Below are 57,671 nucleotides of genomic sequence, written 5' to 3' on the forward strand. Positions count from 1 at the left end.
TTCCGGAACATCAACGACGTGTTTTCGTGATGAGCCGGTTTGAAGGATTAAGTTATGAACAGATATCCGATGATTTAGGTATTTCCAAGCATACCGTGAAATATCATCTCATGCGTGCACTGAAAACATTAAAAAGGGTCTTGGCACATTACGAGATCTCCTGTACAATCCTATTTTATTTTTTTTTATAAAATTTTATTTTTTTCACTACCCGTTTTTCGTGTTCGTTCGTTTACCTGTATGTAAACCGGCAAGCTAACGACGATGGATGAACAACGTGTACTGTATTTATTGAGGGGGTATATACAAAATAGGCTCTCCAATCGTGAAAAAATCGAACTATCGGAAATTATGAAATCCGATGGAGACAACCCACTATTGGGCGAGCTGATGGAAGAAGTCTTTGCCGAACATCGACATACAATAAAGGATTCCAGTACGCCCTCTTCGCAGATGTGGCAGGCTATACTAAACGATGCTCGTTTTTTTGCAAACGAGGAAAGAACAATAAACCGAAAATCTTTTTTATCTACATGGTATTATCTGGCTGGTGCAGCTGCTTGTATATTGGTCGGTTATACTATTTACTTTTTTCAGCAAGGGATCGAAATGCCCAACAGGGGCGACGAGATACTGATCACGACTACCGAAAAGGCCATTACACCCGGACGTGAACAGGCTACACTGACCCTACCCGGTGGAAAAGTGGTCGCGCTAGATTCGTTAAAAGAAGGCACTTCCTTGCAAGGAGAAGGTTTTACACTGCGTTTTGAAGATGGACAGATAAAGACAGATGGAGCGAACGATCAACTGTTGTCGGCAACAACCACCTTACGGACACCTCACGGAGGCGAATATCAGACACGATTATCAGACGGTACTTCCGTATGGCTAAATGCGGGTTCCTCGATAACTTATCCGCTTGTTTTCCATACAGACAAACGAGAAGTCACTATAACGGGGGAAGTGTTTTTTGATGTAGAGAAAGACCGAAACAAACCTTTTGTGGTGCATGCGGAAGAAACATCCATTACCGTGCTCGGGACGAGCTTTAATGTGTCGGCGTATCCCGAAGATATGGCTATTCGCACGACGCTCATCGAAGGTAGTGTCCGTATGCAAAAGGGCCAAAAAGTAAAAAATTTACTGCCGGGGCAACAAGCCCTTGTTCAGAAGGGAGAATCTAACGATATAACCGTTCAGACGGTGGATATAGAGGAAGCCATTGCCTGGAAAAATGGATATTTCTATTTTCATAAAGAAGATATCCAAAGCGCGATGAAAAAGATAGGACGTTGGTATAATGTCGAGGTGAAATACGAAGGGGAACTTCCAGATAGAGGACTCGACGGTACGATATCGAGAATGGAAGATCTGCGACAGCTGCTGGATGCCTTGGAATTGACAGGCGCTGCTCAATTTTCATTAGAAGAAAGGAGGATTATTGTAAGAAAATAAAGTTACTACATCACAGCAGGCAGTAAAAATACATTGGGAGTGCGGACACACCCCCAATGAGAAATAAAGCTTGCTTTCATTAGTTTTTGCGTTTAACCAATATAAAAGCTTTACCAAATGTATAAAAAAATACCTATAAGAAGGTTCAGGACAGAATATCGCCTGAGCAACAGATTTATTTTGATGATGAAACTAATCGTATTCCTAACTTTGCTGAATATACATTCGGTGGTAGCCACCGGCTATACCCAGCGAATAACAATCGCCAGCAAACAAATATTACTTGAGGATGTGTTTCGCGAAATTCGAAAGCAGAGCGGCTACAATATTATCGTCGGTACACAACTACTCAACGAACAGCAGAAAATCGATTTAAATCTGCAGAATGCGACCATCGAAGAAGCCCTGCACCAAAGTTTGAAAGGGCAGCCATTATCGTATGAAATTAGAACGAAAAATATTATTATTAAGCCGGCTCCATCTGTAAAGGAAAAACAAGAAAGATTGTTACAGGGACAGGTGCGTGACGAACAAGGACAGCCAGTTATCGGAGCGTCTATCACCATCAAGGGTGACCTTGGAAAATCGACCAAAACGAATGATCGAGGTATATTTTCATTGGAAGTAGCGCAGGGACAAATAATAACGGTCTCCTTTGTTGGTTTTGAAAAACAGGAAATCGGCATACGCAATCAGCAACATCTACAGATAACATTGTTGCAGGAACAGACAGGCTTGGATGAAGTTGTTGTTATTGGCTACGGCACGCAGAAACGATCGAATGTGATTGCTCCTGTATCGACAATGCAAGCAGACGGTATAGAGGAGCGCCCAATTACCCGGGTGGACCAAGCGCTGGTTGGGCAGATGGCGGGTGTCCACGTCAAACAGACAACCGGCGTTCCAGGAAAAGGGTTTAGCGTCCAGGTAAGGGGTTCGGGTTCCATAACCGCAGGACGAGAACCGTTATATGTATTAGACGGTTTTCCGCTCGCTGTAAATAGTCAAAACTCGAATGGAGGATATACCAATGGAAATCCATTAGACAATATCAACCCCAATGATATTGAATCTATTCAGGTACTAAAAGATGCATCAGCGGCAGCCATCTATGGTTCAAGGGCTTCTAATGGGGTTGTGTTAATCACCACGAAACAAGGAAAAGCGGGTGTGCCTAAAATAAATGTTAATGCGTTTAGTGGCATATCCAAAGCGACCAAAAAGATTGATCTTTTAAGTGGAGAAGAATGGATGGCTCGGGCAACCGAAGTTATCAATGCACAATGGGAGGCATCCGGTCCTGGTAGATCTGCTTTGCAGAGCACCGAAGAACGAAGGCAGATATTAGGGCTTGGCGAGGGAGCATTTAATACCCAATATATGTTAGATGATCGATGGGCCATACCCGGGCATCCAGGTTTAACAATTATCGATTGGCAAGATGAATTATTTAGAACAGCACATAGTAATAACTTACAGTTAAGTGTGAGTGGTGGAACCGATGTGGTGAAGTATTATATTTCCGGAAATTATGCCGATCAAGAAGGTACAATTATAAATCAGCGATATAGACCGATATCGGGTAGAGCGAATGTGGAGGTCCGACCAACCAAAAAAATGCTATTGGGGATGAATATTGCACCAACCTACTCTGAACTCCATGAACCGGGGCATGGAGGGGGATCGACAGAGGGTAAAGATGCCTTCCTTCATCGATCGCTCATTTTTAGTCCTGTCGCCGAAGCGTATATGGGATCGGATGTTAATGCTTATAATAATGATAGTTACCGGTGGGGTACGCGAAACAACAGTTCGGCAGCGATTGCTCGTGAAACCATTGGTCTAACGAAAAACTTCCGTACGATTGCTTCTTTATTTGGAGAATATGAGCTGGTGAAAAATCTAAAGTTTAAGACCACATTAAATTTGGATCATACGGATGCGAGTACCAAGAAGTTTACACCGCACACGGTCAATGGAAACTTGACTACCCGAATGAATAATCCGGGAGAAGTCACACGTGGATCGTACGCTACTTATCGATTAAAAACATTTGTCAATGAAAATACCTTGACTTATAATGCACAACTCGAGGATGTACATGATATTTCTGCCTTGGCAGGATTTGCGTATAATCATACGTCGCTAGATGCGTCCAATATGGCATCTGCCGGAGGGTTTACCAATATTTATGTGACGACGCTGAATGGAGCAGCAGCAATCACGGGTAATACGACAGAAAATGAGAATACATTGCTTTCTTGGTTTGGCCGACTTCAGTATGCGTATGATTCCAAATATTTATTTTCCGCTAGTATTAGACGAGACGGCTCCTCGCGTTTTGGTGTTCGTTCGAAATGGGGGTGGTTTCCCTCGGCGTCTATCGGTTGGCGGGTTTCGGAGGAGGCTTTTATGCAAGATATAAAAGGGATAAGCGATCTTAAAATCCGCGGTAGCTGGGGGAAATCGGGGAATAACAATATTGGGGATTATACCAGTATATCCACGCTCGGAAACTTTAATTACAGTTTTGCAGGAACGCAAGTGGGTGGCCTAGCACCCGACATTATCGCTGATCCTAACCTGAGTTGGGAAAAATCCAATACATTCAATATCGGTGTCGATGCAGGATTTATCCAAAACCGAATTACGGCTAGCTTCGACTACTACAGTAAAAAAAACACAGATCTGTTATTGTATGTGCCTACGGTGGCGGCTTCGGGATTCCGAAACATGCTGACGAATATTGGGGCTGTTAAAAACAGGGGATGGGAAGTGGAATTGTCGACCAGAAACTTAACGGGTGCTTTCCAGTGGACAACTGCTTTCAATCTCAGTCATAACACCAACGAAATTCTTCAGTTGGGCAGAAATAACACGACTATAGAAGTCCCCTTACCTTCCAATTATAGCGGTGATGCTTTCACTATGCTCCAGGTGGGGCTTCCGATAAACAGTATTTACGTTATCCATAAAAATGGCATATTAACACAAGCAGACTTTGATAATGGAACGGCAATTGTTCCCGGTCAACAAATTGGCGACCCTAAATATGAAGACGTTAATAAAGATGGTGTTATTAATGCCGCAGACCGTCAAATATCAGGACAACCTAATCCAACGCACGTTTGGGGGATAACAAATAATTTTCGATATAAAAATTTCGACCTTTCCGTTTTGTTACAGGGACAGCGTGGAGGATCTATTTATTCCTTGCTAGGTCGTGCTATAGATGTAACGGGCGTGGTGTATACGGACAATCAATTGGGTATCCATCGAGATCGATGGACACAGGAGAATCCCGATCCATCTGCAGAACGGGGAAAAGCAGCATCGTCTAACTTTACGCCTGTCAACAATACAGATTGGCTCTATTCCACAAATTATTGGCGGGTGCGTAATATAACCGCCGGATACAATTTTAAATCTAGACAATCTTTTTTTGATTCGTTTCGGATATTCTTTACGATGGAGAATTGGTTTGGAAATGATAAATACTATGGTGGATATAACCCCGAAGCGGAAACTTCTAACGTCAGCGGCGATTCGAAATTTCCGATCGCAGCAGACTATGGTGGAATGTCACTTCCCAAGTCAATAGTTGCTGGTATTAATGTTACATTTTAAAAGAATTGATATGAAACTACGTTTAGTTATCCCGATACTGGGTGCTGTCCTATGGTCAGGATGCGCCGACAGATTAGAATTGATACCACCGTCAAGCGCGACTTCGATGGTTTTTTATAAAACAGAGAGTGATTTTTTACAAGCAACTAACGCGGTGTATGCCGATTTAAAATCGTATCCTACCCGGGTGTTAGACCTTTCCGAAACACGGTCGGATAATATATACGGCGTATCTGATGATGGCAAGCGTTATTGGGATGATATTAATAATCTATCTCCTTCTTTGGCTTCTAATTCCAAGGTGCAGTCTTGTTGGACGGACAATTACAGTGGAATCTTTAAAGCAAATACGTTACTAGAGCAGCTAGAAGCTGTAGGGGAAACCGTCTTAGATGAGACCATAAGCGTAAGGCTAGAGGCAGAAGGACGATTCTTGCGCGCTTTTTATTATTTTGACCTTCTAAAATCGTTTGGAAAAGTTCCCATTATTGATCGCGTTATGACAGCAGAAGAAGCTGAAAATATTGCACGGAGCCCCGTGGAAACGGTTTATGAACTAATTTTAAATGATTTGAAGTTTGCAGCTGAACATTTACCCGAATCGTATTCGGGGCAAATGATTGGGCATGCGACACGTTACGCGGCGAAAGGGTTACTTGCACTAGTTCATATGACGCGTTCTGGAGAAACCTATGGTATCGAAGGGCCGGGGTTAGGAATGAATGAATGGACGGAAGCAGCAACGCTATTAGATGAAGTCATACAGAGTGACAAATTCCGTATGTTGACGTCTTATGCGGAAATTTTTGACTACGATAACGAGAATAATGAAGAGGTTATATTTGATGTTCAATATATATCTGGTGGGCTAGGGTTGGGGGCAGAGTATCCTTCGTTATTTCTTCCCGACCGATATGTACAACAAATTGCTGGGTTTGCGGGAGGAGTAATGGTGCGCCCACCCTCAGTAAATTTGCTTTCATCTTATTCAGACGAAGATAAACGACTAGCGCTATCCGTGCAGTTCGGATTTACGGATGGTGGTCGATACGATCCCCGGCCGATGTTGGTCAAGTTTGTAGATGCAAGTAAAAAAGGCACCCGTTGGACGGATTGGCCATTAAATTTTATTGTGTTGCGTTATACAGACATCTTGCTATTGAGAGCGGAATGTATCCTTCATGGGACTCCAGGAACCATGGACGATGTTCTAGAGGTTGTGAACGCCGTGCGTACACGGGCGGGAATTGAACCTGTTCAGACGGTTAATTTGGATTTTTTAATGGAAGAGCGGAGAAGAGAGTTTATAGGTGAGGGAATACGGTGGCATGATTTGGTGCGATCTGGACAAGCAGTGTCGATTATGAATCGATGGTCCGATGAGGAAGATGACAAGAATGCCATCAATACGATGACCGAAGACTTTATTATTTATCCTGTACCGCAGGCAGAGTTAAACATCAATCCCGGGGTATACGAACAAAATAAAGGATATAATTAACAGGCAAAGACGTTGTACTGATTATGGACTGCGTATACACAGCCCCATATCGGCAAAGCCGTTATGGGGTTGTGTATTTCTATATCTATTCGTCGTTCTTTTTACACGCGGCTGAATTTTTGCAAAAATTAGCATGCAAAATATAAATTTGTATATTAGCTTTTAATTACAACTAACTTACTTCCTTTTTCAATTGTAAGCGACTTGTCCATGAAAGCTACAGATCAAGATAGGCTCCTTTTCAAAAAGCATTATCGTGCTTTATGTTATTTTGCGTGGCAAATGGTGCAAGACAAAGAGACTTCGGAAGATTTGGCACAAGACGCTTTTGTTGCCTACTTAAATAATAAAACAACACTAGCGAATGATGAAAACACCATAAAATCTTTTTTGTATACTTCGGTAAAGCACGCTGTATACAACCTAAGCCGCCATAACAAAGTCGTACGAAAATTTTGGGAACGTACGGTATTTACGGAGTCGGATGACATCGATTACGAACACCAAATTATTCGGGCGGAATTCACAATAGCTGTACACGAAGCATTAGAAAAACTCCCAGATGGCTGTCGAAAAATCATGACGATGAGTTATGTCGACGGCTACTCCAACGAAGAAATTGCCCAAGAATTACAAGTGAGCATCAATACCATCAAAACACAAAAACGTCGAGGGCTTAGTGTCCTGCGCGAAAAGCTGAATTTCAATTACTTCTGGCTGTTTGTGCTGGCGCTTAGTACATTGTGAGAATTGCACAATTCCCTCCTTAACATGAGATGCCACATATAAAATTTTGAAATATGTAGAAATATTATGTATGCAATATCCCCTCATTCAAAATTTTAAGTGGCGAGGTTTTTTGTTTCTTTTTTTCTAAAAAAAAGAAAAATAAATTTCTTGTCACCCCAAATCCTAATTTAGGTTTCTTAACTTAAATTATGGATACAAACCCATTCAATATCGCCGATATCATTGCTAAGCATTTCAGAAATGAACCGCTCGACAGCCATGAACAGCAAGCATTGGATATATGGATACAATCTCATCCTAAGAACAAGCTCTTGTTTGATGAACTCATTGCACAAAGCAGGTCCATGAAACTAGACTGGCTGGATAATCTGGATGAAGAGTCTGCTTGGCAACGTATCGAAAAGAAGCGTGGAAAAAAGCGTAGAAAACAGTTTGTTTGGCGTGTGGCAGCGACTATTGCACTCATTTGCTCTTTAAGTTTATGTTTATGGTTTCTTAGGACGGATATCAACGATGAAAAAGAAGCTGCTGCTCAAGCGCTCCATATAGCGGCAGATGATGTAAGTCCAGCTCTTTTAGGAGCTAAAATCATCCTCGCAAATGGTAAAGAGGTGAAAGTAGACGATACGCTTAATATCGCTTCGAGTTCAGCTATTATAGAGAATGAATTAGACTTTTCTAATGAGTCTGTTACACGCGAACTCATTTTCCATACGTTGGTCGTTCCTGCTGCCAATTTCTTCAAGATAACCTTATCGGATGGAACAGCCGTGTGGGTCAATGCCGCGAGTGAACTCCGGTTTCCGGAGCATTTCGGAGATGCTGAACGACGTGTATATCTAAAAGGCGAGGCCTATTTTGAAGTGACAAAAGATACGGAAAGACCATTCTTTGTGGAAACGGAAGAAGTTGATATTCGTGTATTGGGAACACATTTTAACGTATCTGCTTATGGGAAGAATGTCAAAACTTCATTGACAGAAGGGAGTGTGAAGGTAATTAATGAGGCACGATCTGTGGTCATTGCACCCGGACAAAGTGCGGAGTGGAGCGATGGAGATTTAAAAGTAAGAACAACTAACTTACAACGAGATCTTGCCTGGAAAAATAACGTTTTCTATTTTAAGAATGATCATATTGTCAATATTGCCAACCAGCTGAAACGCTGGTATAATATAGATATTTCTTTATCACAGGATGTGGTGTTACATAATACTTATTCCGGTGAAATCGGGCGGGATGTCAATCTATCTGAAGTATTGACCATGTTGGCATTTGTCAGCGATCTAAAATTTACACTAAACTCTAATAAATTATTAATCACTAAACAAGAACCAATGATGAAATAGAAATTTACGACAACAAACGAAACAAATGATGTTTAACAAGAAACAGGGATGTTGCAGCACCCCTGTTGAAATCAAGTTAAATTTAAATAAAGCAATGAACCTTACACATTAACTCAATTACTCAAATGTATGAATTACTTCTTATTTGACAAAAGGCGACAAGAAGCATGGATGCCGTCTATTGTCTTAATTATCCGGACGATGAAGATTACAACTTTTCTCCTGCTGGTTTTCATGACCTGTGCTTATGCAGAAGGAACTGCACAGAAAGTGTCATTATCATTAAAGAATGCGAAGTTGGATGACGCTTTTCAGCAAATTAGTAAACAAACAAACCTCAAGTTTTTGTACAGTGACGATGTGATCACTAAATCATCGCGTGTTAGCCTTAACGTACGTGCAACGGATGTAGAAGATGTACTTCACATGATGTTGCCGGAAGCAAATTATTCCTTTAAGGTTATCGCAGGTACAGTTAGCGTAAATTATCGGGAAACTGCCCCGGTTGTGAAAAAGACTACGATTAGCGAGCAAGATATAGTCACTGGTAGCGTGACTTCAATGAACGGAGAGCCCCTAGCCGGTGTTTCCATTGGCATAAAAGGAACTTCACAAGGCACTACTACGAATGAGAACGGTAACTTTTCAATTAGTGTTCCCAGTGGAAATATATTGACGTTCCGTTATGTTGGCTATTTGACGAGAGACATACCTGTGGGCAATCAACGAACATTGAATGTGCAGTTGATAGCAGAAGACCAAGCGATTGAAGAAGTCGTTGTAACGGGAATGGGACAACGAGTGGACCGTCGTCTGTTTACCGGAGCGACATCGCAAATTTCCGGCGACGCTGCGCAGATCGGTGGACAAATTGATCCAAGTCGTGGATTGGAAGGCCGTGTGGCCGGAGTCTCGGTACAAAACGTAACGGGTACATTCGGTACAGCACCGAAAATTCGCGTGCGTGGGGCGACATCAATCTATGGTGCCTCAAAACCACTATGGGTTATTGACGGCGTCATTATAGAAGATGTGGCCGACGTCAATGCAGATGCCCTTTCTTCTGGAGACGCCTTAACGTTAATCAGTTCTGCCGTAGCTGGATTGAATGCGCACGATATTGAATCCTTTCAGATTTTGAAAGATGGTTCCGCAACCTCCATATACGGTGCAAGAGCGATGGCGGGGGTAATCGTTATCACGACGAAAAAAGGAACAGCCGGGCGTAGCTCGTTGAACTATACCGGCGAATATACCACGCGTGCGACACCCCGTTACGGTGAATTTAATATTATGAACTCGCAGCAGCAAATGTCGGTCTATCAAGATATGTATAATAAGGGCTACATCCGTTTTGCCGATGTACTGACCAACGATAATAGTGGGGTGTATGGTGATCTTTACCGGAAAATTCAGAACGGCGAAATCCCGAACGATCTGTTTACGAGTAGACACTACGTTAATGATTTTCTACGCGAAGCAGAATACCGGAATACCGATTGGTTTAGCGAATTGTTCGAACCGAGTTTACAGCATAATCACGCAGTAAGTATGTCGTCCGGTACCGAAAAATCGCAGTACTATTCTTCCGTTAGTGCATTAGTAGATCCTGGATGGACGAAGCGTAGTAAAGTTAACCGGTATACGGGTAATTTGAACGCGAACTACAACATTTCAGATAACTTACGCTTGAATATTATTACAAATGGATCGTACCGCCAGCAGCAGGCCCCGGGAACCTTGGGACAAAGTATGGACGTGGTATTTGGTGAAGTGAAGCGCGATTTCGACATCAATCCCTATGCTTATGCGATGAACACCTCACGTACGCTTGATCCAGCGGTTTTCTATACCCGTAATTATGCACCGTTTAACATTCTGCATGAATTGGAAAACAATTACATGGATATCAATGTAGCCGATTTGCGTTTTCAAGGAGACTTGAAGTGGAAAATTATTCCCGAATTGGAAGTTGGTGCTTTTGGATCGGTGCGCTATCAGTCGACCGCACAGCACCATTACGTGAAAGATCTTTCCAATCAGGCGATGGCTTATCGGGCAGGGCTGGATCCTTTGAATACGACAATACGGGATAAAAACCCATTCTTGTATACTGATCCGGATAATCCGTTTGCATTGCCGATTTCCGTATTACCAGAAGGAGGTATCTATAATCGAACAGATTATACGATGTTTGAGCAATTATTCCGATTTACTGCACAGTATAATAAAACCTTTAATCAAGATCACACGGTGAGTGTATTTGCGGGGTCTGAGGTTACTGCTTCAGATAGAAACAATACCTGGTTCAGGGGTTGGGGTTTGCAGTATGAGCTTGGTGAAAGCCCTTTTACTGATTATCAGGTGTTTAAAAGGGGGCAAGAAGAAAACTCGCCATATTTCCATGTCAACAGGAATAAAGACAACGACCCGACCAGTACACGTTACAAGCAAGCCGCATTTTTCACCAACTTGACCTATGCGTACGCAGGCAAGTATATCTTGAACGGTACTTTTCGGTATGAAGGGGCCAATAAATTGGGAGAGGCGACCTCCGCGCGCTGGATGCCGAGTTTCAACATATCTGGCGCATGGAATATGCACGAAGAAAAATTCTTCGAACAGTTAACACCAACGTTATCACATCTCATGTTAAAAGCTTCCTATAGCTTGACAGGGGATCGGGGACCGGCAGATGTGACCAATTCACATGCTGTGTATGCGTCCTATAATCCGTGGCGTCCGTCTGCTGGAGATACAGAATCAGGTCTACAGATCTTAGATTTAGCAAATAACGAGCTGACCTATGAGAAAAAACATGAACTGAATCTCGGCGCCTCGATAGGTTTTTTGGACAATCGGATTAATATGGAATTCGACTGGTTTAAGCGTAACAACTTCGACCTGATTGGTGTCGTAAACACCCAAGGTCTAGGCGGAATTATTTCAAAAATGGGAAATGTCGCCGATATGAAATCTCATGGAGCAGAGTTAAGTTTAACCGGAAATATTTTTCGCGATAGGGCTTTTAAATGGACGTCAAATTTGATTTACTCTAATGTAAAGACTAAAGTAACCCGTTTGGATACACGTAGTAGAGTTTTTGATCTCATAACCGGTACAGGTTTCGCGCTAGAAGATGGGCCGGTGAGAGGCTTGCATTCTGTTCCTTTTGTTCGTTTGAATAACGAAGGTTTGCCTATCTTCTTAGGGCCAGATAATGAAGAAACGATTACCGATATTTATTTCCAGGAGCGAGATAGAATTGACTATCTGAAATATGAGGGGCCGACAGATCCTATTCATACTGGTGGTTGGGGTAACCAGTTCAACTATAAGAATATTGGTTTGAATGTGTTTTTTACCTATTCTTTTGGTAACGTGGTACGTTTGAATCCAGTCTTCGATCATGAGTATGATGATCTAGCTTCTTCGACAAAGGAATTTGCAGACCGTTGGATGGTTCCGGGCGACGAAGCGTTTACGAATGTGCCGATTATCGCCTCGAAAGGCCAGAACCGTGCATACAGCGAGAATTTGGAATTTGCTTACAATACCTACAACTATTCCTCTGTACGTGTGGCAAAAGGAGATTTTATACGCTTAAAAGATGTCTCGTTATCCTACGAATTACCGAAAGAATGGTTAAGTGCATGGAAGGTGAACTCACTGGGTTTGCGCTTTAACGCAACGAACCTCTTTTTGTTGTATGCAGATAAGAAACTCAATGGACAGGATCCAGAGTTCGTAAATGCCGGTGGTGTGGCTGCGCCAATGGCGAGACAATATACCCTGACCCTCCGCTTGGGATTGTAGTGTAAACTTTAAGTTTTAGTGAAATGAAAAGAAAGAATAAAATATATATAACAATAGCCCTTCTAGGTGGTCTTAGCTTTTCTTCTTGTGGCAAATTTTTGGACGAGATGCCGGACAACCGGGCAAAATTGGACACGGAAGAGAAAATAGATAAGATCTTAGTCTCTGCATATCCGGCTACTGCTTATTTAGTGTCGGCAGAATTCTCCTCCGACAATATTGATGATTATGGCGCGACCAATCCGTATAGTGAGCGGGACCTGGAACAATTGTTCCGTTGGCAGGATGTGACGGAAGATACAAACGATAGCCCAAAGCAAGTTTGGGAGGCATGTTATTCGGCGATTAGTAGTGCCAATGCAGCCTTGGCGGCTATTGAAGAATTTGAAAATCCGTCAACTTTGGATGCGCAACGGGGTGAAGCTTTGGCGGCACGTGCTTATGCCCACTTTATTTTGGTGAATTTGTTTGCGCAACATTACCATCCAGACTATGCAACAAGCGATTTAGGGGTGACGTATATGTTGGAACCCGAGGATGGGCTTGATCCCAAATATGAGCGTAATACGGTCCAGGAAGTCTATGATTTTATGCTACGGGATCTGGAAGAAGCATTACCATTAATTGACGATTCTTCCTATGGATCCACACCTAAATATCATATGAACTCTAGGGCAACTAACGCATTAGCAGCTAGAATTTGTTTGTATATACGGGATTGGGAAAAGGCGGCTGCGTATGCTACAGCGGCTATTGGCAACAATCCAAGGGCTTTATTGCGGGATAACCGAGGGATCGCTGCCAATGCGGTAGGTGAAGTGACGGATTTGGCTATTTATTATAACAGGAGCTCGATAAAGGCAAATTTGATGCTAGCCACTGCGGGGACTAACCATGGTTTATATTTTGGTGCTTTTTATACAGGAGCACGTTTTTCGCACGGGGCATTTATCAGCAATACCGAAACCATGTTGGCAGAATCACCGTATGGTAAACGCGCTGCCAATTCATATATTCCCCGGGTTTTTGTTTATGCAGGAACCAATTTGGACAAACATTTGTTACCACGTGTTTCCTATCAGTTCGAGATGTTGGACCCTGCCGCAGGTACCGGTTATCGCAGAGGGGTGTACGCGCCATTTACTACCGAGGAGACAATGTTGGTTCGTGCGGAAGCGCTAATTCATCTGAAGCGTTACGAGGAAGCGATTGTGGATATGAAACGCTGGGTTGATAATACGCTTACCAGTCCACCGGCGACCTTCACTGTGACGAGCATTAATGAATGGGCGGATGGCCTGGAATATTTTACAGCTCGTAATCCTACACCGAAGAAACGTTTTAATCCAGAGATGATTGCGGTCGAAACAGGAACGCAAGAAAACATGCTTCATGCCTTGCTGTATATCCGTCGGATCGAAACCATGCATATGGGACTTCGTTGGTTTGATGTCAAGCGTTATGGTATCGAAGTTGAGCGTAGGTTGATTACGTCGGGAACCACCGTTGCCGCAGTAGAAAGCGAAACGAAATTAGTAGCACGTGATAACAGGGCGGCTTTACAGTTGCCATTAGAGGTTATCGCAGCAGGTTTAACCCCTAATCCAAGATAATTATGAATTTCTTTAATAAAATAAGTATCCTCTTTTTGGCTGTCGGAATGGCTTGCTCGTGTTCGGAGGATAAGCTTGACCCAGAAAGCATCTTAGTAGATTTAGATATTGAACAAAATGAACTGGATAATTATATCCAAAATCAATTTACCGACGATTATAACATTTCGATCGTATATAAATTTGTCGAACCGGAATCAGATTACGATTACAATTTAAGTCCGGCGAATTACGAAAGTGCCGTGCGCATCACGAGACTTTTGCATTATCTAGGCATAGAACCCTATGATAGGATTGTCGGAAACAAAGATTTTATTCGGGCCTATTTTCCGAAACTGTTGAACTATATCGGTTCCCCAGCATACAGGAACAACGGTACCATGGTGCTCGGAACGGCGGAAGGAGGAGTTAAAATAACCTTGTATGCATTGAACCAACTTACCGAAGAAAGAAGTACGAATGTTGCTTTTCTAAATCGGTATTATTTCCATACCATGCATCATGAGTTTGCACATATCCTGCATCAGAATAAGGATTATCCAGCCTCGTTTAGGGAAATATCAGGATCAGGGTATGTAGGCGATGCTTGGAATGATGTGTACGAAGGTGACGATGTGGCAGGAGCAGCAGCAGATGGATTTATATCACCTTATGCGTCAAAAGAAGCTAATGAGGACTTCGTTGAAACGTATTCTTATTATATCACCCTAACTCCCGAGCAATGGGAGGTGCGTATCAGTAGCGGAAGCGAGGAAGGTATGGAAATAATCGAGGAGAAATTGGATATCGTACGAACCTATTTCGAAACGGTTTGGAATATCGATCTAGATGTGTTGCGCGATGAGATATTGCGTAGACAAGAGGCTTTGCCTGAATTTGATCAGTTATCTTTAAATTAGGTTATTATGAAATTGAAATATATCATATTTATATTTTTGCTTCCTGTTTTATTCTTCTTCGCATGTAAGCGAGAAGAGGACCCTATCTTCGAGCAGAACGCCTCTGCTAAGATGACCGAAGCGATAGTTCATGCATACGAGGTTTTGCAGGGAAATAAAGAAGGCTGGGTAATGAAATTTTATCCAAGCAATAATCAAGAGTTTGGGGGATATACCATTTTTACCAAATTCTCATCCAATGCTCAAGTTATCGTCGCGTCGGATGCTGTGGAAACGCCAGGAACTAGCACCTACGCGGTGGTACACGACTCGGGACCTGTTTTAACTTTTAATGGCTATAATAAAGCAATTCACTGGTTTTCTGAACCCGGAATGGATAACGGTGGTGTTTTTACCCCTCCAGGGGAAGGTATTGGTGCCGATGATACGGGAATGAAGGGAGATTATGAATTTATCGTCTTGGCGGCGACACCGGATTCAGTTGTACTGAAGGGTAAGAAAAGCGGTACGGAGGTTGTAATGCTTCCCTTAAGTGATCGTAATTTTGAAGAGGAGGCTTCTTTATATCGTGAAGCTGCTATTCGGTTTAGTCAGTTTGGTGTTTTTAAATTGGAAGATGCTTCTGGGGAAATGTTAGATTTACCTTACTCTTCTCCTATACGCATTTTCCGTAATCCTAAGGATGCTAGCGGTAAGCAAATGTCTTTTCGCGTTGTTCCGGACGGATTGGAGTTTTATGAGGAGCAGGAAATGGAAGGTGTAACATTTAAGACCTTAAAATTCGTGGAACCTACGTCTGCTTATCCTTATGGCTATTATACTAATGATAATACGACTTTTAAGATTGTGCCAGACGTGACGCCGTTGAATTTGTGGTTTGCTAGTAAAGAGTGGTATATGGCGTATAGTAAAGTTGGCCCGACCGGACGAACTTATTGGGATAATGCGAGAACCGCCCTCGAATCCAATGGTTTGCAGCTGAATGAGTTTAGTATTGGTTCAATCGCAGGCCTTTCTGGCGTTACGTCTTATCTATTAAACAATTATACGATAGGAGGACTGATAACACATAACCTTGTGCCGGTTCCAGGAACAACAGATCAGGTGAGAATCTCGCTTGCTGGATCTATCTATACCTATACGGGGATGACTTTTGGAGTAGCATACTGGAACGCAGGGTTAAATCAGTTTACTACGCCATTCAATAATCGTACTTTTGTGATTACTACTTTGGATGCACTAGATCGACCTAAGTCAATTTTGTTAACGGATACACAGATTCCAACGAATACGTTTGAATTGACGCTGGATGCAATCACAGATCCATTTAATAATTAATTTGTGTTTGTTATAAAAACATAGGGGAGTTAACAAGACTCTCCTATGTTAATGAATTATATCTATACAACCTTATTTTTATGAAAAAAATTATTGTTTTATCGAAATTAGTAATATTGGTTTTTATGATATTTTCATCTTGTCAATCCGTGATTGAAAATAGGGATTTGTACCCAGTTGAAAATGTGTTATTTTCCAACGACGGACTAATTATAAGTAGTCCTGATGCTTTGGTTTATAATAATCCTGTGCCTCAACAATCATTAGCCTAACCTTTTTATGATAGGGAGATAACAAATAAAAACATTGCTTATGATGAGAATATTGTTTGGATTACATATTGCAGTCACTGTATTTTTGATTCTAAATCGGATATTGTATTTGGTGTGGCCGGAAAGTTTTATGGTAACCATCTTTGGCGTATTATGGGAACTTTGTATCATACCTATTATTGGTCTTATCTTGTTCAGTGTCGCTATGCTGGTTATGAAACTATTTAAAAAAGATTTTTCACTATATATTCCAGTAATGTTATCGGTAGTGTTTAATATTTTTTTACTAATTATATTGCCGTATCTTATGGAATAGAACGATTTATCATAATATGATTTCCTGAAATATCATAATATTTAAGGATTGTGATCCAGTAATATTATGATATTCACGGATTGTAATCCTGTGAAGTTATAATAATTACGAATGAATAGTGAAGCTGGCAAATATCTTTTTTACATTTCTCTCTTTATTTCCCACTCCGCAACTTCGCCAACCCTTTAATAAAACTCAGCTACCGATACTTATCTGGCATGGCATCAATAACCGACTTAAAAGACTGATAAATCTCTTGACTCGTTATCCGGTGATGTAAGATAAACGGGATGATAACGTTATTAGCATGCTCAATTAAAAATCGTTTTTCTTCCTTTTCGTATTGGGGTAAAATCGTGCTTGTCCACAAAAGCCCCATTTTGTACATGTACATAGCGTCTACCGCAATGTAATTAACGTCTATGTACAGTGACATAATCAACAAGTCAATGTAGCTGTCGGCTATGTCACGTTACATAACCTATTTGTTGCGTGACATAACCGACATGTCACATTACAAAATAGACTTGTTGCGTGCATGCATTGCAAAGGCACAGTACTTAGCCCAATACTCAGAGAACATATGCGCAATCTACCCTGACAAAATGAACAATGCACCGAAGATAGCCGCTTTGTCAAGGAACAAAATCTAATCGTTCCGTGCGGGCATGCACATGTATAAGTACATAATGGCTAAGAAAAACTTGTTTTTAATAAGATAGATAACACGGTTGCTTCCTCTAGAAAATATTCGTATTATAGCGTAACAATCAAGGAGCTATGTCATATAGATTTTATTTGCCACGCAAAGAGGAAGGTTCCCAAAAGGGAAAGAAAATTTTGGCTGTCGATATAGGCGGAACTAAAACGATTTTTGGTGTTTTTGAGGTAAACGATAACGCACTTTCCCTCCTACGGGAAGAAACATTCGGGTCCCGTTCGATGGGAACATTTGAAGAAATTCTACAGAAATTTCTTGCCGGAAAGAAGGATGATAGACCAGATGTGCTATCGATCGGTGTGGCGGGGCCTGTATTGGGAAATAAAGTCACATTGACCAATCTCGCTTGGGAGTTGGATGCTACGGCGTTAAAAACTGAATTTGATATGGATAAAGTGTCGATTATCAATGACTTGGAAGCTACAGCGTATGGTTTAGTAGGATTAAGTCCAGAAGATACCATACCCTTGTTTGAAAGTACAGACACGACCTCTGGCAATATGGCGGTATTGGCTCCCGGAACGGGATTGGGTGAGGCTGGTATATTTTGGGACGGGTCCTTCCATCGCCCATTTGCAACCGAAGGTGGCCATAGCGAATTTGCACCACGCACAGAGCTCGATGTGGAACTATTGAAATATCTGCAGCAAGAAGATGAAATCATTAGCTGGGAACATGTGGTATCCGGGCCGGGGATATACCGGATATATAAATTCCTTCGCGATGCCAAAGGGCACAAGGAACCTACTTGGTTGAAAGAAAACTTCAAAAATAACGATAACCCGGCGGCGGTAATCAGCCATGCTGCTATGCGGGAGCTGGATGCGACTTGTAGTTTGGCGATGGACTTATTCGTAAGTTATATGGCGCGCGAGTCGGCGAGTCTGGTGCTGAAGCATAAAGCTGTAGGAGGCTTATGGTTAGGAGGAGGGATTCCACCGAGGATATTTCCGTTGTTGAAAAAAGACCTTTTCCGGGAACAGTTCATTCAAAATGCACATATGAAACAACTGTTGGAAAAGGTCTCTATCCGTGTTATTTTAAATAGCCAAGCGGCATTGATCGGTGCCGGTTATTATGGCGCTTTTGGTGCTTAACCCACTTGATTTGCTAATATGCTCAATTCTTGCGCCGTACGGCCGGCTATTTCTTTAAAGGCGTTGACAACAGGCTCATCCGCATCTAAAAGGATAGGAAAGCCATTGTCACCTGCATCGGCAACAGCTTTTACCAGCGGTATTTCGCCTAAGAAGGGAACATTGTTGTCTTCTGCCAGCCGTTTTCCACCATCTTTGCCAAAGATATAATACTTGTTGTCCGGTAATTCGGCAGGCGTGAAATACGACATGTTCTCGACAATACCAATGATGGGGATATGAATACCGTCCATGCGGAACATCGCCATCCCTTTCATCGTATCAGCTAAGGCAACTTGTTGTGGTGTCGTCACGATAACAGCACCCGAAATAGGATACGACTGCGCTACAGTGATATGGATATCACCTGTGCCTGGAGGCATATCGACAACCAGATAATCCAAGTCGCCCCAGTGTGCATCGCCAAAGAGCTGTTTGATAGCCGATGTTGCCATGGGTCCACGCCAAGGAATAGGTTGGTTGGGGTCGGTGAAAAAACCAATAGATAATAACTTTAATCCGAATTTTTCTACCGGCGCTATTTTTTGTTTGCCGTTAATTTGAATGGATTCCGGGCGAGTACCTTCTAACCCGAACATGAGGGGTAAGGAAGGGCCATAGATATCAGCGTCCAACAAACCGGTTTTTGCACCGCTTTCCGCCAAGGCCAATGCTAAGTTACTCGCCACAGTCGATTTACCTACCCCGCCTTTACCGGATGAAACCAAAACTATATTTTTAATGCCATCCAATTGTGCAGATTCAACACCCACAACGCGCGAGGTCATATTAATATCTACAGTAGCCTCCTTGCTTACAAAAAGGCCAATAGCATTCCGACAGGCGTGTTCGATATGTCCCTTTAAAGGACAGGCGGGCGTCGTTAACACGACATCAAACTTAATCTTGTCGGGTAGGATTTCTATATTTTGAATCATGTTCAATGTCACCAAATCTTTCTTGAGATCGGGCTCTTCTACGTGACTCAAAGCGTGTAATATCTGTTCTTTTGTAATCATGACCATGGTTTGTTACCTTACAAATTTACACATTGAAAGAGAGAATCATGTCATCGATTTGTTGTTAAGCTAAATTGTCATCTTAGGGGATTTTGCTATCTTCGTTTACCAATGCTAACGATATAGCCATATACGAATGAGTAGATATATAATTCTTCTTTCGATTTTAATTATAATTTTGGGTGGAAAAATCTACGCGCAACGTACGATTGCGATGCCCCAGATTGTAAACTATCCCAGTAAGGTTTATCGCGGAGGTGTCCAAAACTGGGGTGTAACGCAGGATACGCAGGGGATCCTATATTTTGGTAATAACGAGGGGTTGCTTTCTTTTGATGGACGGTATTGGCATGTTTATCCGTTACCCAATTCCACGATTGTGCGGTCCGTTTGTTTTGATGGTCATAGAAGGATTTATGTGGGAGGACAAGATGAAATAGGTTACTTCCAAGCCGATGAAAGGGGTACCTTGGTCTACCATTCCTTAGTGGGGGAAATCCCGGAGAAAGAAAGGCAGTTTGCGGATGTATGGCATATTGCTATATCAGGAGAGCACGTCTTTTTTCAAGCTAATAACCATATTTTTCATCATTATCAAGACAAAATCAGTGTGGATCGACCGCACAGTAGTTGGCAGTATATGACATCCGTTGGGGAGGATGTTTATGCCCAAGATATGGAAAGAGGGCTTCTACATTATGAAGAGGGCATTTGGAAGCCGACCGCCATAGAGAGCACGCTGAAAGAAGGAGCGATCATTACCGGTGTCGTATCTTATGCTGCTGACACCTTATTGGTTGCGACGATGAAAGATGGTCTTTTTTACCTAGCAAATGGTCATTTTGTTCCGAAAGTAACGTCTATGGGGCCGCGGTTTTCGACAAATCGGATTTCAAGCATCCGGTTTTTGGGGAATGATCTGTTTGCCCTCAGCATGTATCCCGGCGGTATGTTGATTATGGACAAAAGGGGCGAGGTCGTTCAACGATATAGTTACGGAGAGGGTTTGCAGACAAATAACATCCGCGATATCTTTAAAGACAGAAACGGTAATCTATGGTTAGCTTTGGATGATGGCATTGATTACATTGCAGTCAATAGTGCCATCAAATATATTTATCCCGATCAACACACAAAATTAGGAACATATAGCGTTCGTATTTTTAACCATAAGCTGTATCTTGGAACGTCCAATGGTTTATATGTTACACCTTATGTGGGCAATGCTTTGGATAATATCGGCATGTCGGAGGCGCAGTTCGAAAAGGTGCGGCACAGTGATGGGCAGATATGGTCTATCCAAGAGGTGAACGGACGCTTGTTGATCGGACATGAAGAGGGAAGTTTTGAAGTAAGAGACGGAAGTGTACGGCCTATCCATACAAACACGGGAATCTGGACATATCAAGCGGCTTCGCGGGTTTCTCCATCCCGGGATGTTGTGGTCGGTTCCTATTTGGGGTTAAGGCATCTTGTATTCGACGGTCAGCATTTTGTGGACGATGGACATATAGACGGTTCAGATGAATCGTTAAGATTTGTCTATTACGATGATAAAAATCACGTAGTATGGGTGTCACACCCTTATCGGGGCGTTTTTAAGTTATCTTTATCGCCAGACTTTAAGAAAATTATCCGGCAGAAGCAATATGACGTAGCCGAAGGGTTACCCGCTAGGTTGCACAACTACGTATTTCATATTCGAAATGATATTGTTGTTTCGACACCCAAAGGGGTGTATATGTACGATGGCGAAACGGATGCTTTTATATCAGCAAAACAATATCAGGCGCTTGTTGATATGCCCATTCAATACATGACGGAGGATAAGATGGGAAATGTATGGTTTGCCAGCAATAAAAGACTAGGCGTACTCGACTTTTCTCGTCCACTAGAAGAATATCCGTATACGGTTTCTTATTTCCCAGAATTGAATGGCGAAATATTAGGTGGGTTTGAATCGGTCTACGTCCATGATACAGAGAATGTATTTATAAGTGGACAAAAGGGGGGCATTTTACTTAATTACACCGCCTATCAGGAACGTGCATCCAAACCCAATATGCTACTCCGTACAGTAAAAGCGTTTGATAGCGATAAAAAAGAGCAGCTGTTGTTTGGGGGGTATCGCTATCAAGATGTCTCCCATACAAAACTGCGCTACGTTTTTAATTCCCTTCAATTTAATTTTAGTTCGACCATGTATGACCAACAGGACCAGGTGGAGTTCCGTTATATGTTGGAGGGGCTAGAAACAAAATGGTCGGCATGGAGCAATAGGAGTGAAAAAGAATACACCAATTTACCGGCAGGTACATATGTTTTTAGGGTGAAGTCCCGAAACGGGATGGGGAACGAATCAGAGGAACAGACATTTTCTTTTCGTGTTATGCCGCCTTGGTATGCTCATCCGGTTAGTTATGCACTGTATGCTGGATTGTTGCTCGTATTTATTTTTTGGCTGCTGCGTATACAACGAAAAAAATTAAAAGAAAGACACCGGGATGAACTACATGTAAGGCAGTTAGAAATTGAGAAGAAAGAGAAAGAGGTTATCAAGCTCCGCAATGAAAAATTGGAAACAGAACTTGGTTTCAAGGATAAAGAACTGGCAAATTTGACGATGAATATCATTCAGCGAGGCGAGGTATTGAGTAAGATTAAAGACAACATTACCCAAACCATGAACCGTTTGGAAGATAAAGAAACGCAACAAAACTTCAAGCAATTGATTCGACTTATCCGATCTGCGGAAAGAACAAATGAGGATTGGGAAAAGTTTAATGCGCATATCCACTATGCCAATGAAAATTTCTTCGGGAGGCTTAAAAAACAACACCCTGACCTGACTGCACATGAATTGAAATTATGTGCCTTGCTACGGATGAATCTGCTCTCCAAAGAAATTGCGCAGCTCCTGCACGTCACTGTCAAAGCAGTAGAAGTAAGCCGTTACCGTTTACGCAAGAAATTAAAGATCGATTCGGAAGTTAATCTCTATGATTATTTGATGCAGTATACGACTGTTGACGTGTAACCCCCAAACGTTAATAGAACATCAAGAACCTGCCCAAGGATAGTGTGTCATCATGATGAATAACGATTATGCGCTTTGAAAACCAGTGTGTTGTGTGATTTGTGTAGGGTATTTGTAGGGGTGTTTTCGTGTTGTTTTAGGCTTCCAAACGCCTATTGTAGTAGTAATTGTAGTCTCAAAAAAAATATACTTTTCCAATTCGAAACCTATTTTTGGATGACGTTCTCTTCACTAGGGAGAATAATAGCGAACTAAAATTTATAAACCATGTTAAACAAATTCAACTTATGAGGATTAGAATTTTACATGCATGCATGGTGCTGTGTATGTGCTTTTCTGTTATAGAACTTGCCGCACAGACTTTGCAAGTACGGGGGCGGGTGACGTCGGCCGTAGATCAGGAACCCTTGGCAGGTGTTACTGTAACTGTTCAAGGGCGTAACATGGCAACAAGTACGGATCAATCCGGACAGTATGCCTTGGAGATAACTGGAGATAGAGCTACGCTGGTATTCACCCAGATGGGGATGCTATCTAGCCAGCTGGTGGTAACGCAGACAGGTGTTTATGACATCCAACTGCAGGAAGGTATGGACGAACTGGAAGAAGTTATCGTCGTGGGATACGGCACGCAGCGTAAAGGTGACCTGACGGCTCCTATAGCTACTGTTGATATGGAGGAAATGGGTAAGCGCACGGTATCTAATCCCATGGAAGCATTGCAAGGTGCTGTGACGGGGGTGCAGATTGTCAATTCGGGTACCCCGGGAACAACACCTACGGTTCGGATAAGAGGCGTAGGGTCCTTCAATAATGAAAGCCCACTTTATGTGGTGGATGGAATGTTCATGGATAATATCGACTTCCTGAATCCGAACGATATTGCAGAGATGTCGGTACTGAAAGATGCTTCCGGAGCTGCCATATATGGTGTGCGGGCAGCGAACGGTGTAATTTTGGTGACCACCAAGAAAGGAAAACTGAATATGAAACCACGGGTAACATATAATGGTTACGTTGGCTTCCAGTCGCCGACCAACTTATTAAAGATGGCTAACGCGCACGATTATGCCGCTTACGCGATTGCAACCGGAAATGAAGCTTTTGTGAATAGTTCGGTCAGTAAATTTGGCGGCACAGTCGAAAATCCGGGTATGGATACAGACTGGTATAAAGAATTGTTACGTTCCAAGGCATTACTGACTAACCATAATATCGATATACAAGGTGGCGCCGAAAAAATCACCTATACATTCGGCGTAAACTACTTGGATCAGGATGGGATTATGGATGCTAAAAATAGTCACCGTAAGTATAATATTCGGATGCAGACAGAGGCACATGTCACCGATTGGTTGAAACTTGGTTTTACGGCGCACTTCAATAATTTCCATAACCATTCACCGGATAATGCGGCTTTTCGCCAGGCTTACTTTGCCTCCCCACTCTACCCGGTATACGACCCCTCCTTAGAACTGGCTAAACCGGAAAAATTTGGATCCAGCACGGTCATTGGTATGCCTTCCAGCTTCTGGTTTGCGAACCCTGTCGCCACGGCATATTATAGAAACGACCAGACGAAAGGATTCCAGATATTGCCAAGCGCGTATGCAGAGATCCAATTGTGGAAAGACAAATTGACGTTTCGTACACAATGGAGCCAACGTTATCACTCTACGCACAATATCAACTATCAGCCGGTCTATTATATTGACAACGATCAGCGCAACAATAACTCGTTTCTGCGCTCTGCCCAGGAACGTAGTACAAATTATATCTTCGATAATTTGCTGACCTATAAAGACGGGAACGAAAAACACCATTGGTCGGTACTTTTGGGACAATCGACACGGGAGGACCGCTGGCGACAAACGTGGGTACAGGCGAACGATGTTCCCGAATCGGAAGAGTTCTGGTATATCGGCGTCGGCGCCCAGGGAACGGCATCGGCAACGGGATATGGAGAGGGTGGTTTTCGGAACGCAGGAATTTCATACTTTACCCGCGGTACGTATGACTATGACAATAAGTATTTGCTGACTGCTACCTTCCGTGCCGACGGAAGCTCCAAGTACCAGACCAAATGGGGGTATTTCCCCTCTGTAGGTTTGGGCTGGGTGCTGAGTCGAGAGAAATTCATGGAAAACCAAACGCTTTTCAATCAATTAAAAATCCGCGGAAGTTGGGGTAAATTGGGTAATGACGGTATTCAGCCGAATGCCGGTTATGCAACGGTTTTTTCGGGAAATAATTATTCCGGAATATTTGGAAGTATAGGCACCACGAATGGTAGCCGTATTCCGGGGTACCGCATGAGTAAATTTTTTACGCATGTCCGCTGGGAAGTGGTGGAAGAATGGGATGGAGGTCTCGATTTTACGTTGTTGAACAACCGCCTGAGCGGAACGGTGGATTACTATCATCGGAAAACGAATGATTTGGCTTTTGAGCGTCCGATTCCGTTCTCTTGGGATCGCGTGTATGGCAACTGGGGGAGCGTTACCAACAGTGGATGGGAAATCGGTCTTCAATGGAAAGATAAAAAGGGTGACCTCGGCTATGCTATCGGTGGAAACCTGACGACACTGAAAAACCGAGTTAATGACCTTGGTGGGCTTGAAAGTATTTTGAATGGTTTCCCCGAGTGGTCAGCTGAATTTCCTTCCCGGATTGAACTTAACCAACCAATTAACTTCTACTATGGTTATGAGGTGGAGGGCGTTTATCAAAATCAGACACAGATCGAAGCCGATCCAATCGCAAAGACGTATAACACACAAAATCCGGACAATCCTATTCTCCCAGGGTATCTGAAATACAAAGATCAAAATCAAAATGGTGAACTGGACGAAGATGACCGTGTCAACCTTGGGAATTACTTACCTCAACTGACATATGGCTTCAACCTCGCAATGGATTATAAGAAGTTTGATTTCAGTATCGCACTTCAAGGGGTTGCTGGCAATAAGATTCATAACTTGAACCGGGCTATGCGTCGGAAATATAGCCAGATGAATGCGGATGCTGCTTTTATAAAAGATCTCTGGACAGGCGAGGGGACAAGCAATTCTTCTCCTTCGGCACAAGGTTCAGTGGCACCTTGGAACTTACAGGCAAGTTCTTTTTTTGTAGAAAGTGGTGCTTACCTGCGTATACAGAATATACAACTAGGGTATCATGTGGATCTGGCAAAAGGAATCCCTGCCCGACTATATGTGACGGCAGACAGACCATTCATCTTCACCAAGTATAACGGGTTTACGCCCGAAGTCGCGGATATGGGATTTGATGCGAATGTTTATCCTATCGCGTCTTCTTATAGTTTAGGTGTACAGGTATCTTTCTAATTTATTAATGATTAAAAATATGAACACAGTGAAATATATCTTGTTAGCGGCTTGTATGACAAGTAGCTTTTCTTTCGTCGGGTGTAGCAAATTTCTGGATAAACCCTTGGAGAACCAGCAACGTTCGGAAGAAATCGATTATACCAACACAGCGCAGATGTATGCGCCGGTGTCGGGCGTATACCGTTCGGCAGCAGACGATAACCTCGTTCACTGGATAGACCTTTCTATCCGTTGCGTTCGGGATGATGATTATCAGCAAGGGGCCCCAACGCCAAATGACAATCCGGAGTTGATGGCTATTAAAAATTTCCAGCGTGACGTGACCGTACAATCCTACTGGGGGCTTAACCAGTCTTGGAATAGCTACTATGGGTTGGTTATTGCTGCCAATAATGCTTTGGTTGAACTGGATCAGTTCGCCGAGCATATTTCGGAAACAAATACCGAGGATCTCGCCCGTAATAGGCAGTATAAAGCTGAAGTCCGTTTTTTGAGAGCTTATGCTCATTTGATGGCATCCCGCCTTTTTGGTGATGTGCCTATCCTGACAGATAGCGAAGATATCGGTAGTCTAGCGACGATTGGTAAAAGTACAAAGGACGCCGTGCGGGAGTTTATCATTGCTGAAATGAATGCCTGTGTGCCAGATCTGGAAGATGCCCGTCCGAACCAATCGGAACATACGGGGGCCATTACGCGCTATTCGGCGTTACTGCTCAAAGCGAAAGCTGCAGCTGACTTGGCTGGGAATGATAACAGTAGCTCCTATTGGGATGATGTGCTTGATGCAACAAATCAGATTATCAACAGCAATAAATTTTCCTTGTATCAGGACCTATACGAGCTGTTTAAGATCAAGGGTAAGCTCGCAGATGAATCTTTATTTGAGTTACAATACTCCGACTTTGGTCTAGGAACAGGTGATATTGTGCGTCCTGGGGTAGACTGGGGAACATTTTTTAGATGGCAGGGGCCTCCGGGAGATCAGAAGGGAAGTCCAATATCTGGTGCAGGTTGGGTGCCTCCATCACAGAATATAGTGGATTTCCTCACTGCGCGAGGTGATGACGAGCGGTTGAAAGCAACGATCCAGTATTGTGGCGAAGATGGAAATCCGGCTACTTTTGCCACCACACCCAGTGGAGATGAGGTTTATGGAAATGAGTTTGGTGTCAAATATTTCAATGGGAAGGCTTACTTACCGAAATCGGATATGACACCGGGCCGTATGGAATACGGGGCGAATAATAATGTCCGTATCCTGCGTTATGCCGATGCGCTGTTGCTAAATGCCGAAGCAAAGGTTCGGAAAGGACAGAATGGTGATGAACCTTTCCGCCTGGTTCGTGAGCGCGCCAAATTGGATCCGATTTCCAATGTGACGCTGGATCAGATCCTCGACGAAAGACGTGCGGAGTTCGCTTGCGAATGGTGGGGCGAACGTTTCAACGATTTGGTTCGTACGGGTAAAGCGAAGGATGTCTTCGGGGCTAAATTTGTGCCCGGTACGAGTGAATTTATCCCCATTCCACAGACACAGATAGATGCTAACCCCAATTTAAGATAAAACTTTAAAATTTAGATGCTCCATGATGCTATTCAGAACACTATTATATGTGCTACTTTCTCTGGGAATTTCGACCGTTTTCGCACAGAAGAATAAACCCATCAAAACGACGGTTGTACAACATAAGGACGGCTATACTTTGATGAGAGGCGGAAAGCCCTATTTTATAAACGGTGCTGGCGGAAGTCAGTATATGGAACGCTTAAAAGCTTACGGTGGGAACTCGATACGGACGTGGAGTCCACACGATGCAGGCCGAATTCTGGATGAGGCGTATGATTTAGGGCTGACGGTTACATTAGGACTCTCGATACAAACCGAACGTCACGGTTTTGATTATAATAATGCAGAAGCAGTGGCGCAGCAATTAGAAGCGACCCGTGCAGTTATCTTGGCATACAAAGATCATCCTGCACTTCTGGCTTGGGGTATTGGTAATGAATTGAACCTGCATTATAGCAATCCGAACGTTTGGAATGCGGTCAACGATATCGCCAGCATGATCCATCAAGTGGATGGAAACCATCTGGTGACAACCATGTTAGCTGGTGTGAATAAAAAGGAAATCGACTATATCAAGGAACGATGTCCAGCGCTAGATTTAATTGCGGTACAGGTGTACGGCAGCCTCGCCTCCGTACCTCAGCAAATCAAGGATGTGGGTTGGGACAAAGCATACATGGTTACCGAATGGGGTCCGACCGGGCACTGGGAAGTCGTCTCGACGCCTTGGGGCGCAGCGATAGAGGAAACAAGCAGCGCGAAAGCGACGGTATACAAAAATCGCTATCAAGCCTCCATCGCAAAAGATCAATCATGCTTGGGGTCCTATGTTTTCCTCTGGGGACAAAAACAAGAACGGACGCCCACCTGGTACGGGCTTTTTACTGAAAGCGGAGAGGAGAACGAAGTTGTCGATGTGATGCAGTATCTCTGGTCGGGCAATTGGCCGGCAAATAGAGCACCCCATCTGAAAGCGTTGACATTAGATGGTAAGCAAGCGTCCGATTTCCCGGTTGTTGAACCCGGAAAAAGTTATGCGATCGCTGCTTCTGTAACGGATCCAGACGGCGATAAGCTGGTGGTGCGGTGGGAACTTTTGGAAGAAAGCACAGATTTGAAAGAAGGCGGGGATCGTGAAGAACGTCCGGCCGCACTGCCGGGGTTGGTAACAGAGGAAGATGCGATGCAAACAATGTTGACGGCTCCTAAACAGGCGGGCGCCTATCGTCTTTTTGTCTATGTGGCAGACGGGAATAATAATGTCGCAACGGCTAATATTCCTTTTTATGTTACATCTGCTGTTGATACATTTGCTTCACAAACATATCGTTTTACAGAGCATCCTGTGTGGGCAGATGAGTTTGATTACGAAGGGCTTCCTGATACAGATAAATGGAGCTACGATATAGGAGGGAGCGGCTGGGGAAATAATGAGTTGCAATATTATACAGAAGCGCGTCCGGAAAATGTACACGTGGCAGACGGCCTATTAACCATTACCGCCCGTAAAGAAGCATATGAAGGCAGCGAATACACGTCCACACGCTTGATAAGTAAAGGAAAAGGCGATTTTCTGTATGGTCGGTTTGAAGTGAAAGCCAAAGTGCCGCAAGGCCGTGGAACGTGGCCTGCTGCTTGGATGTTGCCTAGCGATTGGGCTTATGGAGATTGGCCGGCGTCGGGAGAGATTGATATTCTCGAACATGTCGGGTATGATCGGGATGTCGTGCACATCAGTGTGCATACCGAAGATTATAATCATTCCATCGGTACCCAAAAGACCGCTTTTAGAAAAATACAGCATGCCACGACCGAGTTTCATACCTTCCGCGTAGATTGGACACCCCAATATATCCGTGGCTTTGTAGATGATGTTCAACTGTTCAATTTCCCGAATGAGGGCAAAGGATATCAAGTGTGGCCTTTTGATAAGAAGTTTCATTGGCTGTTGAATCTGGCTGTCGGTGGTAATTGGGGAGGCCAACAGGGTATAGATGGGGAAGCTTTTCCTGCACAGTTACAGATAGATTACGTTCGCGTATATGATTTGCTGAATCCGTAAGGATACGGCTTGTATTGAAAATTTTGCCCCTTTTTTCTCTTTTGGAAAAGGGGCTTTTTTCGTTGTGTATTTTTTACATTTCCGATAACGCTACCGGTATTTTAGTTGGGGAAACAGTTGGAATATAAACGTATATGGTATTTCTTTGAGTAATTAAATTTTGACAAAATACAGGAGTCAAAATACGTAAACCCAAAATATTATGATACACAAACATCACCTTAGACAAGTATTTTTAACAGGGATTGTGTTTCTTTATCTCTGTTTCGGAGTAACAGTTGTTTGGGGGCAACAAACAAGCACAAGAACAATTACGGTAATAGAAGGTAGCCAGCAGACCACTTTACCGGGAGCTACGATCGTTAACCTTGCCACCCAGCAGTCTACAGCAACAGACGAAACTGGAATTGCTCATCTGGAAGCCTCCGCCGGAGACGAGCTTCGCGTAACATTAGTGGGGTACGTGGGGCAAACACTAACCATTGGAAATGAAAACACGATCGAATTTATCCTTCTCCCCGAAGAGCAGAATATCAAAGAGGTCGTGGTAACGGCCTTGGGTATTAAGCGGGAAACAAGAGGTTTAACCTACGCGACGCAGCAGCTTTCTGCGGACGCCGTAAATGATGCCCGGGATAATAGTGGGAACATCATGAGTAGCCTAAATGGAAAAGTAGCCGGTGCAGTTGTTACCACGGCATCATCAGGTCCCGGTGCTGCGGCACGTGTTGTGTTGCGGGGGAATAAATCGATATCGGGGAACAATAATGCATTGGTTGTTGTAGACGGTGTTCCCTATGATAATTCGGCTGGGACACAAGCTACAGGCACGACACCTAATTATGGTACGAGTGACGGTGCAGCGAATATCAATCCGGACGATATTGAATCGATCAACATTTTGAAGGGGCCTTCCGCAGCAGCGTTGTATGGAAGCCGGGCAGCGAATGGTGCTATTATCATTACGACCAAGCAGGGCCGGGAGGGGAATTATCGTATTGAATATAATGGGAGTGCCGCCATAGATCAGGTGAATATGTTGACCCGTTTCCAAGATACATATGGAAGAGGAAATGGCGGTGTAGCGGGAACGAATATTGGCGAAAGCTGGGGTGAGCAAGGTACCACTTATAGTCATAATGTACGTGATTTCTTTCAAAACTCGTCTACATTTAACAACAGTATCAGTACCTACGGAGGAACTGAGAAAGTACAGGGGTATATGTCTTATTCCAATAACAAAATAGGCGGTATTTTTCAAGGTAATGACCTTAAACGAAACAGTCTGAACTTACGACTAAATACCGAATTTATTCCGGGATTAAAAACGGATGTCAAGCTGAACTACGTCAACCAGCAAGTGGATAATCGACCTCGCTTGGGCGATATGGGAATCCCGATCGAAGCGTATATCATGCCAAGGGATATGGACCAGGCGGAGCTAAAAGATTTTGAAACAATCAATCCCGTTAATGGAGAGCCAACCCGTAAATATTGGTCTGGATCGGCTATTTACGACAATCCGTATTGGAGCTTGAACCGTACCTCTGTAAACGAGGTGCGTGACCGGATAACGGCGTTGGGGTCGGTATCCTATCAATTGACGGATTGGCTGAACGTCTTGGGACGTTATTCTTTCGATAAATATAGAGATGTGGCAGATGGCTCATTTTACAACAGTACGGTTTCGCTGGGCGATGTACGAGAAGGCGGAAAGTATTATGAAACGCATACGGGACATTCGGAACAGAACTTTGATTTCCTATTGAATGGTGAAAATAAGCTAAGCGACAATATTCAGTTGAACTATAATGTGGGGACAAGTTTTTTAAAAAGAACCCATAATACTTTTCAAAATATGGCGAATGGGTTGACCATTCCCAATCAATTCTCTTTCCGGATGGCTACCACACCTGAGTTTTTAAATATAGCACGTTACGAACGGCGATTAAACTCGGTATATGGTAGCGCACAACTGGGGTTCTACGACAATGTTTTCTTAGATCTGACAGCGCGTAACGACTGGTCGTCGACCTTGCCGTCATCGTATAGCTTTTTCTACCCATCGGCAGGTCTGTCGGTTGTGTTTAATGAATGGCTAAAGATGCCCAGCTGGGTGACCTTTGGTAAAGCAAGAGTGTCTTATACGCAAGTGGGTAATGATGCAGAACCCTATTTACTGAACCAGCTATACCAATTCGGTCTTGGCGCAGGTAAGGGGTTTGTATCTCGTAATCCAACCAAAGCTATTCCCGATCTGAAGCCGGAGTTGACAAAATCATTTGAAGCGGGCTTGGATATGCGTTTCTTCGATAGTCGCTTGACGTTTGATGCTACCTATTATAAAAGTAATTCAGAAAACCAGCTGATGTATTTAGCACTACCGATGGCTAGTGGATTTAGTCGGGAGTATATCAATGCGGGAAATATAGAGAATAAAGGACTGGAAGTTCAATTAACCGCTATACCGGTGAGAAACGACGTTTTTAATTGGACGACGAATGTAAATTTTGCAACCAATACAAATACGGTTGTAGAACTACATGAGAAAACCAAGCGGGCGAACATAACGGATAACACGAAATACGCGACTGTCGTGGTCAATGAGGGGGGGAAATACGGGGATTTGTACGGCCATGTTTGGAAAAAGGATGCTAGTGGTCAATATATTGTGGATGCGAAGGGATTACCCGTAGTAGAGGCAAACAAAAAACTAGGGAATTTTAACCCGAAGGCCTTGTTGGGCTGGGGAAATACATTTACCTATGGGAATATATCGTTGCGCACGCTGATTGATGCCCGTATCGGCGGTGAAATCGTATCGGGAACGGCTGCATACCTAGCGGCATTTGGAGTCGCTGACTTTACAGAAACGCATCGCGAAGGCAACTGGGTCATTCCCGGCGTATTAGAGGACGGAACAGCGAATAGCACAGCGATAACGGCACAGGAATTTTGGACAACCGTAGGACAGAATGGTCGGGATGCGTGGGGACAGTTTTTTACGTACGATATGACCAATGTTCGTTTCCGCGAATTGGCGATAAGCTACAAGTTTAATGTAGAATCTTGGAAAGGTATACAAGCGGCACAGGTCTCTCTAACAGGGCGTAATTTGTTTTTCTTTTACCGAGGTAAATCTACATTAGATATACCGGGATTGGGTAAAATTAAAAATCCGATAGATCCAGAAGGTGCATTAGGAGCAGGTAATTATCAAGGGGTAGAGGTCGGGTTGCCGCCGACGGTGCGTACCTATGGTTTGAACGTAAAGGTTACATTTTAAATTTCAGAAATCATGAAAAGATTATTTATATATAGTGCGATAGTTGTTTTTGGCTTGGGATCGTGCACGAAGGATTTCGACGAATTGAATACCGATCCCGACAACCTGACTGAGGTAGGAGCAAGGGAGCGGCCTTTTATGTTTGCAAAAGCACAATCTTCCTCCGCTATGAATCGTTCATTTTATCAGACTGTTCAAAATTTGGGCCCCGACCTTTATGCACAATATTTTGCACTGACGACAACTTCGTTCAGAACGGATCGTTATGCATTGACACCCGATTGGCAACGCCGGTTCTGGACCGTGGTATATGTGGATACCGCGCCGCAATTGAAAAGTATCATGGATAATGTAGAGGAGGACAGCGGGGAAGGAGCTTTGGCAAATATCCTATGGGTCTATGCTTTTCACCGTCTGACTGATCAATTTGGGCCAATTCCCTATTTTCAAGCGGCGGAGCCGATTGACGTGATTCCATATGATCCTATGGATAAAATCTACGATGATTTCTTTGTCCGATTGACGAAAGCGGTAGAGGCGCTAAAGGCACTTCCGGCAGGAACCACGGTATATCAGGGTTATGATTTGATGTATGATGGCAACTTGGATAACTGGATCCGGTTTGCCAATTCGCTCCGCTTGCGGCTAGCCTTGCGGATTTCGAAAGTTGACCCAGAAAGAGCGAAGACAGAAGCAGAGGCTGCCGTGGCTTCCGGCGTGATGGAAGACAATGGACACAACGCATCGCTGGCGAAAGCTTTAGAGGGGAATGATACCAACGGTTTAGCACAAGTAGCGATGTGGAACGAATTTGCGATGAGCTCGACCATCGCTTCCTACCTCAAAGGTTATGAAGACCCTCGTTTAGGCATTTATTTTCAACCTAGCGCAAATGGCGATCAATTTAATAGTCTGCGTAATGGGATAACAACAACAGACTTGGGCGTATCCAGAAACCAAGCGAATGCGAATTCCAATGTAGGGGAATACTGGGTAGCTTATAGCGGATCAACTGAAGCGGACAATCTGGTGATAGAGGGAAACTTGACCCAACGACAACAGGTGATGTGTGCTGCGGAATCGTATTTTTTGCGGGCCGAAGGAGCATTGAATGGTTGGAATATGGGGGCAGATGCAAAAAGTCTGTATGAAGATGGAATAAGGATGAGTTTAGCGCAGTGGGAGGTGCGAGATGAAGATGCGATTGCTGTCTACCTGACCACAACGAATACACCCGTTGCTCCGGGCGACTACCATGAGTCGCCAGCGGTAGCGAGTACACCTGTTATTTGGGCAGCGACGGAAGCAACGCAGCGGGAACAAATTGGCGTACAGAAATGGTTGGCCATATTCCCCGATGGTATGGAGGCTTGGACAGAATTTAGACGTTCCGGTTTTCCTAAAATGTACGATTTAATCCAGTCCGAAAATGCAGATTTACCTATAGGCACTTTTATTAAAAGAATGCCTTTCCCATTAACGGAAGAAACAAGCAATATGGAAGAGTTAACGAAAGGACGTGCCTTGTTAGGTGGAGAGGACAATGCAGCAACAACATTATGGTGGGATATAGATTGATGCATTATACCTATATCGTGGTGATCATCATTCTTCAATCGACTATGTTAAAATTGTCTCAAGCACAGCAAGTTGATTCGTTACCTAACGTTTTAGGCGTTTCAGAAATACTGGATCCGACCAAAAGCTGGGTGATGGATCATGTTCAGGACTTAGCCATAGACAGAAACGCTCGCCAGCACCCGCTCGACATACCCGGATGGATCCGCAAAAATTTAAATCTGGATATGGTACAGATCGGGGACTTGGATATGCAAATTGTCAAAACCATGGAGTTTGATGATTGGGTAGTGCATAATATAGTGTTTCAAAGCCAACGGGGCGTATACGTGCCGGCAAACCTATATGTGCCGAAAGGCAAGGGGCCTTTCCCCGCCGTCATTAATAGCCATGGTCATTGGCCCGGAGCAAAAAAAGGTCAAATCGTACAGCAGACAGCGCAATTGTTGGCCCGAAATGGTTATGTATGCTTGAATATGGATGCTTGGGGAGCAGGCGAAAGGGGATCTAATCACACCCATGAATATCATGGCGCAAGTCTTGGATCATCACTTTTGGACGCAGGTATCCCATTGATGGGTATGCAGTTGATCGATAACCAAAGGGGAATCGATTTATTGCAATCGCTTCCCTATGTTGATCCCAATAGAATTGGTGCAACGGGAGCGAGTGGTGGTGGAAACCAAACCTGGTGGTTGACCGCACTGGATGAACGGATAAAAGCTGCGGTTCCCGTAGTAAGCGTGGGGACGTTTGAATCTTATATCATGAACAGCAATTGCGTGTGTGAACTTCATCCTAGCGGCCTTGTCAGCATGGAGAAAGCGGATATCATGGCATCGATAGCGCCGCGAGCTGTTAAAATAATTACGGCACTACAAGATGGAAATGCGGCCTTTAATGTGCAGGAGATGCTAAAGACTTATGATAAAGCCAAAAAGCGCTATAATGCCATGGAATGTAGTGATCATTTTGTATATGAATTGTTCGACGAAAAGCATGATTATACAGTGGAAATGCAACGTCGTATGCTGGATTGGTTTAATCAATATTTGAAAGAAGGAGCGACGGATTCCACGGATGTGCCTTTTTATCCACTGGACGAAAAGGTCCTGACGGTCGGAGTCTCCCCCGAGCTGAAAAATAAAATTACCACGACAGTCTCCTACGTAAGCGCACGGGAGAAACGTATGCAAGAAGCCCTATCGGAAGCAAATACCATCAACCCGGATGCAAAAATCCGAGAATTAAAAAATCTCTTGTTAAATTATCAGGAATTAGCTGTCCAACACGTCGAAAAACTCCCCATGCAATCGGGGTATGAACGTGTTATTCTGACGTCAACCGATCGGAGACTTATTCCGCTTTTGATGAAAGATGACCCGATTGGACAGAAAACATTGCATGTTGTATTTCCCTCGAAGGGCGTGGCTTCTATTGCAGTAGATAGTGTTGTAAGATGGTGCGCCAATGGAGGTGGTGTCGTGATGGTGGATTTATTTGGATTGGGAGAGCGAAGCTCAAAACAGGGCGACGATATCGACGGGCGTTTACCTCGTTTCCACACGCTATCGAGATCACTGTTATGGATGGGAGAAAGTATGATGGCTACCTGGGCCTCTGAAATAGGGTTGGTCTTGACATTTTTGAAAGAGCGATTCCCTGATCGAGAGATTCGCGTCGTTGCCGATAGAGAAACCGCTATAGCTGGTCTAATTTATAGCGTACTGGATCAATACCATGCCCCCTTTTTACTAACGGATATGCCCGTAAGTTACGTGCCGGACTATGAGACGAATAGGGATGAAAGTGGCGTAAATATGGCGGTACATATACCTGGGATTATTCCTTGGGGCGACATCACCGGATTAGTCGGTCTTAGTCCTGCAGAAGTAACTATAGAAAATGTTACCGGAATGTCGGGGAGGAGGGTTGGGAAGTCAGACATGATGGAGTTTGCTAAAAAAATGGAGCAAATAAGGGCAAAGCTAGGGAATACTAGTAAAATTCATTTTAACACCGAACAACAACTTTAACACATCAATAACCGAGTGAAACGAGCTCATTGATACAATAGAAAACTTTAACACATCAATATATAAAACATATGACAACAAACAGAAGATCATTCTTGAAATTGTCTGGGTTGGCTGGGATGGGCTGGCTGGCAGGCTGTAAACCTTCCAGTGAAAAGCAGGCCTCAACCGAATTGGATCATATCTTCAAGCAGGTTGAAAAATCATATCAGCCTATATTCAATATGTCGGGCTATGCTGCGCCGGCTTTGGAAACCGTCCGGCTAGGTTTTATCGGGGTTGGTAATCGGGGATCGGCGGCAGTAGCACGCATGAGCAGGATAGAGGGTGTTGCAATCCAGGGAATCTGTGACGTTAGAGAAGAGAAAGCAACAGCGGCGAAAGGGCGGATAACCTCTTCCGGACATGAAGCAAGCATCTACGCTGGAGATGAGGAAATCTGGAAAAAGATGTGTGAGCGCGAGGACATCGATCTGGTCTATATCGCCACGCATTGGGCGACGCATGCGGAGATGGCTATCTATGCGATGGAGCATGGTAAGCATGTGGCTTTGGAGATTCCAGCAGCGACAACGGTGGAGGACTGCTGGCGGCTGGTGATGACCTCGGAAAAAACAAAAAAACATTGTGTAATCCTGGAAAATTGTTGCTACGACTTTTTTGAACTGCTAACGCTGAACCTGACAAGACAGGGTTTTTTCGGCGACATTGTACACTGTGAAGGCGCTTATATACATGATATATTGGACAGTTTTTTTGACGAAGAGAAGCGTTATGATTTTTGGCGATTAAAGGAAAATGCTGCCCGTAACGGTAACCTGTATCCTACCCATGGATTGGGGCCGGTTTGCCAGATATTGAACGTAAATAGAGGCAATAAGCTGGAATATATGACATCGATGGCTTCGGCAGATTTTTCACTCCAGGCAAAAGCAAAGGAACTCGGTCGGACAGACAAGCGTTTTGAGGCGTATACCGACAAGCCGATGCGCGGAAACATGAACGTTTCCAGTATCATGACAAACAGTGGTAGCACGATTATGCTACAGCACGATGTGAGCACGCCTAGGCCCTATTCTAGGTTACATCTGATAAGCGGGACAAAGGCTTTTGCACAGAAATATCCACTGCCCGGAAAAATAGCGGTCGGTCACGACGACTTTCTGGGCAAAGCCGAAATGGAACAGTTAGAAAGCGAATATACGCCGGGAATCGTCAAGCATATTGGCGAATTGGCGAAAAGCGTCGGTGGGCACGGCGGTATGGACTTTATGATGGATTGGCGGTTGATCGATTGTCTGCGGAACGGATTGCCGGTGGATATGGATGTATATGATGCGGCAGCGTGGAGTGTCGTAGGCCCGCTCAGTGAGTGGTCGGTGGCTAACGGTTCCCAAGCTATCGCCATACCAGACTTTACGATGGGGAGGTGGAAAGGCAATAAGGTACACCAAATCCATCTGGAATCTGGTGGCAATACCAATGTTATCAAAGCTTGATCCAATGATCTAGGCTCTATTGCTATTGGCAGGGAAACCGGGTGCAATGCGTCCATTTATACAAACTATACAAATGAAAATTTAACACATATAAATATTTAATACAGATGAAAATTGAAAAGTATGCAACCCCTAGGGAATTGGGACAGGCAGCGGGAAAGTTAGGTGCGGAATGGATCAGAGACGCGATTGTGAAAAAGGGCGAAGCCAATATCATTCTGGCAACCGGGCAGAGCCAGTTTGAGACAATCGAGACGCTGGTGCAGGACAAACGTATAGACTGGTCTAAGGTGAGAATGTTCCATCTGGATGAATATATTGGTATGCCGATCACCCACAAGGCCAGTTTTAGGAAGTACCTGACAGAACGGTTCATCGACAAGGTGGGTGGAGTGAAGGAAGCGGTGCTCATCAACGGTGAAAATGACCCGGAAGAGGAACGTAAGCGTTTGGAAGAGAAAATCGGGCGACATCCGATTGACGTGGCTTTTGTGGGCATAGGGGAAAACGGCCATCTGGCGTTCAACGATCCACCGGCAGATTTTGATGTGGAAGATGCGTACCTGATTGTCAATCTTGACTTGCAGTGTCGCCAGCAACAATTGGGAGAGGGATGGTTCAACAATGTGGAGGAAGTTCCGTTGCAAGCAATTTCGATGTCGATCAAGCAGATTATGAAATCGGACCGTATTATCTGTGCTGCACCAGACAGGAGAAAAGCACAGGCGATAAAAGACTGTCTGACACTACCGGTCACCAATATGCACCCGTCAAGTATTTTGCAGGAGCATCCTGAATGTGTTTGTTTTCTCGATGAGGGATCTGCGTCATTATTGTAATCTAGCGTACTGTATTTTATCATGACGACATCAACATATGCACTGGATAAAAAGGGAACGATCATATCAATAGGGATTATTGGTATGATGTTCTTTGTTTTTGGATTTGTTTCGTGGGTTAATGCAATATTGATCCCTTATTTTAAGATAGCATGCGAACTGACCAATTTTCAGTCCTATCTGGTGGCTTTTGCCTTCTATATATCCTATCTGGTGATGTCTATGCCTTCTTCCTACTTACTGAAACGTGTGGGCTATAAAAAGGGGATCGTCATCGGGTTCTGGATCATGGCCTTGGGCGCCTTGTTGTTCATTCCCGCGGCATATGGACGTACGTATATGATTTTTTTAGCAGGGCTTTTTACATTGGGAACAGGGCTGGCAGTCCTTCAGACGGTAGCCAATCTGTATATCACCTTAATCGGCGATAAAGAACGTGCTGCCCAACGGATCAGTATGATGGGAATATGCAACAAAGGAGCAGGGATACTGGCTCCTTTGGCATTCTCCTGGGCAGTCCTGCGACCTACGGATAATGAACTGTTCAAACAGATACCCCTGATGGATGTGGTACAGCGCACCGCGGTACTGGATGAGCTGATACTCCGGGTGGTAGGGCCGTATACAGTAGTAGCTATCGTACTGTTCCTGATTGGTTTGTTGGTGAATTATTCGCCCCTCCCGGAAATAGAAAATCCGGATATAGACGATAGCCAGGAGCAGAAAAAAGGTGTGTTGCAGTTTCCGCATCTGGTATTGGGTGCAATAGCTATATTTTTGCATGTCGGTACGCAGGTTATTGCGATCGATACCGTAATTAATTATGCGGATTCGATGGGGTTATCGTTGGTAGAGGCAAAAGCACTTCCCTCGTACACGTTAACGGCCACAATCATCGGGTATTTATTAGGGATCACGCTCATACCACGGTTTATCGCCCAAAAAAGGATGCTACAGGTTTGTGCGCTGTTGGGGTTAAGCCTCTCCGTCTTGGTCTGCGTGGCCTACGGACAGGTAACCTGGTTTAACATGCACCTGGATGTATCTCTTTGGTTCCTCGTATTTATTGGCCTGCCAAATGCCCTGATATGGGCCGGTATATGGCCATTGGCCATTGCAGGTCTGGGGAAATATGCTAAATCAGGTTCGGCCCTCCTTATCATGGGGCTTTGCGGGAACGCGATATTGCCTATGGTGTACGGGGCGCTGGCAGATATACTTGATGTCAAGCAGGCCTATTGGGTGTTGGTGCCGTGTTTTCTTTATATTGTGTACTATGCCTTTTGGGGGCATCGGGTTAAATCTTGGTCGGTTAAATAATACAAAACAACAGAGAATGTCTAAGATTAAAATCGTAAATGCAAAGATAATCATGCCTGATCGTATCATGGACAACGGTATACTCTTGGTTCAGGATGGCTTGATAAGCGGTATTGGAGAAGAAGACGAGGAGGGATGGAACGGAGAGGTGTTGGATGCAGAAGGAGCATACGTTTCGCCGGGCTTTATCGATATCCATGTACACGGTGGCGGTGGCGCTGATTTTATGGACAATGATGTAGATGCATTTTTACATATCGCAGAGACGCATGCCCGGTTCGGCACGACGGGTATGTTGCCAACCACACTAACCAGCGATCAGGCATCGCTTCTGGAAACATTTAGGGTATATGAGAAAACGATTGGCATCCATCACGATGGTGCCCGTTTCTACGGATTACATTTGGAAGGTCCTTATTTTGCCATGAACCAACGTGGAGCACAAGATCCTCGGTTTATCCGAAACCCCAATCCGGCAGAATATGAACCTATCCTGAAGCATTATAAACATCTTATCGCGCGCTGGAGTGCGGCACCCGAGCTACCGGGAGCACTTGACTTTGGTCGACGAGTACAAGAAGAGGGTATATTGGTCGCATTGGCCCATACGGACGCGGTATACGAGGATATTCTTAAAGGTCTGGACTGTGGATACCGCCTTGCGACCCATCTCTATTCGGGAATGTCGGGAATGACCCGGAAGAACGCCTATCGTTATGCAGGAGCCATAGAGTCGTGCCTGTTGCTCGATGAGATAGATGTGGAAATTATTGCGGACGGCGTGCATCTTCCCGAGCCTTTTCTGAAATTGATTTGCAAGATTAAGGACAAGAATAAGATCGTGCTGATCACGGATGCGATGCGTGCTGCGGGTACGGCTGATACGGTCAGTACATTGGGAGGTAAGACACACGGACTGGATGTTATTGTAGAAGGAGGTGTTGCTAAGTTGCCAGATCGTACTTCCTTTGCAGGCAGTGTGGCAACGACAGACAGGCTCGTACGGACAATGATTGACATGGCAGGGATAAGTTTGTTGGATACTATACAAATGATAACTTTAAATCCCGCCAGAATTATTGGAATCGACCAACATACGGGTTCGATCGAAGTAGGAAAAGATGCTGACCTGGTGATTTTTGACGACAACATTCATATCAAAAAGACCATGGTAAAAGGATGCGTGGTCTATGCATCATGAGATAGCTTGACAGATTGCCGGATAACGAGCTTTCCTGGTAGCAATATATCGTGCGGCTCGTGATTTTTATTCTTAATATGTTTAATCAGAAGGCTACAACTTTGCTTGCCAATTTCAAATGCCGGTTCTTCCACAGTGGTTAAGTTAGGCTCTATCACCGTAGCAATAGGGTCATTGGTGAAACCGATTACACCAAATTCTAGTCCGACTTGAACATGGTTTGCTTTTAGTGCCTGAATGGAACCGACGGCTTTCCGGTCATTGACGGCAAAAATGGCATCGGGTTTCTCTTCTAACGATAATAACGTTAAGGTATCGCTATATCCGTCATCTTGCGAAAAACCAGAAAAAATAATGTGATCATCGTTTCGTGACAGATTGGTGGCTTCTAAAGCAGCAAGATATCCTTTCAGTCGTTCTTGTGTGAAATTTAGCTCTTTGGGTCCCGCAATATGCGCAATCTTTTTATATCCGTTGTCGATGAGATGCTTTGTGGCTAGAAAAGCACCATCAAAGTCATTTTGCATAATTCTTGAAACGCGAATATCATGGGGGACTCGATCAAAGAATACGATCGGAACACCCTCGTTTAATAATTCTTCGAAGTGATCTTGTGTATCTGAATGAGATGAGATGGAGATTAATAGTCCATCTAAGCTTGTTGCTGCAATGTTTCGAAGTAAAGTCTTTTCTCGATCTAAATCATCATTCGTGACAAAGAGTATAATGTTATATCCTTGTTTATACGCTTCGTCTTGAATGCCGGAGATCACTGTAGAAAAATAATAATTGGTAATAAATGGAATGACGACGCCGATATTTTTTGTGCTACCGGATGCCAAAGCCGCCGCATTTTTATTCGGTTTGAAATTTAGTTTCTCCGTTAATTCTAAAACTTTTTTTCTAGTCTCCGGATTAACATCATAGGCATCCCGTAAAGCTCTGGATACCGTGGAAACGGAAATATTCAGCATTTTCGCAATATCTTTGATTCCGTAGTGTTGCTTCATACGCTAAGTTAATCAAAAACAACTTACTCTTTCAGAAAAATATTCTAATTTTAAACCGAATTAGATTGGTATGAGGATATTCGAAAAGCTACCTTCGTTAACACGGAAACAAAAGAAAATCACCCTAATAACTGGCGGTATTTTCCTTTTACTGTTGATATCAGGGCTCACCATAGCGCTGTCCGTTCGTACGCGAATGCTGGATGAGGCAATGAAGAAAGTAGAAAATACCTTGCGCGAGCGTTATCATACCGATTTTAATGTACAAGAATATTCTTTTACGGGTTTGGCCACCGTTACTTTTCGGGATATTGAAGTCATACCGCAACAACGGGATACCCTTGCGAAAATTGAACGAATGGCCGTATCGGTTCGTTTATTTCCCTTGCTATTCGGAGACGTGAAAATTGGGAATTTGGCTTTACGAAATGCAGATGTAACTCTTTTAAAGCGTGATTCTATCAGTAATTATGATTTTCTATTTAGAAAACAATCTAAAGATACGACGGTTAGCGTAGAAAAGGATGTAGAAACTAATTACGCTGCTTTGATTGATGGCGTGATAAAGCAGGTTTTCTTTAAGATTCCCCGAAATATGGAGTTAGAAAATTTTCAGCTTTCTTACCAAGATGATAGTGTTCATCAACGGATTCGATTGCCTGAAGCGGTGATGGATGGTGGCGATTTCGAAACAAGCCTTTTGCTAAATGATCATGATGCGCAATGGAACTTGAGCGGGCGGGTAAACCCGGATAAACAGCAATTGCGCGTAGAAGTGTCATCTGAGGAGAAAAATGTGGAGCTCCCTTTTCTACGTCGAAAATTTGGACTAACGGTAAGTTTCGATAAGATCATGTTTGACCTCGCCCAAGTGAAACGTGTTACGAAAGATTCTTTAACACTTGCCGGTAAGTGGTCTTTCGACAATCTGCGTGTAAAACATCGTCGTCTTTCGGAGGATGAGGTTATTCTTCCGGAAGCCATCGGTGAAGGTCAACTTAATATTGGCAAAACTGCTATAGAAGTTGATCCAGCAAGTAAAATCCGGGTAAAGGAATTTGAGTTTCAACCCTATGTCAAGTTTATTCCTAAACCCGATAAGGTGGTTAGTTTGTCCGTTCATACAGGCAAGTTCGAAGCACAAAAATTATTTGACGCTATTCCGCAGGGATTATTTGAAACATTAGATGGTATTCAAGTAGAAGGAAAAATAGCGTATGATCTTGATTTTTCGGTCAACTTTGCGGAGCCGGATAGTTTGGCATTTGATTCTAAAATGGATGATCAGGAGTTGAAAATCACCAGTTGGGGAAAAGCCGATATCAGTCAATTAAATACAGCGTTTACTTATAAAGCATATGAGGATACGGTATTGATGCGGGAGATCGTTGTCGGTACGCAAAATCCAAAATTCACGCCCTTAGGTCAAGTGGCCTCTATTTTAAAGAAAACGGTATTGAATACCGAAGATCCGTACTTTTATCAACATAAGGGCTTTGAGGAAGAAGCGTTTAAACTTTCTATCGCAACAAATATCAAAGAACGTGCCTTTAAGCGTGGAGCAAGTACCATCTCCATGCAATTGGTGAAAAACGTTTTCCTGAACCGGAATAAAACCCTGATGCGGAAATTCGAGGAAATCCTCCTCGTCTGGCTAATGGAGGGTTCTGGACAGGTTAGTAAGGATCGGATGTTTGAAGTTTATCTCAACGTTATTGAATGGGGAAAAAATGTGTACGGTATTCAGGAAGCATCTTCGTACTATTTTGGAAAAACACCTGCTCAATTGAATATTGGAGAAAGCTTATACCTCTCTAGTATTATACCACGTCCTAAAACGGGTCTTTCGTCGTTTGATTATACCGGACATTTGAAACCTTGGGTACAACGGCATTTCAACACCTACGGCTATATCATGAATAAACTTGGCCAATTGCAGGATGAACATGTACCGGAAACCTACGGCTTTTACGGGGTTGTTCTGGAGCCCGGGTTACGCCCACCAAGGCCAAAGGGGTTGATAGATACCGCTTTTAGAGAGATAGATCCGGAACAGGAGGCTATCATGCAAGAGATGGAAAGAGATGAAGCACGACGTAAAAGCTTATTGGAAAAACTATTTGGCAAAGAGGACGTGGAGCGTGAAGAATAATTACTCCTCCACACCTTCCACGGCATTCCGATAAAACAGAGTATAAGGATCCGATGGGTAGACTGTGCTTTCGGGCGAATGCTTAAATGGAATATTGGGATTAAAAATTTCTTCCAATGTGGCTCGAAGAAAAGTCGCGAAATCTTCTTTAACGGTATGCAATGTTTCTCCCTCCAATGTTGTATTGCCTTTGCAGAATAATGTTCCCTCGTCGCGCATCCGGCGGGCAACGTATAGATGAGGTTCTAATTGCTTACGACCTGTTACTTGTTCAAATACATAGGTGTAAAACAAGGTCTGTACCAACGCTTTGTTTTCCGTATGAGATGCAAACACTTTTTCTAGGTTTTTAAATTCGACACTATCACTTCCCGTTTTGTAATCTACAATACGCGTTCTCACCTGGTTTTCATGATCAATCACTTCATCTATCCTGTCAATAATACCAAACAAGCGGACCGTTTCTTCTTTCCCGTTGATGATTATCGGAAAGTCAAACGTGTAGTCTTCCGTGTTTTCCAATTCGATGATACGAAAAGCTTTATAATGTTCGATGTCGTATTGCAAATATACGTTGATGTATGCCGAAGCGATCTTGTACATAATACGTTGCATGCTGTTTAGTGCATCAACGGATGCTATCGCGGTATGATATTGTATTCCGATCTCCTGAACAACGAGTTGGTCAATCTCCTGTAGGTTATTCCGCAACACTTTTGTGTCCGTGAAATCGGCTAATCCCTTGTATGGTTTCAATATCGTTTCCATTACGTTGTGGATAACGGTACCCAACCTATTCATCTCGAATTCTTGCGAAATGGTGGGAGGTTCTTTTATTTCGGCAATATGCTTTAAAAAAAACTGTAGTGGCGATTGTAGATACGTGGTCAGCGCTGTCGCGGCCAGTCTTTTCTTCTCTACGATAAACATATTCCACATTTGATGCCATATATCCCCTTCTTTTGGTATGACAAGTTCTTTACTCTTTTCAGGAAAACGGATGGGTTGCTGCTGCGTGTGGACAACAAAGTGAAAATTGCTTTCGAACTGTAATTGCTTGATAAAACGGCTTTCTTCCCCGGTACTATGCTCGTCCACTAAGCTATTGTAGAATACATGGAGGCCAGTGCTATATTGAAAATGACGATAGAACAGGTAAGCGGAAAGAGCATCTTGGTTTTCCAATACGGGAAGGCCGTACGCTTGTCGCAAGCTATTGGGTAGAAATGTAGGCGAACTGGAGGTCTTCGGCAAGACACCTTCGTTCGCCCCGAGAATATACACCTGATCGAAATTCAAACAGCGACTCTCCAATAACCCCATGATTTGTAAACCACGTAATGGATCTCCTTCGATGGCGGAATTAATGGGCGTTATAGCCTTTCGAATTAATCCAATTTGGAAAGAGATGGAAGTTGGGGCGATTTTTTCTATCCCCCGTTTTAGTTGATTCAGGATTTTTTTTGTTTCAATAAGGAGCGTGCTATCAATCTGGCTGATGCGGTTGTGTGCTGCTATAGAAACCAGCAGACCGTCTAGTAAATGTATACAGGTGGGGATAAGTGCCAACGGGCTAGTTAATGGTTTGAAAAACGGCGGAAATACACTACTCGCGATGGTTATCCTATCGATATCCACTTCAAACAGTTGTTTATCTGTTATGTCCTTCAGCAGGCTTTCTCTTTCCGTGGAAGAAACACGCGTTAGCGGGTGGTTCATGAAAGTTTCTACATATTGAAAAGGAATTTTAAGCCTGTGGTGGTGCGAAATTTCTTCTTGTACGTCCATCCAAAGATTCAGAAGCCCATATATTGGAGACTGGGTAAGCGGATAACCTGTCGTGATATTGGGTTTTACGTCCGGTAAACTTTGTAGTAAAGGGACGAGTAGATTTTCGTCTGCGAGTAAAATAGCGGCGCTTTGATCGGATGATTCACAAGCTTTTAATACATCGTGTAAAATCTTCGTTTGGCTGTTTTTGCCGGTACAGGCATACAGTTGTATAGCCGTGTTTCGATTGCCCAGTATATTGGGGCTTTCACCTAGGGCATTTACCAGACCGTAGGTTTTGATGTTACGGCGGATAAATAGACCGGCTTCTTGCTGTGCATCGTCCATATAGTAGGCATCGGTATCGAAATAGAAAAGCGCACGCTTTTCTTCTTGCCACTTTTGGAATAAATGTACTTCTGCTTTATTGAGGGCGTTAAAACCAACGAATATTATTTTTTTATAACGTTGTGTAAAGTTAGGGACGGCAACATTCCCCTCTACTAAACTACGATATAGCGTAGGGTAATTTAATTGATTTTCCTGTGCTAATTTTTGTTTGAAAGCACGATATAACTTAGGAAGCCGCTTCCATAGTTTAAGGAACCGTTGTTGCAGAACGCTGTGGCCGGCAACACTGAACGATTGCCAAAACTGACGGATGAAGTGCTGCTGTTCGACGGTAAAATGTTGAAAGGTAATGTCAATCTTGGTGGTATCGTATAGCTCCATGTAGATATGGTCGATATCTACGAGCTCATAGTCCAATTGGCCGAAATCGCTCAAGATAATTTCCGCTATTGGATAAAACTCTTCTAGTGTTTCCGGTTCGGAACCTTCGGCAGCCAACAGTTCGTTGTGCAGTTGGAAAAGATAAAAGAATTGACTGAGTTGTGACGCTTCCGTGGCGTCAGAAGCCTGTTTGAAAAATTCTTGAATGGTGAAAAACTGTGGAGACCATATTGCTTTACCATATACGTCCGCCAAGTGTTTCTTTAAATAAGTAATGGGGCGCTTATTGTTGAATATAATGGCGATATCTGCTAGTTCCTGTCCGAAGCGTTGGTGAATATCTTCGGCTACAATATGTAAGAAAGGTTTGTTCATTTTACTTCAACTAATTCGTTAATCTTGGCGTAATAAAGATACCCCCTTATATTGGTGTATCCGAGATTATGCAATGCTTTTTTATAACTATCCACCTGCCATTGATGGTCGGCGTAATCGCCTTTCGTAAATTTGAAGTCGAGTACAATCGTCTCTTGATCACTTGTAAATACCTTGTCTGGCCGAATCGTTTCCCCATTTCCCAGGATAATGCCCGCTTCGTTCCATACCTTATAGTTGCCTGTTAACCATGGATTGATTATAGGATGATGCCATATCTGGTGAATTTCTTGTAGGATAAAAGGACGATCTTCTGGCGTCAGTATTCCATTTTCGATGTAATTGTCTACCAGCTCGACTATTTCTTGCTCGCTGGTAACCTCCGACATGATCTCGTGCGCAAGAATACCATATTGGGCAGCTTTCTCCAACATTAAGATGTTATTCAGGTTCCGTTTGTTGGATTTATCGAAAGCGTTTTGCAATTCGGACGAGACAGGATAGGATGACAAACTGATGTTGCGATACGTTACTTTTGCCTCCGTGGATACTTCTTGGTCATTTTGATTGGAAAGCTGTTCATCGGGTATTTTGGGAACGGGGTGGTCTGCAAAAAGATGATTCTCGTGGAACGGAAACGGTGCGTTTTTATCGGATAACACCTGATAAAGTAAGTCGCCGATATATTCGTTTTTTATATCCAATCCGGATATCTCACCTGTTTTCTTATCAACATTTTCCTTGAACGATGGCGCTGATATATACAAATGCTGTACGGTTCTGGTTGTGGCCACATAAAACGTGTTTAATGCGTCCATATAGTTAAATAACATTTCTTCAAAATACTGTCGGTAGAAAATCGACTTGCCTATGGTGCTATTGTATTTTATGGGTATTTTACCTAACGCTTGAAACGGAGACTCGCCGGTATCAATCCAAAAATCACCGTTCGTCATGCCGTCCAGATCCCAAGAGCAAAAAGGGAGCATAACAACATCATACGCTAAACCTTTTGATTTGTGTATAGTAGTCACCTCAATGGCATCGATTTTTCCGTTTGCCGGCAGGGAGGTGTTGCTACCATCTTCTTCCCAATATTGTAAAAATTGTGTGATACCGCGCTCTCCCATGATCGAAAAATTGGAAACGATATCCTTGAACGCCAATATATACGGGGTATGTATACTGTCGGTTTCATGAAGGCCGTATATCTCGATCAGTTGTTCAACGAGATGTATAAGAGGCGCTTGTTGCAATTTTGTCCATTGCGCCGGCAAGTCGGGCGGTAGGATGGCTTCGATTTCGTGGAGATTATTGTTTTTGAACTTCAGCCAATATGCAGGATCAAATGTTTGTTGCTTCCTGACAATTTGGTAAAGGTAAGCCATTTTTGCTCGGTGGATGACGTGTTTGTCCGTCGTGTAGACTAATGCTTTAAGTGTTTCTATGAGCAATAAAATGACATCATTAGCGGATAGGTATAATACGTCGCCCGAGATAATGTCAAAATGAAGCCCCGTATTGTTCTTATGCAGCATTAATGTTTCAATAACTTGACGCGCTTGCGTATTGCTCCTGACCAATATGCCGATTTGCTTTGCCTCGTATCGTCCCGAAGAAATCCAAGCCTGGATTTTATGACAGAGAAGCGCTAGAGAATCTTCCATAACCTGATTTCTTCGGTAGCGCCCGTCCTGCACAGGCAGATATTGAATTTCTATAGAACCGACCTTACTTCGATTATCGTAACGGTGAGGAGGCGTTTGTTGCGTACTGTTTTGATAGGCTTTGGTTAGCATCTCGGCATTGCCGGAACTAGCCCACCAATGTTGTCCCTCCTCATCCAAACATTCCACTACTTTTTCATTGAGGACATTCTGTAGCCTTTGTGGAATAGTACCGAACAAATAGTTGTTTAGTGCAATGATATTGGGGTAGCTCCGGAAATTTGTTTCCAAGGATCCGTTTTCAATAAAACTGGAGCGTTGCTGTTCGGATAGATGAAAAGCTTGGGCGATTTGGTCTTCTACCTGTTGCAATAAGATACGCCAGTCGCCGTTACGCCAGCGGTAGATGCTCTGTTTTACGTCGCCAACGATAAGGTGTTCGTTGATTTTCTGCTTGGCATTTCCCAGTGCGTTGATGAGTAACGGGCTGTAATTTTTCCATTGAATACGTGATGTATCCTGAAACTCATCAAATAGGAAATAATTATAGCGATTACCAATTTTTTCCCAAATGAACGTGGGATCGTTTTGCTCGTCTAGTCCAAGCCGATTGAGCAAAATCTGGGCATCCGAAATGAGCTGTGCACCGTTTACTTTTCGCCATTGGCTTAATAAATCGCTCATCTCTTTAAGTAACCTGAGGTAATACAGGTTGTTTTGCACAGACTGGTAAGCAATGAAAGTTGGAAATAACCTGTATAAATCAGCAAATTGTTGAAGAATGGGCCGCAATGCCTGTTGGATGTCATACCGTATACTTTTATCTGTGTTGGTATAGGCATCTTCGTCGTCAAGCAACGGGAGAAAACGGTCAAAGTACTTTTGAAGTTCTGAAGGCGATTTTTTATGAATATTATCACTGACTTTGCTGGCTGCGATAAGTTTATTCCGAGATTTCCCTTTCAGTTCATCGGCTATAACATCAAACGAACGGAAGATCGTTGTATATGTCTTGATAGTCTGGCTTAGGGTATCCAGGAAAGATGTTGTTTTCTCTTGGATATCTTGGTTTAGCAGCGTAAACACATCACGCGCTTTGGCGGATGCTAAATAAGCATTAAACTCCTGGAAGTTCTCTGTGAAAATTAAATTAGCAAGATTAAGAAGCTGTTGCCTGTAGTTCCAGTTTTCATTGCGCGCTATTTTTTGTTCCGCATACTCGATAATCCATTCGAGCAAATCGGGTCGTTCGTCTAGAGATTGATTGAGCATGACGGATAAATCCTGTTTTACTTTAGCCGTATTCATCTCTATTTTATACGCGGCATCCAGATTGAGCTCATACGTAAAACTGCGAATAACCTTTTGTGAAAAACCGTCTATCGTACTTACGCTAAAGCGGCTGTAATCATGTAAGACTTTACGGTAGACGCGATAGGCTTTTTGTTGCAATTGCGAGGCATCCCATTCTGGAAATTGTTCGAGTAGGAGTTGCCTAAAGTCCTCCATTTTTTTTCTTTTATCCGCGGTCGCTAATCCTTGCAGAACGCTAAGTATGCGTTCCTTCATTTCTGCTGTAGCCTTGTTGGTAAACGTTACGGCTAGAATCTCCCGATAGCTGTTTTCGTTGGATAGTAACAGGGTCAGGTAATGGAGCGTGAGGCTGAACGTCTTCCCCGAACCGGCCGAGGCTTTCAATATTTTTAAAGGAGCAACAGTGTTCATATTACAAAGTAAGAAGTAAAAATGAAAAAGGCAAAAAAGTACTGTTGAAGAAAAATGCTTAACATTGTCTCATGAAGATTCTATTGATTATAAACAGTATTATTTTTATCTTTTCTCTTTACGTTTTATTTAAAGAAATAAATGTATATGTCATTTTATTATTGGTTTCGACGATATTGAATTTCCTGTATTTCTTTTTTGTTAGTAAGAAAAAATAATGAAATGTAGTGATCAACAGCTTGTTTTTCATATATTTGTGTATTGTTGTGTAACTACTGATTAATTAAAATTATGAAAAGATTACTCTATATACTTTTGGTTTGGGGGCTTTTTGCATCCTGCAAATCAGATGATATGGAAGACCTTTTATCGGATAGGATTTCAAGCATAGAAATAAGTGCTGTCACGGCTACTGGAGGATATGGTTCATCTGCAACTGGTGCGACCTATAGATTTGAATACGATGCCATGGACCGTTTAAAAAAGGTCAACGATAAAGAGTTTTATTATGGAACTAACGGGCGTGTCGAATTCTCTAGAATAGAGCGAAAGGCTAAAGATGAATATAGAGATGAAGAATATGTCGAGCACTTAAGTTATCATTGGGATGCACAGGGAAGGCTGAAAGAAGTATATGTAGATTTGTTATACCAAAAATATAATTATACCTCGGAATATCCCGTTTGGGAACAGGATAAGGAGAGTAAAGAGGAAAATGAACTGTTAGCGACGTTTAGCTATGAGGGGGCGAATCGTAAGCCTTCCACCATTCGTTATCGTAAAATGAGTTTCGATCTGCCATCTCCATATGTTACTTTAGGAAAGGAAGAAGAAGTGCGCTATTTATACGACGACGACGATAATGTTATATCCATTCAGCTTGATGGATATCTAAAGCACGCTCAGCTTGGAACAGATCCGCTAATAAGCCTGGTTCCGTACAAAAAAGCAGTTTCCAATACCTATTTAGGAAATCCACATTATTTAACTAAAATTTATGCTCAATTAGGCTTCCACCCCTATGACCTAGCTGAAGTAATAAGTGCTAATAGTATTGCTAGAAGCCAGGCTGATGCTGAAATAGAAGGGGATGAAGATATTAATTGGACACTACCTGAAGGAGAGGATATTAATTGGACAGATTGGGGTATAGATAGTAATACAGATAACCTACCTTTCTTATTCGATGGAAAAACAACATATAGTTATCGTTTCAATGCATTAGAATTACCTACTGAAATCGTTGGTGAAGGCAACCGCCGAAAGGAGCTTATAGTAATCACTTACGAATAGTCTTTAATCCAGTTAATAGTCGTATTTAATTTTTCCTTTTTATTTTTTAATTACTATCTTTGCGTCCCCTCTTGCGCGAAGCACGGGGGATATGTTGAATACATAAACAAATAAAAAAATGGCAACTAAAATCAGATTGCAAAGACAGGGTAAAAAAGGAAAACCTTTTTACCACGTAGTAGTAGCAGATTCACGTGCTCCACGTGATGGTAAATTCATCGAGCGTTTAGGCTCTTACAACCCAAACACAAACCCAGCGACTATCGTTTTGGATTTCGACAGAGCTTTGTACTGGATGAACGTAGGTGCACAACCTACCGACACCGCTCGTGCTATCCTTTCTTATAAAGGTGTTTTGTACAAAAAGCACTTAGAAGGTGGTGTGAAGAAAGGCGCTTTTGACGAGGCCCAATTAGAAGAGAAATTCGCTAAATGGTTGGAAGAAAAAGATGCTAAGATTGAAGGTAAGAAGACAGGTTTAGTTCAATCGAAAGAAGAAGCTAAAAAAGCTGCTTTGGAGGCAGAGGTAAAGAAAAATGCTGAAAAAGCTGCTGCTCTTGCGGCAAAAAATGCACCAGCTGAGGAAGAGACTGAAGCGACAGAAGAAGAGGTGGAGGCGGAAGCCCCTGCTGAAGAAACTCCTGAAGCAACGGCAGAAGATGCTGCAAACACAGAAGAAACTGAAGGGTAAATCTTATTCATACAGATTCAAGAAAGCCGAGTTTATGAAAATTCGGCTTTTTTAATACCTTTTTTATGTTCTTTTTTTAGAAAAAAGAACGAAAAAATCGTCGCTTCGGAGATTTGAGATAGTGCTAAGGATGAGTTTCTACAGACCTCAAATCTCCGGATGCGACCTCAAAGTTTAAGGGAGGTCTAGTGCATATGCGTAAATGACCGTGATCATTGATGGATTGCAGTTACACGTATTAAAACTGCCTCGCGTTGTTCCGCGGGCAGCTTTATGCAGAATATTCCGTTAAAAACAGAATGTTGTTTGAGCGCAGCGAGTTTCATTCTGTTTAGGAATAGTCAAGTAAAGGTAGCGGAACCATGCAAGCCTTGATTTTTTGTTTCTTTTTCATCAAGGAAAAAGAAAAAGATTACTATTATGAACATCAACGACGCTTTTTATATTGGTTACATCACAAAAACACGTGGATTAAAAGGTGAATTACAACTTTATTTTGAATTCGCCGATTATACGGAGTTAGACTTAAATGTTCTCTTTCTGGAGATAAACAAAAAGTTGATACCTTATTTTGTAGATAGTATAAAATTACAGAACAACAGCACGGCGTACTTAAATCTGGGAGACATAGATCATGTCGATAAAGCGAAAGAACTTATAAGGAAAAAGGTCTATCTATCTAAGGATAAAATGCCCGAAAGAGATCCCGACGATTTTCGCTATACCGATTTTGTCGGATATCTTGTCGTGGATGAAGAGGAAGGGGAGGTTGGTGAAATAATCGAAGTGCAAGAGTTTCCGCAGCAATTTATTGCTACCGTTGATTTTGATGGGAAGGAGTTGATGTTTCCGTTAAGTGAAGATCTTATTTTGGGAATTGATGTAGAAGAGCAGGTTCTAGAAGTAGCGTTACCAGAAGGCTTAATTGATCTATACCGGGAATCGTAATCAAAAGTAAATTTCATTTTAATAACTCCGCTAACTTCCATATCTTTCGTAACTTTTAGATAAAAATGAAGATTGTAGACCATATAAAGAACGCAAACGGAAAGACCTTGTTTTCATTCGAATTACTACCGCCGGCAAAAGGGCAGGGTATCGAGAGTATTTTTAAAACAATGGATGAGTTGATGGAGTTTAACCCTCCATTTATTGATGTCACTTATCACCGGGAAGACTACCTCTATAAACAGCATGCCAGCGGACTTCTAGAACGTGTGGCGTATCGCAAGCGACCTGGTACGGTTGCTATCTGTGCAGCCATTATGAATAAATATAAGGTGGACGCTGTGCCTCATTTAATTTGTGGTGGATTTACAAAGGAGGAAACAGAGAATGCGCTGATCGACTTAAATTTTTTGGGTATTGATAATGTGCTGGTACTTCGTGGCGATGCGAGAAAAGGTGATCCTGATTTCGTTCCGACGCCAGGAGGACATGCTTATGCCACGGACTTGTTGCAGCAAGTTGTTGATATGAATAGTGGCAAATATCTGCATGAAGATATTGAAAGCTCCGCAAAAACAGATTTTTGCATTGGCGTAGCAGGTTATCCGGAGAAACATTTTGAGTCGCCTAATTTCAATACCGATTTTAAATGGTTGAAGAAAAAAGTAGAAATGGGTGCAGAATTTATCGTAACGCAGATGTTTTTCAATGTCGAGAAGTATAAGGAATTTGTTACCAAATGTAGGGATAACGGTATTCATGTGCCTATTATTCCAGGCCTCAAGCCCATGACGACCAAAAGACAATTGATTACATTGCCTAAGATTTTCCATTTGGATATTCCTGAGGAATTAAGTGAAGCGGTAGAGCATTGTAAAACTAATGCAGATGTACGTCAGGTAGGGGAGGAGTGGCTCGTAGAGCAATGTAAGGAGTTAATCAAGTTCGGTGCTCCGGTACTACATTTCTATACGATGAGTAACCCTGGGCCAACGAAGAAAATTGTGCAACGATTGGTGTAAATATAAATTATAAAAAAGAGGCGAACGCCTCTTTTTTGTGATTATCCTTTCTTAACTTCTTTTGCCCAGCTATCTTTCAAAGTCACCGTACGGTTGAATACCAAATGAGCTTCCGTCGATTTGCTATCTAGGGTAAAATAGCCTAATCTGATAAACTGATAACCTTTACCAGTCTCTGCTGTTGCCAAATCGGGTTCTATATAAGCTTTATTGATAATTTGCAAACTATTCGGATTGATAGATGCTTTGAAGTCTTCTGTAGAAGCTGGATTTTCTTCATTAAACAAGCGATCATACAATCTAACTTCGGCTTCTTTGGCATGCGCTGCTGATACCCAATGGATCGTCCCTTTTACTTTTAGCCCAGAAGTGTCTTCTCCTGATTTGGAATCAGGCACATATGTACAATGTACTTCCGTTATATTACCGTCTTCATCTTTTATAAAATCGTGGCATTGCACGATGTAGGCATGCTTTAGGCGTACGGAAAGTCCAGGGCCCAACCGGAAAAATTTCTTCGGAGGTTCTTCCATAAAATCGTCCCGTTCTATCCAAAGCTCTTTAGAAAACGGAATACTACGTGAACCTTCGCCTCCTTCTACTTCTGGATTATTTTCACCGATCAGCTCTTCCGTTTGCCCGTCTGGATAATTCGTAATAACGAGTTTAATCGGATTAAGTACGGCCATCCGTCGCCAAGCGGTAGCATTAAGATCTTCTCGGATACAGAACTCCAATAAGCCGACGTCAATCATATTCTCTCGCTTTTGGACGCCTATACGCTCACAGAAGTTACGTATAGATGCTGGCGTATAGCCACGTCGTCTTAAGCCCGAAATAGTTGGCATACGCGGGTCGTCCCAACTTTCTACGTATTTCTCGTTGACCAATTGCAATAATTTACGCTTACTCATGACCGTATAGGTCATGTTCAAACGTGCAAATTCATATTGTTTAGATGGGAATATTTCCAGTTTCTCAATAAGCCAATCATATAACGGACGGTGTGGAATGAACTCTAATGTGCAAATAGAATGTGTAATTTTTTCAATGGAATCGGATTGACCATGGGCAAAATCATACATAGGATAAATACACCATTTGTCGCCCGTGCGGTGGTGGTGAGCGTGCTTTATACGATATAACAGTGGGTCACGTAGATGCATGTTTGGGCTTGCCAAATCAATTTTCACGCGGAGTACCTTTTCGCCATCTTTATATTTACCATCGCGCATTTCTTGAAAAAGCTTCAAGTTTTCTTCGATGCTGCGGTCACGATAGGGCGTGGGTACGCCAGGCTCCGTCGGTGTTCCTTTGGACGCAGCGATTTGCTCGGATGTACTATCGTCTACATAAGCTAGCCCCTTGTTGATTAAATCAATGGCAAAGGTGTACAAGGTTTCAAAGTAATCAGAAGTGTATAACTCTTCAGCCCATTGAAAGCCTAACCACTGAATATCCTGTTTGATGCTATCCACGTATTCCGTTTCTTCCGTTACGGGATTGGTGTCGTCAAAACGTAGGTTGGTTTTCCCATTGTACCTTTGAGCAAGTCCAAAGTTAAGGCAAATCGATTTTGCATGACCGATATGGAGATAACCATTTGGCTCAGGCGGAAAGCGTGTTAAAACACGTCCGTCATGTGTACCTTTGCGGAGATCCTCTTCGATAATCTCCTCGATAAAATTCAGTGGCTTTTCTTCGTTTAACATAACTACAAAGTTAGCTTTTTCTTCTTTCTTTTTCTCCGCGAAAAAGAAACAAAAAGCTCGTCGCTGGGAATCTTTGCATAATAGGGAGTGCAAAAGGCAAATTTGTACAGATGCAAAGTTCCAAGGCGACATCTGAGGTTGAGGACGGATTGTGCATAATGCGTAGATAAACGCGAACAATAATAAGCAGCTTTTACGCGGACTAAATCGGCCTCGCATTGTTCCGCGACCAGCTTTACGCCGGCTATTCCGTTAAATAGCATGCTGTTTGACCGAAGGGAGTTGCATGCTGTTTAGGAATAGGCTAGTAAAGGTAGTGGAAGAATGCAAGCCTAGATCTTTTGCTTCTTTTCCATCAATGGGAAAAGAAGAAGAAAAATCTGTATTTTCGAATATGAAACATTTCATAAGCACTATTTTTCTCATACTATTAATCATTGTACAACCTTGTTTTGGGCAAAAAGCCAAGAAGCCTCAGGTGATTGTATACGGATCGGACCTTTTGGCGTTCTCCGTAGCGGTACAGAGCGCTAAATCGAGTGTTCCAACGATATGGTTGGTTGAGGGAGAACAGCTGATGCCTGAATTTTCCAGTGGGCATGTTCAGATAGAGAATATGCCACATTTAGATGGTGGAATATGGATGGAAATTTTAATGGAAATGGCGCTTGCGAAATCGCCTGATGATTCGCTTGCGACGGTTGTTAAACGTGAAATGAATCCTCGACTGTTTCAGAATGCGGTGGAGAAAGTGTTGCGAAAGCTACCGCAATTAACGGTAATAAAAGGAGAAGAGGTGCTGTCCATCCATCGACGGAAGCGAAACTGGGAAGTGCAGACGTCCAGTAAACACAAGTACGTCGTGAGATGTGTTATTGACGCCTCCCGAGAGCAGGAGCTATCCCATTTGATCGACATATCTTGGGATAATCATATAGAGCAGATGCAACCGCTTGGTGCATTGTCTTTGGCAAAAGTGCG

35 protein-coding genes (2 of these 35 running past the window's edge) are annotated in these 57,671 nt (G+C 43.0%); 28 read left to right on the plus strand and 7 right to left on the minus strand.

Features of this window, described 5'->3' with window-relative positions:
• From H8B17_RS03990 to H8B17_RS04035, 10 genes are all read left to right on the plus strand, one after another.
• Positions 1–191, plus strand: the end of a protein-coding gene (locus H8B17_RS03990; protein WP_190307845.1) for an RNA polymerase sigma factor. The gene continues 391 nt to the left of window position 1, outside the view; the window shows 191 of its 582 coding nt (coding positions 392–582); its start codon lies beyond the left edge, outside the window; the stop codon is at positions 189–191.
• A gap of 73 nt (positions 192–264) precedes the next feature.
• Entirely contained in the window at positions 265–1,458 is a 1,194-nt protein-coding gene (locus H8B17_RS03995; protein WP_190307846.1) for a FecR family protein, read from the plus strand.
• Positions 1,459–1,641: 183 nt separating this feature from the next.
• Positions 1,642–5,085: a TonB-dependent receptor gene (locus tag H8B17_RS04000; protein ID WP_190307847.1), complete on the plus strand. Its 3,444-nt coding sequence runs from the start codon at positions 1,642–1,644 to the stop codon at positions 5,083–5,085.
• A 10-nt stretch (positions 5,086–5,095) separates the two neighbouring features.
• Entirely contained in the window at positions 5,096–6,586 is a 1,491-nt protein-coding gene (locus tag H8B17_RS04005; protein WP_190307848.1) for a RagB/SusD family nutrient uptake outer membrane protein, read from the plus strand.
• A 210-nt stretch (positions 6,587–6,796) separates the two neighbouring features.
• On the plus strand, positions 6,797–7,333 hold the full coding sequence (locus H8B17_RS04010; RefSeq protein ID WP_190307849.1) for an RNA polymerase sigma-70 factor: 537 nt from the start codon (positions 6,797–6,799) through the stop codon (positions 7,331–7,333).
• Between the two features lie 191 nt (positions 7,334–7,524).
• Positions 7,525–8,685, plus strand: a complete 1,161-nt coding sequence (locus tag H8B17_RS04015; protein ID WP_190307850.1) for a FecR family protein — start codon at positions 7,525–7,527, stop codon at positions 8,683–8,685.
• Positions 8,686–8,814: 129 nt separating this feature from the next.
• The gene (locus tag H8B17_RS04020) at positions 8,815–12,501 is read left to right on the plus strand and encodes a SusC/RagA family TonB-linked outer membrane protein (protein WP_190307851.1); all 3,687 of its coding nucleotides are present in this window, start codon (positions 8,815–8,817) and stop codon (positions 12,499–12,501) included.
• Positions 12,502–12,524: 23 nt separating this feature from the next.
• On the plus strand, positions 12,525–14,114 hold the full coding sequence (locus tag H8B17_RS04025) for a RagB/SusD family nutrient uptake outer membrane protein (RefSeq protein WP_190307852.1): 1,590 nt from the start codon (positions 12,525–12,527) through the stop codon (positions 14,112–14,114).
• Positions 14,115–14,116: 2 nt separating this feature from the next.
• Positions 14,117–15,013, plus strand: a complete 897-nt coding sequence (locus H8B17_RS04030) for a zinc-binding metallopeptidase (RefSeq protein ID WP_190307853.1) — start codon at positions 14,117–14,119, stop codon at positions 15,011–15,013.
• 6 nt (positions 15,014–15,019) lie between these two features.
• Entirely contained in the window at positions 15,020–16,351 is a 1,332-nt protein-coding gene (locus H8B17_RS04035) for a DUF4302 domain-containing protein (protein ID WP_190307854.1), read from the plus strand.
• Positions 16,352–17,138: 787 nt separating this feature from the next.
• Here H8B17_RS04035 and H8B17_RS04040 read toward each other — a convergent pair.
• Positions 17,139–17,375 carry a hypothetical protein gene (locus H8B17_RS04040; RefSeq protein ID WP_190307855.1) on the minus strand — a complete coding sequence of 79 codons (237 nt, stop codon included), beginning with the start codon at positions 17,373–17,375 and terminating at the stop codon, positions 17,139–17,141.
• 344 nt (positions 17,376–17,719) lie between these two features.
• On the opposite strand from H8B17_RS04040, the gene glk reads away from it, so the two are divergent.
• Positions 17,720–18,757 carry a glucokinase gene (glk, locus tag H8B17_RS04045; protein ID WP_190307856.1) on the plus strand — a complete coding sequence of 346 codons (1,038 nt, stop codon included), beginning with the start codon at positions 17,720–17,722 and terminating at the stop codon, positions 18,755–18,757.
• Here glk and H8B17_RS04050 read toward each other — a convergent pair.
• Positions 18,754–19,815 carry an Mrp/NBP35 family ATP-binding protein gene (locus H8B17_RS04050; protein WP_190307857.1) on the minus strand — a complete coding sequence of 354 codons (1,062 nt, stop codon included), beginning with the start codon at positions 19,813–19,815 and terminating at the stop codon, positions 18,754–18,756. The two genes, glk and H8B17_RS04050, sit on opposite strands and share 4 nt — an antisense overlap.
• 136 nt (positions 19,816–19,951) lie before the next feature.
• On the opposite strand from H8B17_RS04050, the gene H8B17_RS04055 reads away from it, so the two are divergent.
• The 11 genes from H8B17_RS04055 (at position 19,952) to nagA (ending at position 41,593) form a co-directional block, all read left to right on the plus strand.
• Positions 19,952–22,852: a ligand-binding sensor domain-containing protein gene (locus H8B17_RS04055; RefSeq protein WP_190307858.1), complete on the plus strand. Its 2,901-nt coding sequence runs from the start codon at positions 19,952–19,954 to the stop codon at positions 22,850–22,852.
• Positions 22,853–23,139: 287 nt separating this feature from the next.
• Positions 23,140–26,199 carry a SusC/RagA family TonB-linked outer membrane protein gene (locus H8B17_RS04060; RefSeq protein WP_190307859.1) on the plus strand — a complete coding sequence of 1,020 codons (3,060 nt, stop codon included), beginning with the start codon at positions 23,140–23,142 and terminating at the stop codon, positions 26,197–26,199.
• A 19-nt stretch (positions 26,200–26,218) separates the two neighbouring features.
• On the plus strand, positions 26,219–27,769 hold the full coding sequence (locus tag H8B17_RS04065; protein WP_190307860.1) for a RagB/SusD family nutrient uptake outer membrane protein: 1,551 nt from the start codon (positions 26,219–26,221) through the stop codon (positions 27,767–27,769).
• Between the two features lie 22 nt (positions 27,770–27,791).
• Positions 27,792–29,834 carry a glycoside hydrolase family 16 protein gene (locus tag H8B17_RS20565; protein ID WP_223816355.1) on the plus strand — a complete coding sequence of 681 codons (2,043 nt, stop codon included), beginning with the start codon at positions 27,792–27,794 and terminating at the stop codon, positions 29,832–29,834.
• 202 nt (positions 29,835–30,036) lie between these two features.
• Positions 30,037–33,120, plus strand: coding sequence for a SusC/RagA family TonB-linked outer membrane protein (locus H8B17_RS04075; RefSeq protein ID WP_190307861.1), 3,084 nt, complete (start codon positions 30,037–30,039; stop codon positions 33,118–33,120).
• Positions 33,121–33,132: 12 nt separating this feature from the next.
• On the plus strand, positions 33,133–34,698 hold the full coding sequence (locus tag H8B17_RS04080; RefSeq protein WP_223816356.1) for a SusD/RagB family nutrient-binding outer membrane lipoprotein: 1,566 nt from the start codon (positions 33,133–33,135) through the stop codon (positions 34,696–34,698).
• Entirely contained in the window at positions 34,680–36,734 is a 2,055-nt protein-coding gene (locus tag H8B17_RS04085) for an alpha/beta hydrolase family protein (protein WP_190307862.1), read from the plus strand. The genes H8B17_RS04080 and H8B17_RS04085 overlap by 19 nt, the downstream gene beginning before the upstream one ends.
• 71 nt (positions 36,735–36,805) lie before the next feature.
• On the plus strand, positions 36,806–38,233 hold the full coding sequence (locus tag H8B17_RS04090) for a Gfo/Idh/MocA family protein (RefSeq protein ID WP_190307863.1): 1,428 nt from the start codon (positions 36,806–36,808) through the stop codon (positions 38,231–38,233).
• A 107-nt stretch (positions 38,234–38,340) separates the two neighbouring features.
• Positions 38,341–39,072: a glucosamine-6-phosphate deaminase gene (locus tag H8B17_RS04095; protein WP_190307864.1), complete on the plus strand. Its 732-nt coding sequence runs from the start codon at positions 38,341–38,343 to the stop codon at positions 39,070–39,072.
• Between the two features lie 21 nt (positions 39,073–39,093).
• Positions 39,094–40,392, plus strand: coding sequence for a sugar MFS transporter (locus tag H8B17_RS04100; protein ID WP_190307865.1), 1,299 nt, complete (start codon positions 39,094–39,096; stop codon positions 40,390–40,392).
• 16 nt (positions 40,393–40,408) lie between these two features.
• Complete coding sequence (gene nagA / locus H8B17_RS04105; protein WP_190307866.1) at positions 40,409–41,593, plus strand: N-acetylglucosamine-6-phosphate deacetylase; 1,185 nt, start codon at positions 40,409–40,411, stop codon at positions 41,591–41,593.
• On the opposite strand, the gene H8B17_RS04110 is transcribed toward nagA, so the two are convergent.
• Positions 41,581–42,603: a LacI family DNA-binding transcriptional regulator gene (locus tag H8B17_RS04110; RefSeq protein ID WP_190307867.1), complete on the minus strand. Its 1,023-nt coding sequence runs from the start codon at positions 42,601–42,603 to the stop codon at positions 41,581–41,583. The genes nagA and H8B17_RS04110 overlap by 13 nt on opposite strands.
• A gap of 70 nt (positions 42,604–42,673) precedes the next feature.
• Between H8B17_RS04110 and H8B17_RS04115 the strand changes: the two genes are divergently transcribed.
• Positions 42,674–44,755 carry a transglycosylase domain-containing protein gene (locus H8B17_RS04115; protein WP_223816357.1) on the plus strand — a complete coding sequence of 694 codons (2,082 nt, stop codon included), beginning with the start codon at positions 42,674–42,676 and terminating at the stop codon, positions 44,753–44,755.
• On the opposite strand, the gene H8B17_RS04120 is transcribed toward H8B17_RS04115, so the two are convergent.
• Positions 44,756–47,632, minus strand: a complete 2,877-nt coding sequence (locus H8B17_RS04120) for a PD-(D/E)XK nuclease family protein (RefSeq protein ID WP_190307868.1) — start codon at positions 47,630–47,632, stop codon at positions 44,756–44,758.
• Positions 47,629–51,024, minus strand: coding sequence for a UvrD-helicase domain-containing protein (locus H8B17_RS04125; protein ID WP_190307869.1), 3,396 nt, complete (start codon positions 51,022–51,024; stop codon positions 47,629–47,631). The genes H8B17_RS04120 and H8B17_RS04125 overlap by 4 nt, the downstream gene beginning before the upstream one ends.
• Before the next feature lie 291 nt (positions 51,025–51,315).
• Between H8B17_RS04125 and H8B17_RS04130 the strand changes: the two genes are divergently transcribed.
• The 4 genes from H8B17_RS04130 (at position 51,316) to metF (ending at position 54,978) form a co-directional block, all read left to right on the plus strand.
• Positions 51,316–52,317 carry a hypothetical protein gene (locus H8B17_RS04130; protein WP_190307870.1) on the plus strand — a complete coding sequence of 334 codons (1,002 nt, stop codon included), beginning with the start codon at positions 51,316–51,318 and terminating at the stop codon, positions 52,315–52,317.
• Between the two features lie 118 nt (positions 52,318–52,435).
• Entirely contained in the window at positions 52,436–53,008 is a 573-nt protein-coding gene (locus tag H8B17_RS04135; RefSeq protein WP_190307871.1) for a 30S ribosomal protein S16, read from the plus strand.
• Positions 53,009–53,428: 420 nt separating this feature from the next.
• Positions 53,429–53,956, plus strand: a complete 528-nt coding sequence (gene rimM / locus H8B17_RS04140) for a ribosome maturation factor RimM (RefSeq protein ID WP_190307872.1) — start codon at positions 53,429–53,431, stop codon at positions 53,954–53,956.
• Positions 53,957–54,021: 65 nt separating this feature from the next.
• Positions 54,022–54,978 carry a methylenetetrahydrofolate reductase [NAD(P)H] gene (metF, locus tag H8B17_RS04145; protein ID WP_190307873.1) on the plus strand — a complete coding sequence of 319 codons (957 nt, stop codon included), beginning with the start codon at positions 54,022–54,024 and terminating at the stop codon, positions 54,976–54,978.
• Between the two features lie 41 nt (positions 54,979–55,019).
• On the opposite strand, the gene H8B17_RS04150 is transcribed toward metF, so the two are convergent.
• Both H8B17_RS04150 and H8B17_RS04155 read right to left on the minus strand, forming a co-directional pair.
• Positions 55,020–56,690, minus strand: coding sequence for a glutamine--tRNA ligase/YqeY domain fusion protein (locus H8B17_RS04150; RefSeq protein ID WP_190307874.1), 1,671 nt, complete (start codon positions 56,688–56,690; stop codon positions 55,020–55,022).
• A gap of 252 nt (positions 56,691–56,942) precedes the next feature.
• Positions 56,943–57,098 carry a hypothetical protein gene (locus tag H8B17_RS04155; RefSeq protein ID WP_190307875.1) on the minus strand — a complete coding sequence of 52 codons (156 nt, stop codon included), beginning with the start codon at positions 57,096–57,098 and terminating at the stop codon, positions 56,943–56,945.
• Here H8B17_RS04155 and H8B17_RS04160 point away from each other — a divergent pair.
• Positions 57,085–57,671, plus strand: partial view of a hypothetical protein gene (locus H8B17_RS04160; protein ID WP_190307876.1) — the 5' end (the start) only. Its footprint extends 691 nt past the window's final position; 587 of the gene's 1,278 nt are visible here — the first part of the coding sequence; it begins with the start codon at positions 57,085–57,087; its stop codon lies off the right edge, out of view. The genes H8B17_RS04155 and H8B17_RS04160 overlap by 14 nt on opposite strands.

It is taken from the genome of Sphingobacterium arenae (genome assembly GCF_014692505.1).
Taxonomy (GTDB): domain Bacteria; phylum Bacteroidota; class Bacteroidia; order Sphingobacteriales; family Sphingobacteriaceae; genus Sphingobacterium; species Sphingobacterium arenae.

Coding starts and splice junctions, on each gene's coding strand:
- H8B17_RS04155 (WP_190307875.1), bottom strand. CDS start 57,098: ATGAAATGTTTCATATTCGAAAATACAGATTTTTCTTCTTCTTTTCCC.
- H8B17_RS04040 (WP_190307855.1), bottom strand. CDS start 17,375: ATGTCACTGTACATAGACGTTAATTACATTGCGGTAGACGCTATGTAC.
- H8B17_RS04080 (WP_223816356.1), top strand. CDS start 33,133: ATGAAAAGATTATTTATATATAGTGCGATAGTTGTTTTTGGCTTGGGA.
- H8B17_RS04020 (WP_190307851.1), top strand. CDS start 8,815: ATGAATTACTTCTTATTTGACAAAAGGCGACAAGAAGCATGGATGCCG.
- H8B17_RS04110 (WP_190307867.1), bottom strand. CDS start 42,603: ATGAAGCAACACTACGGAATCAAAGATATTGCGAAAATGCTGAATATT.
- H8B17_RS04150 (WP_190307874.1), bottom strand. CDS start 56,690: ATGTTAAACGAAGAAAAGCCACTGAATTTTATCGAGGAGATTATCGAA.
- H8B17_RS04025 (WP_190307852.1), top strand. CDS start 12,525: ATGAAAAGAAAGAATAAAATATATATAACAATAGCCCTTCTAGGTGGT.
- glk (WP_190307856.1), top strand. CDS start 17,720: ATGTCATATAGATTTTATTTGCCACGCAAAGAGGAAGGTTCCCAAAAG.
- nagA (WP_190307866.1), top strand. CDS start 40,409: ATGTCTAAGATTAAAATCGTAAATGCAAAGATAATCATGCCTGATCGT.
- H8B17_RS04000 (WP_190307847.1), top strand. CDS start 1,642: ATGATGAAACTAATCGTATTCCTAACTTTGCTGAATATACATTCGGTG.
- H8B17_RS04055 (WP_190307858.1), top strand. CDS start 19,952: ATGAGTAGATATATAATTCTTCTTTCGATTTTAATTATAATTTTGGGT.
- metF (WP_190307873.1), top strand. CDS start 54,022: ATGAAGATTGTAGACCATATAAAGAACGCAAACGGAAAGACCTTGTTT.
- H8B17_RS04120 (WP_190307868.1), bottom strand. CDS start 47,632: ATGAACAAACCTTTCTTACATATTGTAGCCGAAGATATTCACCAACGC.
- H8B17_RS04060 (WP_190307859.1), top strand. CDS start 23,140: ATGAGGATTAGAATTTTACATGCATGCATGGTGCTGTGTATGTGCTTT.
- H8B17_RS04010 (WP_190307849.1), top strand. CDS start 6,797: ATGAAAGCTACAGATCAAGATAGGCTCCTTTTCAAAAAGCATTATCGT.
- H8B17_RS04090 (WP_190307863.1), top strand. CDS start 36,806: ATGACAACAAACAGAAGATCATTCTTGAAATTGTCTGGGTTGGCTGGG.
- H8B17_RS04035 (WP_190307854.1), top strand. CDS start 15,020: ATGAAATTGAAATATATCATATTTATATTTTTGCTTCCTGTTTTATTC.
- H8B17_RS20565 (WP_223816355.1), top strand. CDS start 27,792: ATGATGCTATTCAGAACACTATTATATGTGCTACTTTCTCTGGGAATT.
- H8B17_RS04125 (WP_190307869.1), bottom strand. CDS start 51,024: ATGAACACTGTTGCTCCTTTAAAAATATTGAAAGCCTCGGCCGGTTCG.
- H8B17_RS04075 (WP_190307861.1), top strand. CDS start 30,037: ATGATACACAAACATCACCTTAGACAAGTATTTTTAACAGGGATTGTG.
- H8B17_RS04135 (WP_190307871.1), top strand. CDS start 52,436: ATGGCAACTAAAATCAGATTGCAAAGACAGGGTAAAAAAGGAAAACCT.
- H8B17_RS04030 (WP_190307853.1), top strand. CDS start 14,117: ATGAATTTCTTTAATAAAATAAGTATCCTCTTTTTGGCTGTCGGAATG.
- H8B17_RS04095 (WP_190307864.1), top strand. CDS start 38,341: ATGAAAATTGAAAAGTATGCAACCCCTAGGGAATTGGGACAGGCAGCG.
- rimM (WP_190307872.1), top strand. CDS start 53,429: ATGAACATCAACGACGCTTTTTATATTGGTTACATCACAAAAACACGT.
- H8B17_RS04065 (WP_190307860.1), top strand. CDS start 26,219: ATGAACACAGTGAAATATATCTTGTTAGCGGCTTGTATGACAAGTAGC.
- H8B17_RS04115 (WP_223816357.1), top strand. CDS start 42,674: ATGAGGATATTCGAAAAGCTACCTTCGTTAACACGGAAACAAAAGAAA.
- H8B17_RS03995 (WP_190307846.1), top strand. CDS start 265: ATGGATGAACAACGTGTACTGTATTTATTGAGGGGGTATATACAAAAT.
- H8B17_RS04050 (WP_190307857.1), bottom strand. CDS start 19,815: ATGATTACAAAAGAACAGATATTACACGCTTTGAGTCACGTAGAAGAG.
- H8B17_RS04100 (WP_190307865.1), top strand. CDS start 39,094: ATGACGACATCAACATATGCACTGGATAAAAAGGGAACGATCATATCA.
- H8B17_RS04005 (WP_190307848.1), top strand. CDS start 5,096: ATGAAACTACGTTTAGTTATCCCGATACTGGGTGCTGTCCTATGGTCA.
- H8B17_RS04015 (WP_190307850.1), top strand. CDS start 7,525: ATGGATACAAACCCATTCAATATCGCCGATATCATTGCTAAGCATTTC.
- H8B17_RS04130 (WP_190307870.1), top strand. CDS start 51,316: ATGAAAAGATTACTCTATATACTTTTGGTTTGGGGGCTTTTTGCATCC.
- H8B17_RS04085 (WP_190307862.1), top strand. CDS start 34,680: ATGGTGGGATATAGATTGATGCATTATACCTATATCGTGGTGATCATC.